The sequence below is a fragment of the Aliidongia sp. genome (assembly GCF_035943795.1).
GTDB lineage: Bacteria > Pseudomonadota > Alphaproteobacteria > ATCC43930 > CGMCC-115725 > Aliidongia.
In genome coordinates, this window is the sequence record NZ_DASZBY010000087.1 from 1 (window position 1) to 51,251 (window position 51,251).

A 51,251-nucleotide genomic window follows, 5' to 3' on the forward strand; every position below is an offset into this window, starting at 1 on the left:
GGGCACCTGCCGCTTCCGCCGCCCGTCGTCGCCGTGCTGCGGCTCGACGGCGTCATCGCCACGCGCGGCGGCCTGCGTGGCAAGAGCCTGTCGATGGCCGGGCTGGCCGAGCCGATCGAGCGGGCGTTCCGCCTGAAGGACTTGGCCGCCGTGGCGCTCGTCATCAATTCGCCGGGCGGTTCTCCGGTGCAATCGGCGCTGATCGAGCGGCGCATCCGGCAACTGGCCGGCGAGAAGAACATCCCGGTGCTGGCCTTCGCCGAGGATGTGGCGGCGTCCGGCGGCTATTGGCTGGCGCTGGCGGCGGACAAGATCTATGCCCAGGATGCCTCGATCGTGGGCTCGATCGGCGTCGTGTCGGCCGGTTTCGGCTTCACCGACCTGATCCGGCGCTTCGGCATCGAGCGCCGGGTCCACACCGCCGGCACCAGCAAGGCGATGCTCGACCCGTTCCGGGCCGAGGACCCGGAAGATGTCGAGCGCTTGAAAGCGCTGCAGCTCGACATCCATGACGGCTTCAAGGATCTGGTCCGGGCGCGACGCGGTGCGCGCCTCAAGGAAGACGACCAGATCTTCACCGGCGCCATCTTCACCGGCCGGCAGGCGCTGGCGCGCGGGTTGATCGACGGCATCGGCGATCTGCGCCAGGTGCTGCGCGAGCGGTTCGGCACCCGCGTGCGGCTGCGGCCGGTCGCCGAGCGGGCGCCGCGCCGGTTCGGCCTGCGCCGCCTGGGCTTCGCCAGCCGGCTCGATCCGATCGAGCTCGTGGCCGATGGATTGAACGCGCTCGAAGAACGGGCGATCTGGGCGCGTTTCGGCCTCTAGCGACGGGCCGCCGAGCCAAGCCCGGATTTCGGCGTGCACCGACGATCCTAACGCAGACCGATGGTTGTGCGGTATCCTTTGCCGTCACTCCAGGAGTCAGTCATGGTCGCCCCAGATGTTCCGATTTCCGACGAGCGGCTGCGCCGGCTCTACGAATATTGGCTGGGGAAAAAAGGTGAGCGGAAAGCGCCGAGGCGCGCCGACATCGCGCCGGAAGAGATGGTCGAGGTCCTGCCCTGGGTGTTCCTCATGGAGTATGTCGGAGACCGGTTGCGCTATCGTCTGGTCGGCGAGGCGATCCGAGAGATCTACGGCGACCGGCTGGTCGGCATGTTCATCGACGAGATCGACCTCGATCACGTCTCGGCCGCCTATATCGATGAATACGAAACCTCGGCCAAGGACTTCGCTCCGCTCGTCCGCAAATGGAATTTCACCAAGAGCGACGGGCGTCACCTGGAATACGAGCGCCTGATCCTGCCGCTGTCGCCGGATGACGAAACCATCAACATGTTCCTCTGCGGCGCCGTGGGCTTCGGCTACGGCTGATCCTCGGGTTTCAGCCGACCTCGCCCAGGCCTTTCTCGACCACCCAGCGCGGTCCCGCGCCCGGAAACTCGACACGCACGATCATGCTGCCGGTTTCGGTCACGAATTTCTCGAGGCTGCTGTCCGGCTTGCCGCGGCCGATCAGGAAGCCGCCGGCGCGCAGCAGCGGCCAGGCCGTGCGCCAGGGTGCGGTACCTGAGGCACCGGGACCGAGCTGGACCAGATCGACCAGCACATGCCGTTCGGCCAGATAGTCGGTGTCCTTGCCGAAGCGCGTCGGCAGCGCGGTCAGGCTTTCCTCGAGCCCGGCCGCGACGATGCGGCGGCGCAGGTTTTCCTCGTCGGTCTCGCTCGGCACCCCGGTCGCCAGCACTAGGCAGGCGAGGCCGATGGCGCGGGCGGTGCGGGCCAGCGCCATGGCGACGGCACCGTCGCCGGCGCCCAGTACCAGGATTTCGGCCGGCTTCAGCTTGCGCAGCAATTCGGCCAGGACCGGATTGTCCGCCTTGAAGCCGACGGTTGCCTTCGAGAGGGGCGGGGCCGGCCGCCAGGCTTCGGCCAGTCGGGCGAGCCGGGTCACCCCGGCGCGGCGGTCGGACGGCAGCTCCACGCCCTTCTGCCGGAAATACTGCAGCCGGGCCAAGTGGACGATGTCGTTCGGATTGATCGTATAGAAGCTGGTCGCCCGACCGGTCGTCTTGCCGGCATGGCCGCGCCGCAGCCGGTCGAATATCAGCCGGTCGGACCCGCGCCCGTCCGCGAACGGCGTCAGCGACCAGGCGGGCAGGATCTCATGGCAGGCGAGCTTGTCTATCATCAGGCTCGACGGGTCGACGAAGCCGCCGAACTTCTCCTTGAATACGCCGGCATCGGGACCCACCGATTCCCATTCGTCGATGCAGATCGGCTCGGCTCCTTCGGGATCAACGAACCAGCGCTGCGACCAGCTCCAGTCGTGCCCGTCGATCGCGGCCTGCAGGCTGGCCAGATGGTCGGGCGCCCACCAATTGTCGTCATCGAGATAGGCCACGTACCGGCTGTTCGCGGCATAGGTCAGCAGGGTGCGCAGGCTGCCGGTGACCTTGTTGGGATAGAGACCGCCGTGGCGCACCGAGGTGGAATAGCCAGGATCAAACAGGTCGAGCGCCATGTGCGGCGGGCATTCCGCGGCAAGCGTCGCCAATTGCGCCCGGTCTCCCTCGGCCCGATCGACGCCGACCAGGATCTGGATCCGTCCGGCGAAATCCTGCACGAAGATCGAGCGTACCGCCCGGATGAGGCTCGGCCGCAACAGAGTCGGCAGGACGACCGCGGCGCCATAGGGCTCCTGCCGCGCGCCGGCGGCCAGCGGCCGGATCAGGCCTGCATCGGGCGCCAGTTCCCCTCTTCCCCTCGCCATCGTTCCGCCCCGCTTTCCCCCATCGCGTGCATAGCCTGCGCTTCAATTGATTCTGGTTGGCGTCGCGTTGGTGACAGAGTGTTTCAGGTGCCATCCAACGGCTGGGCGCGGTCAGTCGCCTTGACCGCGGGAGGAGGGCCGGCTAGACCGGCGGAACGATGATAAAACTGCTCATCTACGCGCTGCTCGCCTATATCGCGTTCCACTTCGTGCGGCGTTTCCTCGTCGGCCTCGGCGTGGCGCCGGCGGCGACCCCGCGTCCGAAGCGGCCGGCCGACGCCGGTCCGGCCGAGGCGTCGCGGCTCGATGCGCAGGATCTGGTGCAATGCACCGTCTGTGGCCATTATGTCGCTGCGCGGTGCACCCGCACGAACTGTCCGCAATAAATTCCAAGCCCGGCCGTTTTCGGCATCGACGCATGCATGATATCGGCTTGACCTCAGCTTGACCCTGGGCCGGCCGGTCTCTAGGTTGCGCCGCAACGAAGACAGAAAATCGAGGTTCCGCAGCATGGCGATGGTGCCGAACGGGCCGTCCGGCAACAGCTTCCAATCCCTGATCCTGCGTCTGCAGTCCTTTTGGGCCGCGCAGGGCTGCGTAATCCTGCAGCCCTATGACGTCGAGGTCGGGGCCGGCACCTTTCATCCGGCGACGACCTTGCGCGCGCTGGGGCCGGATGCCTGGCGGGCTGCCTATGTGCAGCCATGCCGCCGGCCGACCGATGGTCGCTATGGCGACAATCCCAACCGGCTGCAGCATTATTACCAGTTCCAGGTGATCCTGAAGCCGTCGCCGGCCGACAGCCAGCAGCTCTATCTCGACAGCCTGAAGGCACTGGGCATCGATACCAGCCTGCACGACATCCGTTTCGTCGAGGATGACTGGGAGAGCCCGACGCTCGGCGCCTGGGGCCTCGGCTGGGAATGCTGGCTCGACGGCATGGAAGTCAGCCAGTTCACCTATTTCCAACAGGTCGGCGGCATCGAATGCGCGCCGGTCTCGACCGAGCTGACCTACGGGTTGGAACGGCTCGCGACCTATATCCAGGGCGTCGAGAGCATCTACGACCTCGACTACAACGGCGCGCCGGGGGCCTTGAACCTGACCTATCGCGATGTGTTCCTGCGCAACGAGCAGCAGTTCTCGGCCTTCAATTTCGAGCATGCGAACGTCGAGAAGCTATTCAGCCATTTCGCCGACGCCGAGGCCGAGTGCACGGCGCTGCTCGCCGAGAAACTGCCGCTGCCGGCCTATGACCAGTGCATGAAGGCGAGCCATTTCTTCAATCTTTTGGATGCGCGCGGCGTCATCAGCGTGACCGAGCGCGCCAGCTACATCGGCCGGGTCCGGACCCTGGCCAAGGGCTGCTGCGAAGGCTGGATCACCACCGGCCAGATGGCGGGGAACTGAGCCATGCCCGATCTGCTGCTCGAACTCCTGTCGGAAGAGATTCCGGCCCGCATGCAGGCCCAGGCGGCCAAAGACCTGCAACGCCTCGTCACCGACAAGCTGACGGCACTGAACCTGCCGGCCCAGGCCGCCCAAGCCTATGTCACGCCGCGCCGGCTGACCCTGTTCGTCGAGGGATTGCCGGACCGTCAGCCGGATCGGACCGTCGAGGTCAAGGGCCCGCGCGTCGGATCGCCCGAACAGGCGCTGGCCGGTTTCCTGCGCTCCGCGGGCCTCGCCTCGGTCGAGGCGTGCGAGCAGCGCGACACTGGCAAAGGCGTGTTCTATTTCGCGGTCAACAAGGTCGCCGGCCGTCCGGTGATCGACGTGCTGGCCGAAGTGATCGCCCAGACGATGGACCAGCTGCCCTGGCCCAAGAGCATGCGCTGGGCCGGCCATGACGTGCGCTGGGTCCGTCCGCTGCACAATATCCTGGCGCTGCTGTGCGATGGGGCCGCCTCGACCGTCGTTCCGGTCGTCTGGGCCTTGGACCGCGCCAACGGCGGGTCGGACAAGCTGATCGCCAACGATCGCTCGCGGGGCCATCGCTTCCTGGCACCGGACGAGTTCGCCGTCACCGGGTTTGCGGACTACCGCGTCAAGCTGGCCGACCGCTTCGTCGTGCTGGACGCGGCCGAGCGCAAGGCGAAGATTCTGGCGGACGGCGCCAAGCTCGCGGCGGAACAGGGTCTGGTGGTCAAGCCCGATCCGGGCCTGCTCGACGAGGTCGCTGGCCTGATCGAATGGCCGGTCGTGCGCGTGGGCCGGATCGAGCCCCGGTTCATGGACCTGCCGGCCGAGGTGCTGACCACCTCGATGCGCACGCACCAGAAATATTTCGCTGTCGAAACGAGGGACGGGGTGCTTGCGCCCTGGTTCATCGTCGTCGGCAACATGGTGACCAGCGACGGCGGCAAGCAGATGATCGCCGGCAACGAGCGCGTGCTGCGCGCGCGCCTGTCGGACGCGCAATTCTTCTGGGATCTGGATCGCGAAGCGACGCTCGAAAGCCGAGTGCCGAAGCTCGGTGAGCGGGTGTTCCACGCCAAGCTTGGAAAGGTCTTTGAGAAGGTCGAGCGCTTGCTGGCGCTATGCGAACCGCTAACTGCATTAGTCCCGGGAGCAGATCTTGCTCGGGCTAAACGAGCGGCACGGCTCGCCAAAGCAGACTTGTCCGCCAGCCTTGTCGGCGAATTCCCAGAACTGCAGGGTGTGATGGGGCGCTACTTGGCACGCCATGACGGTGAACCCTCGGATGTTGCCGATGCAATTGCGGGTCATTATTCGCCGGCCGGTGCAGGCGACGGGGTACCGACAGCTCCACTCTCAATGGTCGTCTCGCTCGCCGACAAAATCGACACGCTGGTTAGTTTCTTCGTCATCGACGAGAAGCCGACCGGTTCAAAGGACCCGTACGCGCTGCGTCGCTCGGCTCTGGGCGTTATTCGAATCGTCCTTGAGAACAAGCTAAGGCTCACTCTTCGTCCCCTTATCGAGCTGGTAACACCGCTGGTGCATCGTGATGCGCAGCGTGCGGCACTTCACATCGAGATGGCTCGGGGCGGTGTGGCGCAAATTCAGCCTTCACCAGCGCCGCAGATCGCAGATGCCCTCATCGAATTCTTCGCCGATCGCCTAAAGGTCTTCCTGCGCGAACAGGGCATCCGCCACGACCTGGTCAGTGCGGTCTTCGCCCAGGGCGGCCGGGATGACGACCTCGTCCAGCTCGTCGCCCGCGCCAAGGCGCTCGAAGGGTTCCTGGCCAGCGACGACGGCGCCAATCTGTTGATTGCCTATCGCCGGGCATTCAAGATCTCGCAGATCGAAGAGAAGAAGGACGGCCGGGAATACCGCGACCCGGTCGACGCGGCGAAGCTCGCCCAGGCCGAGGAAATTGCGCTGGCGGGATCGCTCGACCGGATTGCTGCGTTAGCGAACGACAAACTCGCGGCCGAGGATTTCGCGGGGGCGATGGCGGAACTCGCCAGGCTCCGGCCGACGGTCGATGCGTTTTTTGAACAAGTGACGGTGAATGCCGAGGATCCGGACCTGCGCGTCAACCGGCTGCGCCTGCTGGCGCAGATCTGGAACACGCTCAATCGGGTCGCCGACTTTTCCAAGATCGAGGGCTGAGGCATGACGAAATGGGTCTACACCTTCGGCGACGGCGTCGCCGAGGGCCGCGCGGACATGAAGAACCTCTTGGGCGGCAAGGGCGCCAACCTGGCCGAGATGAGCAATCTCGGCCTGCCGGTCCCGCCGGGCCTGACGATCACGACCGAGGTCTGCACCTATTTCTACGACAATGGGCAGCAGTACCCGGCTGAACTCAAGGCCGACGTCGAGGCCGCCATCGCCAAGATGGAAAAGCTGCTGGGCAACAAGTTCGGCGACAAGACCAACCCGCTGCTCGTCTCGGTCCGGTCCGGCGCCCGCGCGTCGATGCCGGGCATGATGGACACGGTGTTGAACCTGGGCCTGAACGACGAGACGGTCGAGGGCCTGGCCATCCGCTCGGGCGACCCGCGCTTCGCCTATGACAGCTATCGCCGCTTCATCCAGATGTACGGCCAGGTCGTGCTCGACGTCGAGCATCACCTGTTCGAGGAAATCCTCGAGAACCACAAGCTCGACACCGGCGCCCATCTCGACACCGACCTCACGGCCGATGATTGGAAGCAGGTCGTCGCGGGCTACAAGGACGTGGTCGAGGAGCATCTGAAGGCGCCGTTCCCGCAGGATCCGCACGACCAGCTGTGGGGCGCCATCGGCGCGGTGTTCGGCAGCTGGATGAACCAGCGCGCCATCACCTATCGCCGCCTGCACGAGATCCCGGCCAGCTGGGGCACGGCGGTCAACGTCCAGGCCATGGTGTTCGGCAACATGGGCGAGGACTGTGCTACCGGCGTCGCCTTCACGCGCAACCCGTCGACCGGCGAAGACAAGTTCTACGGCGAGTATCTGGTGAATGCGCAGGGTGAGGACGTCGTCGCTGGCATCCGCACGCCGCAGCACCTGACCATCGCCGGCAAGGAAGAGAACGGTTCCAAGCTGCCGGCCATGGAAGAGGTCATGCCGGACGTGTTCAAGCAGCTGAACGACGTGCGCCTGCTGCTGGAAAAGCATTACCGCGACATGCAGGACATCGAGTTCACGGTGCAGCAGCACAAGCTGTGGATGCTGCAGACCCGGACCGGCAAGCGCACGGCGCCGGCGGCGCTCAAGATCGCCGTCGATATGGCGCGAGAAGGCCTGATCGACCAGAAGGAAGCGGTGAAGCGCATCGACCCGGCGTCCCTCGATCAGCTGCTGCACCCGACGCTCGACCCCAAGGCCGAGAAGAAGGTGCTGGCCAAGGGCCTGCCGGCCTCGCCCGGCGCTGCTTCGGGCAAGGTCGTATTCTCCGCCGACACGGCCGAACACATGGCCGCCAAGGGCGAGACCGTCATCCTGGTGCGCATCGAAACGAGCCCGGAAGACATCCATGGCATGCATGCCGCCAAGGGCATCCTGACCACGCGCGGCGGCATGACCAGCCACGCCGCCGTCGTGGCCCGCGGCATGGGCCGGGCCTGCGTCGCCGGTGCCGGCGACCTGCGTGTCGACTACAAGACCCAGCAGTTCACGGTCATGGGCCAGACGGTCAAGGCCGGCGACATCATCACCATCAACGGCTCGACCGGCGAGATCATCCTGGGCGAAGTGCCGACGATCCAGCCGGACCTGTCGGGCGATTTCGCCGAGTTGATGGTCTGGGCCGACGCGATCCGCACCTTGAAGGTGCGCGCCAATGCCGAGACGCCGCTCGACGCCCGGACGGCGCGCAAGTTCGGGGCCGAGGGCATCGGCCTCTGCCGCACCGAGCACATGTTCTTCGACACCGACCGCATCAATTCGATGCGCGAGATGATCCTGGCCGACGACACCGCCGGCCGCCGCAAGGCGCTCGACAAGCTGCTGCCGATGCAGCGTAGCGATTTCGTCGAGCTGTTCCGGATCATGCAGGGCCTGCCGGTCACGATCCGCTTCCTCGACCCGCCGCTGCACGAGTTCCTGCCGCACTCGGATGCCGAGTTCGAGGAAATCGCCAAGGTCACCGGCAAGGATATCGGCCTGGTGCGCCATCGCGCCGCCACCCTGCACGAGACCAACCCTATGCTGGGCCATCGCGGCTGCCGTCTGGGCATCACCTACCCCGAGATCTACGAGATGCAGGCCCGCGCCGTGTTCGAGGCCATGGTGCAGATCGAGAGCGAGGGCGGTGAGCCGATCATCGCCGAGATCATGATCCCGCTCGTCTCGATGAAGAAGGAGCTGGATCAGCTGAAGGCGCTGGTCGACAAGGTCGCGGGCGAGGTCCGGGCCGCGTCGGGCAAGAAGCTCGATTATCTGGTCGGTACCATGATCGAGCTGCCGCGTGCGGCCATGACCGCCGACAAGATCGCCGAGACGGCCGAGTTCTTCTCGTTCGGCACCAACGACCTGACCCAGACCGTGTTCGGCCTGAGCCGGGACGATGCCGGCGGGTTCCTGGGTTCCTATCAGCGTCAGAACATCATCGAGCGCGACCCGTTCGTGTCGATCGACGTCGAGGGCGTCGGCGCCTTCGTCCAGATGGCGGCGGACAAGGGCCGCAAGAGCAGGCCGGACATCAAGCTTGGCATCTGCGGCGAGCATGGCGGCGATCCGGCCTCGGTGCATTTCTGCGCCTCGGTCGGGCTCGACTACGTCTCCTGCTCGCCCTATCGCGTGCCGATCGCCCGCCTCGCCGCCGCCCATGCGGCGCTCGAGTCGGGGCATTCAGTCGCCTCGACCGCTTGAACCCATGTCGATTTTTGCCGTCATTCCCACGTATGCGGGAATCCAGGGTGGCAGAGATCCGTCGCTTGCTCCGGATTCCCGCTTTCGCGGGAATGACGGAACAGTAAAGCGATAGGGGTGGAAAACGCGCTCGATCAGATCCGGGACGGCGGCAAGCGGGCGCTCGCCGGTGCGCTGACCCGGATCGAGGCCGAGCCCGATGGCGCCGAAACGATGGCGTTACTCGACGCTGCCTATGCGGCACCCCGGGCCCATGCCGTCGGGCTGACCGGACCGCCCGGCGTCGGAAAATCGACCCTGACCGCCTCGCTGATCGAACATTGGCGCAGCCTCGGCCGGACGGTCGGTGTCATTGCCGTCGATCCCTCGTCCAAGATCTCCGGCGGGGCCTTACTGGGCGACCGGACGCGGCTCAGGACCGATCCGGCCGATCAGGGCGTATTCGTGCGCTCCATGGCGGCGCGCGACCGCCTGGGTGGCTTGGCCGACCTGACCGTGGCGGCCCTGGTGCTGATGCGCGCGCTGTTCGACGTCGTGCTGGTCGAGACCGTCGGTGTCGGCCAATCCGAAACCGACGTGTCGACCGCAGTCGACACGGTCGTGCTGTGCATCCAGCCCGGTTCCGGCGATGCGCTGCAATTCATGAAGGCCGGCATCGTCGAGATCCCGGACATCGTCGCCGTCACCAAGATCGACATGGGCATGACTGCCGCCCAGGCCCAGGCCGACCTGGCATCGGCGCTCGACCTGCGTGACCGCCCGCCCGGCGAATGGGCCGTGGCGGCGCTCGGCGTCTCGGCTCTCAAAGGTGAAGGAGTGGACGACCTCGTCGGGCTGATCGACCGGCATTTCGCCCATCTGGCGCCGGCTCTTGCCGGCCGCCGCCAAACGCAGGCCGGGCAGTGGCTCATTCAGTTCGTGCGCGAGCGCTGGGGACGGGAAGGGGTGAAGCGGGCCGGCGCTCTTACATTGGATCCCGGCATCTCGCCGTTCCGGACCCTCTCGCGCTTGGCGCGGGATCTCGCCGCGTGAGCCGGCGGTCCAGCGACCTGATTGCCGCCGGACCGCGTTCGCTCACAGCGTCTTCAGCAATGCGTCCAGCTGATCGAAGCCGGCGGAGATGGTCTCGCTGAAGCCCATGCCGACCGCCTGGTCGCGGTCGGCGATCGAGTTGAAGCGCGCGACCAGCTTCCATTCGGTCCGGCCGCCATTCTCGTCGAGCGTGACCGTCGTGACGCTGGCCGGGCGGCCGCTCTGGCCGCCATCGCTGTTCTTCCAGACGAGCCGCTTCGGCACATCGACCTCCAGATAGACGAAGTCGCAGGTGATCTCGGTTCCGTCCGGGGCACGCATCACGTGGCGCCAGAGGCCGCCGGGCCGCACGTCCATGTCGCAGGCCATGTTGGTGAAGGCGGTACCGCCGAACCAGTGCATCACATGCTTGGGCTCGGTGATCGCGCGCCAGACTGCGCTGCGTGGGGCATCGAACACGCGGCGGATCACGATCACCGCTTCTTCGACGGCGACATCGGCATTTGCGTTCATCATAGGGTCCTTTCCAGTATGAAATAGGGGGCTCAGGTCGGTTCGTCCCGCGGCATGGTCTTCAGGTAGTCCGCCAATTGATCCAGGCTGCGATCCCAGAAGCGCCTATAGTCGTCGAGCCAGTCGGACACGGCTTTGAGCGGTGCGCCCTCCAGGTGGCAGGGTCGCCATTGGGCTTCCCGTCCACGCGAAATCAGCCCCGCGGACTCCAGAACCCTGAGGTGCTTGGACACGGCCGCGAGGCTCATAGCGTAGGGTTCGGCCAGTTCCGTCACCGTCGCGTCCCCCGTGGCGAGGCGGGCGAGAATGCCGCGTCGGGTCGGGTCGGCCAGGGCGGAAAGCGTGGTGCTCAGCAGATCGGGCATAGCAGTATTCAACCAATTGGTTATCAACTATTTGGTTGAATACGACACTCGCAATCGCCTGTCAATCACGTAAATGAGAGAGAGTGCCGGGGTGCGCTACTCGGCGAGCATCTCGCCGGAGCCGCCCAGTTCGGCCGGAAAGTCCTTCAGTTTGGGCAGGCCATCCCTCATGCGCAGCACGGTTTCGGCATAGTTCACATGGACCGCAGGGGCGAAGGCGAGCGTCGGGATCGTCGCCGCAAAGACGTCGACCAGATCGACGCTCGGGTGACTGGTCATCAGATGGCCGCCGCACTTCGCACAGTATTGGCGATGGCTGAAATCGGTCTTGTGATAGGTCGCCAGATGCTCGGCGCCCGCCGTGACCTTCACGGCGCCGGGCTTCCACAGGCTGAAGGCGTTGACCGGACCGCCGGACCAGGAACGGCAGGAGTTGCAGTGACAATATCCCATGGCCTCCGGCTCGCCGGTGACCTCGAGTTCGACCGCTCCGCAGAAGCAACGCCCAGAATGAGTCATGATTTCTTTCTTCCGACTGTTCGCGCCATCGATTTACCGGACAGTCCAAAGTAACAGGCCCAACTTCGGCCACCAAACGATTTGGCCGTTGGCAACCGGCGGCAGCAGGGTCGTGGGAACGGCGAACGTCAGCCGTGCGAAACCCTAGTCAGCCATGCAATCGGCGAGTTGCCGCCGGAGCCAAACATGGCCGGGATCGCTGTCGAATCGCGGGTGCCATGTGGCGTGCAGGGCAAAGCGCCTGGTGTCGAAGGGCAGGGGCAGGGCATCCAGGTCAGCCGCATAGCGCTCGAGGAAGCGGCCCGGCAAGGTACATACAAGGTCGGTCGATTGAAGCAGCAAAGGGACGATGCCGTAGTACGGGACCGACATGACGACGCGCCGGGTCAATCCCCTGGCCTGGAGAATGTCGTCGACGAACCCATGGAAACCGCCGCCCTCGCCGGAGACGAGGATATGCTCAAGCTTTACATACTCATCGAGGCCCGGTGGGCTCTTTCCTCTCGGATGATCCTTACGTTGGGCGAGGCGATATCCGTCGACGGTCAGCGCTTGGTGGGACATGGAGGTCGGCAGCATATTCTCGCCGACCAGGGCGATGTCGATTTCGCCGGTCTCCAATTGTTCGGGAAGTTTGCGAAAATCGATGCTCCTCAGGGCCAGGCGAATCCCGGGCCGGCCTGGCTGCAGCCGCGGGATCAACCGCACGCCGACGATTGCGCCGGCATTGTCGTTGGCGCCGATGGAAAACACCCGGTCGGACAGCAGTGGATCGAACGTCACCGGTTCGGTGACGATGTCCCGCACGCGTTGCAACGCCGCCCGCAACGGGTCCTTCATCTGGACGGCGAGCGGCGTCAGCACCATCCCCTTGCCCGAAATCGCCGGCGTCAACAGCGGGTCGCCGAACAGGTCCCGCATGCGGGCCAGTTGCGCCGACAGGGCCGGCTGGCTGATGCCCAGGCGCCCGGCGGCGCGCGTCACGTTGCGCTCGTCCAGCAGAGTGCTGAGCGAGGCGATCAGTGCCAGATTATGGCCGGTTATATCCATCGAAATTATGCCACCCATACCAGCTATCGATTTCAATTATCGACGCCGAGGAGGGAAACAACAATCACGGATGGCATCTGGAGAGCAGGGAATGATCGTCGATCTGCGCACCTACACCGTGAAGCCCGGCAAGATGCCCGCGTTTCTGAAGCTATATCAGGAGCACGGCTGGCCGCTGCAGCAGAAATACCTCGGCACGTGCCTCGGCTGGTACACGGTGGCCGAGGGCACACTCAATACCGTGGTGCACATGTGGCGCTTCGACAGCCAGGCCGACCGGGAGGTGCGTCGAAGTGCGATGGTGCAGGATCCGGCCTGGCAGGCATTCATGCTGCTCTCGGAAGAGGCCGCCCATCTCATCGAGATGAAGAACATCTTCCTGGCACCGACCTCCTTCTCGCCGCAGCAATAATGGGACACGACATGGGAACGATGATTTCGCTGACCGCCGCCGATGGCCATGGGTTCGGCGCCTACAAGGCCGGCCCGGACGACGCGGCCATGGGCCTGGTCGTCATCCAGGAAATATTCGGCGTGAACGGTCATATCCGCGACGCGTGCGACCGGTTCGCCGCGCAGGGCTTCTCGGTCGTGGCACCGGCGTTGTTCGATCGCGCCGACAAGAACGCGCAGTTGGGCTATACCCAGGACGACGTGCAAGCCGGTTTGGCGCTTCGGGCCAAGGTGAGCGAGGCCGCGGCCATTGCCGACATCGCGGCCGCAGCCCTGTCGTTAGGCGGCAAGCCGATCGGCATCATCGGCTATTGCTGGGGCGGCACGCTGGCGTGGCACGCAGCCTCGAAAACCCAGCTTTTCAAAGCCGGCATCGGCTGGTACGGCGGCGGCATTCCCGAGGCCAAGGACGCGATCTTGAACTGCCCGGTGCAATTGCATTTCGGTGAGACCGATCACGGCATCCCGCTCGACGGCGTGGAGGCGGTGAAGGCGGCGCATCCCGAGGTCGAGGTGTTCGTCTACGACGGCGCCGGCCACGGCTTCGGCTGCGACCAGCGCGCGTCCTACGATGCGGTGGCGTATGCCAAGGCGCAGGAGCGCAGCCTGGCGTTCCTCAAGACGCACCTGGGCCAGACGACGGCCTAGTCGCCGTCCGCATCGACGACGACGCGATTGCGGCCGCTTTCCTTCGCGGCATAGAGCGCCGCGTCGGCGCGGGCGTAGAGCGCGTCGAAACTCTCGCCGGACCTGAGCTCGGCCAACCCCAGGCTGATGGTGATCCGCAGGATGGTGCCCTCGACATGGGCTTCCTCCAGGCTGACCGCTTCGCGCAGCCGCTCGGCGAAGTGGGCGGCACCCTCGACCGCGGCGTTCGGCATCAGCAGCGCGAATTCCTCGCCACCGATGCGGCCCAGCAGATCGGTCGTGCGGACCAGGCCGCGGCCGATCCGACCGATCATGCGCAGCACCTCGTCGCCGGCCGGATGGCCGTAGATGTCGTTGACCCGCTTGAACTCGTCGAGATCGATGATCATCAAGGTGATCGGCGACCGGGCGCGGCGGCTTAGCTCGATCAGCTCGTGCGCCCGCTCGACGAAGTGCCGTCGATTGGCGCAGGTGGTCAGCGGGTCGATCGTGGCCTGGTCGAACAGCCGCTCGTTGGCGGCGCGCAGGTCGGCGGTCCGGTCGGCGACCTGGCGCTCCAGCTCCGCCTGGCGTGCGCGCAGGTAGGCGGTTCGGCTGCGCACCAGGGCCGCGATCATGGCCAGTCCTGCAAGCGTCGCTGCGATCCTGAACCACGGGGTCTGGTACCAGGCCGGCAGCACCTGGATCGGGATATCGAGGTTCCGCTCGGTCCAGGCGCCGTCGCGGTTCGAGCCCCTGAGGCGCAGCGTGTAGTCGCCCGGCGGCAGGTTGGTGTAGGCGGCGAGCCGGCGGGTCGCGTCGGTCTCGACCCAGTCCCGGTCGTACCCGTCGAGACGGTAGGCGTAGCGGTTGCGTTCCGGAGCGGTGAAGTCGAGAGCCGCGAACTCGACGGCCAGACCGTTGGTCTCGGGCGTCAGCACCAGCGGCCGGGTCGATCCGGCGCCGTTGAAGCGGCCGCTCGGCACGGCGCTGCCGCCGACGCGGACATCGGAAACGACGATCGGCGGGTGGTAGTCCCAGGTCTGGAGCCGCTCGGCCTGGACGATGGTCAAGCCGCCCTTGGCGCCGAACAATGGTTCGCCCGCCAGGTCGACCGCGCCGGAATTCTCGAAATAATCGGCGAGCACCGACCCCTCGGCCCGATGCAGCGCGCGGATCGCGAAGCTGGTCGGATCGATCACGGCCAGCCCGTCGTCGGTCCCGGCCCAGACCCGTCCCTGAGCATCCATCAGCAAGGTGTCGACGTTGAGATGGGGCAGACCCTCGGCCAGGCCCAGCCGGTGGAACTGCGGCTTGCCGGTCGGGCCGCGGCCGGTCATCACGGCGATGCCGCCGCCGAACGTGCCGACCCAGAGGCGGCCTTGCCGATCGATCACCGTCGACGAGACGAAGCTGACCGGTAAGGCCGTCGGGTCGGCGAGATCGGGCAGGATCTGCTCGATCGCGTGGGTGGCGAGGTCGACCCGGTTGAGGCCGTTCCGGGTGCCGACCCAGAGATCCTGGCCGGTCCCATGCAGGATGCTGTCGACGTTCTGGTCGGTCAGCCCCTTGGATTCCGCAGGTCCGAAGACGAGTTCACCGGTGCCGTCGAGCCGCATGCCCCAGAGGCCGTCGTCCAAGCCGCCGACCCACAGCACGCCGGCATCGACGGCGAGTGCGTAGACCGACGAGTGCGGGTCGCGCTGCGGCACGGCTGCCAGCGATACTGCGCGGCTTGCCTCATCCACCCGATAGGGTCCCTGGACGGTGCCGACGAAGACGTGGTTCCGATCGTCTTCGGCCAGCGCCGTGACGAAATCCTTCGGCAGCGCCGAATCCGGATGGGTTGGATCGGGCAGCAGTTGCGCTACACGGCCGGCGATCGGGTCGAGGACATCGACGCCGCCGCTGAGGAATCCGAGCCAGAGCCGGCCGTCGCGGGTCGGCAGGATCGCGTAGACGTCGGCAGCGCTCACACCGTTCGCGCGGCTCGACGCGCCGAAGACGGTCGAAACGGCACCCAGGTCTCGGGCGTGGTAGCTGAGTCCGCCGGTGCCACCGACCCACATCGAGCCGGTGCGATCCCGCATCAGGGCATAGACATCGTCGTGGGCGAGGCTGCCCGGCAGCGCCCGGTCGTGCAGGATCCGCCGCGTCCGTCCCGTGACCGTGTCGACGACGACGATGCCGAAGCCGCGCGTGCCGATCCAGAGCTCCTGCGGATTGGCAGCACCGATGGCGGAAATCGAATTGCTCTGCAGCGTCGAGCCGGCCGGGCCGGTCTCTGCGACCGGACGGGGCGCGCCGCCGACGGGGTCGACGACATAGGCGCCGTGCCTGCTCGTGCCGATCCAGATCCGTCCGTCGTCCGCTTCGAACAGGGCGGTGATCGCGATCGTCGCAGTGGCGCTGCTACCGGCCGTTGGGGCCAACGGCACGGGGGTGAACCGGTCGCTACCCGCATCGCGGCGGACCAGTCCCGCCGCGGTCCCGATCCACAAGCGGCCCGCGCGGTCCGGCACGATCGCCTGGACTTGGCCTTCCGGCAGGCTGCCGGGATTCCGCGCGTCGTGACGGAGGGCCGTGACGGCCCCGGTGTCCGGGTCGAGATGGTATAGCCCATCGCCCATGCCGACCCACAGCCCGCCAGCGGGGTCGTCGGCGATCGCGCCGACCAGCTTGCGCCCGGGGCCGGTCGGCAGGGGTACCGCCGCCAGGCGATCCCGGTCGCGATCATAGCGCGCGAGGCCGCCGGACCCGGTGCCGATCCACAGCCGGCCACGGGGATCGGTGTGGAGCGTGTGGATCCAGGTATCCGGCAGGCCGTTCGGGTCGCCGGCATCCTGCGGGTAGTCGCGGAAGCGGTAGCCGTCCCACCGGGCGAGGCCGCCCTGCGTGCCGATCCACAGGAAACCGTCGCCGTCCTGGGCCAGGGCGATCGGTACCGGATGCGGCAGTCCCTGCTCGCGGCCGTAATTCTGGAAAACCGTCTCGACGAGATCGGTCCAGCGGTCGGCAGCGCCGGCCCGACCGCTGCAGATCAGCGAAAGGAGAAGCGCAAGGGCGGCGAGCCAGCAAGCTTCGCTTCGCCGCTTCCTGAAAGTATCGGGGTGCGGGCACCCCTCGATCGTCCCGGTCAAATTGCTTACGTCCCTCGGCCCCGACGGTGGTGCGCTTCGCAACCCTCGTCCCGGATCAGAAACCAGATCTGTTAAGGCTTTGCACCACTCGTCGCCGAAATCTTTCGTTCTTCGTCGGTATAGGCCGCGATCAACGCGCGGTAGGTCGCTTCGACCACGTCGGGTGGTGCCTTGTCCTCTACCGCGAGGCCGCGCAGCCGGGCGATGATCTGCTCGACTCGGGCCTTGTCCTCGACCGCGGCCGGGTTCGCCTTGAAGCGCGCGGCCTCGCGCACGAAGCTGCCGCGCTCGCCGATCAGCGCCACGATCTGCCGGTCGATCCGGTCGATGTTGCTGCGCACCTCGCCCAGCGTGTCGCAGCAGGTCCCGCCGGCAGCCTGGGGCTTGCCCCAGAATGCCTTGGTGCCAGTCGGGGCCGGCTCGTCGGCGCCGCAGGCGACGGTGCCGAGACCGACCAGCAGGGCAAGGCTGGAAAGGCCCAGCAGCAACAGGGGGCGTGCGTTCATCTCGGGCGGTCCTCAGGCGTCAGGGAGCCCGACTGTAGTCGTAGACGGCGCCGGCGCAAGGCCCGCGTCGGCTGACGCTAGAACCTCGCCCAGTCGGGGCGGCGCGGCCGGACGGTCGCCTCGCCGGCGGTGAGCGGGCCGGCATCGAGCGCGTCGAGCCGCACCAGCGCCAGGGCCAGCCCGTCGCGACCGGAGCGGACCTCGCCCGCTTCCTGGCCGTCGCGCAGGATCAGCGTGCCAGGCTCGGGCAGGGGACCGTCGACGGCGATCGGCATCAGCCGCTTCTTGACCAGCCCACGATATTTCGTGCGCGCGGTCAGTTCCTGGCCGATGTAGCAGCCCTTGTCCCAGGCGACGCCGTGCAACTCGTCGAAGCCGTTCTCGAGCAGGATGGCCTTTTCCAGCAGCATGTCCCGGGAGCCGTCGGGCACGCCGCGTTCGAGCCGCAGCCGATCCCAGTCGGCATGGTTGCCGGGCGCGTAGCCCAGCGCCTCGAGCGTGGCCGCGCCGGTATCCCTGGGTGCGATCAGGCGCAGCCCCAGGCCGCCTAGCCGCGGATCGAGGAAGGCGACCGTATCGCCACGTTCGATCGCCTGGCCGGGTTCGGCAAGGCCCAACGGTGCGCCCGCGTCGGCGCCCCAGGCCTGCAACACCTCGAACTGGTCGGTGACGTCCTCCAGCACGATCTTGGCGCGCAGCTTGTACATACCCAGCCGGCGCTTCAGGTCGGCGATGCGGGCGCCCTCGCCGTCGATCAGCCAGCCGTCGCCCCGTGCCGCGATGAAGAAATCATGGAGATATTTGCCTTGGGGCGTCAGCAGCGCCGCCCAGATCGCGGTCGTGGCGCTGAGCTTGCGGACATCGTTCGAGACGAGCCCCTGGAGGAAGGTCGACCGGTCTTCGCCGGTCAGCAAGAGCAGGCCGCGGGTGGGATCGGCGGGGGCGTAGAATTGATCGGTCACGGTGCGGGGATGATCCTTCAGGCGACGATGGCGCGTTCCCATACGTGGCGCGGCGGGGGCCGCTTGGCAAGCGCCGGGCGGCGCCGTATAAGCGCACCCGATGTTGCGCCTCTGCCGTCCCCTGCCGGTTCTCGGCACCAATCCCCGGATCCTGTTCGTGACGGCGACGCGAATCGGCGATGCCGTGCTGTCGACCGGCCTGCTCGCCCATCTGATCGAACGCTACCCAGGCGCCCGGCTCACCATCACCGCCGGCCCGATCGCGGCACCGCTGTTCCAGGGCGTGCCGGGACTGGAACGGTTGATTGCGCTGTCGAAGCGCCGGCATGCCCGCCACTGGCTCGACCTGTGGCGACAGGTGGCGCCGATCCATTGGGACCTGGTCGTCGACCTCAAGGGCTCGGCGCTATCCTGGCTGCTGCGGGCGCGCCACCGCCGGATCATGGGCAAAGGCGACGATGGCGAGCACAAGATCCTGCAGCTGTCCCGCCTGTTCGCGCTGGCGCAGCCGCCGTCGCCCAAGCTGTGGCCGACGCTCGATCACCTCATGGCGGCGGAAAAGCTGGTTCCAGCCGGCAGCCCGGTGCTGGCGATCGCGCCCGCCGCCAATTGGCGCGGCAAGCAATGGCGGGCCGGGCGCTTTGCCGAGATCGCTGCGCGCCTGACGGCCGAGGGCGCGGCGCTGGCCGGCGCGCGCGTCGCCGTACTGGCCGCGAGCCATGAGCGCGCCCAGGCCGAACCGTTGCTGGCGGCGATCCCCGAGGATCGCCGGCTCGACCTGATCGGTGCCGGCGACCTGCTGACTGTCGCCGCGCTGCTGGGCCGGACCAACCTGTTCATCGGCAATGATTCCGGCCTCATGCACATGGCCGCCGCGATGGGCGTGCCGACGCTGGGCCTGTTCGGGCCGAGCCCGACCGGCATCTATGCGCCCTGGGGTCCGCTGGCGGCGGCCGCGCGCACGCCCGAAAGCTTCGAGGAGCTGTGGGCGACGCCGGGCATGTATCCCGCGACGACGGATACGCTGATGGACGGGCTGACCGTGGACATGGTCGAAGCGGCGGCGATCGACCTTTGGCGCAAGGTCCGGCTCAGCGCCTCATGACTTGCACAGCGGTCCGGGTGCCAGTGCCGGCTGCCAGCGTTGCTTGGGATTGACCGGCGGATAGGGCCAGACCTTGATCGGTTGCCAGCCGTCGGGGCCATGGCGCAGCAGGGCGGCGGATTTTGGCGGCAGGCCCAGGGTGCCGTCCTGGGTGCAGGACAGGAAGGCGAGGTCGTAGCCGGCGGCAACCGCCTCGTCGAACGCGGCCGGGTCGCTGCGGTCCCAGGATCTGATGTCGAGATCGGCGCGGCGCGGCGGCACGAAATGCAGCAGGCTGGTCAGCATCCAGTCGACGCTGTCGGTATCGCCGGGCAACAGCAGGGCGAGCTTGCCGGTATCTGGCAGTTCCGTCGCCAATTGGCGCGCCAGCTGGCGGACGACCGGCTGCGGCATGTCGAAATCGAAGCGCAGGCGCTGGGCGAAGCCCGCCGGAACGAGCAAAGCCAGCACGACCGCGGCGATGCCGAGATTGCGGGCGAGACCAGGACGGGCGGCGAGCCGGGGCGCCAGCCGGTTGCGGATGGTGACGACCAGCGCGAACTCGATCAGCAGCGCCAGATGGGTGTTGTAGCGAAAATAGGAATGGGCCTCGACACTCATGATGCCGGGGAAATGGCCGATGTAGGTGACGATCAGGAAGCCGTTGTAGAGCAGGAAGGTCGCCGCCGCGAGGCCGAGCGCCTGGCCGGTCGGATCGAGCTGGCGATGGCGCAGGCGTCGCTCCAGGAACACGAACAGCACGGCGACGCAGGCGAAGAATGTGATCTTCTCGATGACGACCTTGCCGATGCTGGCGAAGATCGGCAGCAGGTTGCCCCAGTTCCATTCGTCGAACGGCAGGGGCTTCAACTCACCCTCGGGGAACCGGGTCAGCACGAACCAGCGCCAGAGCAGATAGAGCGCCAGGGCCGGCAGGGCCGATCCGCCGAACGTGACGATCGCCCGGCGCCATCCGATCCGGCGCTCGTAGCCCGCGACCAGGACGGCGGCACCGACGAAGGCGATCAGCATGCCGATCGCCTGCTGCTTCACATTGACCATTGCCATCAGCACCAGGGCCAATTGCACCAGGCTGCCCGGCCGCCGTTCGCCGGCAGCGAGGGCGACCATCGCCCGGCAGCCGAGCCAGCCGGCGAACAGCAGGGTGATGGCGACCGGCGCCTCGCCATAACCTGCGAAGGCGACGCGCGGCACGAAGCCGGGATTGAGCAGGGTGACGAGCAGGATGCCGAAGCCGGTCGCGGCCCAGCCGGGCCGGACGGTGCCGCCCTCGGCCGGATTGACCAGCATGCGGGCGAACAGCAGGGCCGCCAGCACGTAGAGCCCGACGGTGAACAGCGCCAATCCGCCGCCCTGGAAACCACCACCCACCAGCCCGCCCAGGAAGGTCGGGAACTGCGTGTTGTAGGGGGCGACGGGCAGGAAGGAATGGGCATCCGGCCCGCCGGCAGTCGGGAAGACGCCGTAATCGTCCAGATAGGCTGCGTTCGGCATCAGGTTCATGAAGATGTCGGATTGCGACGGCTGGATCGTCGCCATGATCGTCAGGATCGGCAACGCGAGGACCATGAGCCGGCCGAGTTCGGCCCATGCGGTCCGCCCCGGTCGCCGGGCCGGCCATACCAGCACGACCGCGGCCCCGACCAGGAAGGCGATGGCCGGGATCCGCAGCGACAGCGCGGTCGCCACGCCCCATAGCGTCAGCAGTGCCGACAGCAGGCCCCAGCCGGCCAGCGCATCCGTCTCGAACTCGGCACGCGGTCCGCCGACGAGGCGGCCGACCAGCCCCATGGCGAGGAATGCCAGCAGGATTTGCGCGAGGGCGGTCAGGTCAGCGAGATGGCTCGGCAGGAAATGCATGGAACGCCTGGGGTGACTGCGGGACCGGGTGGCGCGCAGTACGCTCCGGCCGCGCCGACGTCAAGCGCCGTCGCCAGGCCCGACCCGGGGGCGCCGCCGGCTCAGGTGGCGAATTCCGGTTCATCCCGCATCAAGGACCGCTTGATGCTTTCCAGATGCAGCCGGGCGCTCTCCTGGTCGCCGGCCCGCATCTGCTCATAGGTGCGACGGGCGACGTCCGGTGCCACCGCGCGCAACGGGCGGCCGGTACTGAGCGCCTTGACCTGAACCTCAGCCGCCCTTTCGAGGTAATAGAGATCGTCCCAGGCCTCGGCGATGCCGGTGCCGACCACCATGACGCCGTGGTTGCGCAGGAACACGATGTCGGCATCACCCATGGCCGAAGCAATCCGGTCACCCTCGGCCTCGTCGAGCGCCAAGCCGTTGTAGACCTCGTCTACCATCGTGCGGCCGTAGAATTTGAGCGAACTCTGACCGGCCCAGGCCAGTGGCTCGCCTTCGACCATGCTCAAGGCCGTCGCATTCGGCATGTGGGTGTGAAACGCCGCGCGGGCGCGCGGCAATTGCTTGTGCAGCCGGGCATGGATGTAGAACGCCGTCGCCTCCGGCTGGCCGTCACCCTCGACGACATGCCCGTCGAAATCGCACACCAGCAGGCTGGATGCCGTGATCTCGCGGAACGCCAAGCCATAGGGATTGACCAGGAACAGGTCGTTCCGCCCAGGCACCAGGGCGGAGAAATGGTTGCAGATGCCCTCTTCGAAGCCGAGGCGCGCGGCCGTGCGGAAGCAGGCGGCAAGATCGATACGGGCCTGGCGCAGCGCGTCCCGGTCGATCTCGCCCCAGTTGGACAGGGGAGCGGCCGAAGCCGTGCGAAACTCATGGGCCATGCGGAACCCCCTCTTGCATCATGCGGACGATCAGAGCCAGCCGGCAGCTTTGAAGAGATTTGGCAGCCCGTCCAGTGTCGGCAGCACGGCCGCCGGCAGATAACCGTCGGTCGGGCGGCGGCCCGTCCCGCGGTCGATCCAGACATCGCGCAGGCCGAGCGCCCGGGTCGCGACCAGATCCAGGTGTGGGCTGGCGCAGACATGCAGCAAACTAGCGGCATCCGCGCCGATGGCCTGGTGCGCGTATTGGAAGATGCGGTGCGAGGATTTGTAGGCGCCGGCCTGTTCCGCCGTGACCACCCGGTCGATCGTTCCGCCGAGCTGCGCCACGTTGCCGGCGATGATCGCGTCGTCGGTGTTCGAGACGATGCAGAGCTTGAACCCCGCCGCCTTGAGCGCCATCAAGGTTGGCACGACCTCGGGAAAGGGCGGCATCCGGCCGATCGCGTCGGTCAGGGTCGCCGCATCCTGCGCGTCGGACGCAACGCCCAGTTCCTGCATCGTCGATCCGAGCGCCGCCCCCGTCACAGCCCTGAAGCTGCGATGGGGCCGGGACTGCTCCAACGCATGCTCGTGACGATCGTAGATCGCCAGGAAGCGGGCGGGATCGATCGCTTTGTCTTTGCGGGCCAGGATCGCCTGCACGGCGCCCAGCAGGCCTTCGTCCCATTGGATGAGGGTTCCGTAACAGTCGAATGTGATCCAGGTCGGACGAGGGCCGGACAGCATGGCAGCGGTCTCCGCGAAAACCGCAGGATCGGATATGAAGTCGTTCCCGTCCATCCGGAAAGCGGGCAGGCCGTCAACCGGCAATCGCGGCATCGACCGCGGTCAGCACCGTGCCGACGGTCATTTCCGCGAGCGGTACGCGCCGGAGCACCGTGACGTTCTGACCGCGCGGCGCACATCGGCTGGGTTCGGACTCGCCGGAAAACAGCACGACAAGGGGATGGCCGCCGGCGGCCGCAATGTGGCTGACGCCGGTGTCGTTGCCGATGGTGACGGTCGCAGCCCGGGACAGCGCCACCAGGTCGGCGAGTTCGGTCCGGCCGGTCAGGTCCAGCGCCTGCGGCGCCCGCGCCGCGATCGTCTCGGCCAGCCCGCGCTCGCCCTTGCCGCCGAGCACGACCGGCAGCAGCCCGCGCTCGACCAGGGCCCGGGCCAGCTCACCGTAGCGTTCGGCCGGCCAGCGCTTGCCGGGATGGCCGGGTGAGGAGCCCGGGATCATCAGCGCGAAGCGCCGCCCGGCCAGTTCCGGTGCCAGCGCGCCGCTTTCCGCCGGCAGGGCGGGCAGCGGCGTCGGATGGATGCCGGCCATCAGCAATTGTTCGGCCTGCTTGGCGATCGTGTGCTGCGGGTCGCGCTCCAGGTCGGCGTGGGGATGGGAACATCCGTTGGCGATGCCCGACCATTCCGGTCGCGGATCCGGCCACCAGAGCTGGGCATAGGAGCTGGAACGCTGCGAGGTCTGCAGGTCGTAGACCCGGTCGAACCGGCCGGCGCGAAGCATTCGCCGCAGCCCGAGCCAGCCGCCGATATCGAGCAGCGGCGCGCGCCGATCGGTGCGCACCGCATCGAAATGACCGGTCCCCTCGGCGAAAGCGGCGAACGGCTTCGTCGTCAGCAAGGTGATGTGATCGTGCCGGTGATGTCGCCGGATCGCTGCCATCGGTCCGAGCGCCTGGATGAAATCGCCGAGCGCGCTCAATTTGATCACCAGGATGCGCTTTGGTCCCGATCGCCGCCGCGGGGGCTGGTGGACCGGCAACGCGGCCAGATCGACGTGATCCTCGATCGCTTCCAGCGCCTCGAACAGCGCGGCGTGGCGTTCGATCTCGTCGGTGCCGATCGCGGCGTCGAGCCCATCCAGCACGCGTGCCGCTGCCGCGGCGGCCTCGGGCGTCGATGCGGGGCCGACCAGGTAGCGGATCGCGGGATCGCGTTCGAGCCGCCAGACCGCGCGAAGCGCGTCATAGCGGCGGTCGTGGCGCGAACGGGCCTCGTTCCATGCGAAGAAGCGGTTGAGCGGAGTCTCCGGCCGGAAGTCGGCCGAGGTGAGCGCCCTATCCGGTCGCGTCAAGGCACGACCGACAGCAGGATCTGCTCCAGCCGGCGGGATTGCGCCGGGGCGGCGAATTCGGCCTCGGCCCGCGCCCGGCCGGCGGTCGCCATCGCGCGGCGCAGGGTGGGATCGGCAGCGAGCCGGGCCAGGGCGGCGGCGAGGGCCGTGGCATCGCCCGGCGGCACGACCAGGCCGGTCGTCTCATGGGCGATCGCCTCGGCGATGCCGGCGCTGTCGGAGCCCACGACCGGAATGCCCGATGCCATCGCTTCCAGGATCACGTTCGGCAAGCCTTCGGCATCGCCGGCTTTCGCGGTCACGCTCGGCACCACCAAGGCCAGCGCGCCGGCCATGCGTGCCTTGACCGCGTCGTTGGCGAGCCAGCCCACCTGCTCGATGCCGCCGAGATCGGCGGCCCGCGCCGCCACCAGGGGCCCGAGCAAGCCGTCGCCGACCAGGGTCAGGCGCAGCGGATTGCCCTGGGCGCGCAAGATGGCCATGGCGTCCAGCAGGGTCGCGATGCCCTTCTTTTCGACGAAGCGGCCGACGAACAGGATCGCCGGCGGCGTCTCCGGCGGGCGGAGGGCGGGTACACCCTCGACCTCGATGCCATAGCGGTTCACCACCAGCTTGTCGGCCGGGAAACCGCGGTCGATCAAGCGGCGGCGGATGAAGTCCGAAACGCAGACGAACAGCCTGGCCTCGCGCTTCAGGGCTTCCAGCCGGCGCTGGTAGATCGTCGGGATCAGCTGGCGCCGATAATGCTTGTCCTTGGTCGCGTCCCCGCCATGGAAGCTCACGACCAGCGGCAAGCCCAGCCGGCGGGCGATCGGCAGGGCGAGTGCCCCGCCACGGCCGAAATGAGCATGGATCACGACCGGGTTCAGCGCGCGCAGGTCCGGCGTGCCGGGAACCAGCCCCAGTTGTTTAAACAAGGCCCGCTCGACATTGCCGAGGGCGCCCGGGCGGCCCAGCAGGTGACCGGGTGCGCCCAGGTCGGGCAGGCCATCGTCGAAACGACAGCCCAGCCAATAGGGCGACAGCGTGTCGAACGCGCAATATTGCCGCCGCATGAATGCCGCCTCTGAGCGCGGGATCAGCCGGTCGCGATAGAGCATCGCCGTGCGCATCAGTCGGCTCGGGTGGCGGGCGCCAGCTCGTCCTGGCGTATGGCCAGGGCGGCGATGCCGGAGGCCAGCATCAGCGCGGACAGGAACCATTCCTGCCAGACGCCGTAGCTGACTAGCGCGACCAAGGTGCCGGCGACGCTCGCCGCGACCAGGACGGAGGCGGCGACGCGCCGTCGGCCGGCATAGATCCGGCCGAGCGTGACGATGAGCGCGCCGAAACTCAGCACGATGCCGACAGCGCCCAGTTCGAGCCAGGTCTGCAGGATCGCATTGTGGGGATGCAGCGGCAGCTTCTCGCCGATCATCGGGCTGGCGACATCGGGGCAACCTGCGCCCAGCGCGACCGTGTCCTGGCCGCCGGGCATCCGCCGCGCGCCGTCGAGGCCCCAGCCCAGGATCGGCTTGTCGGCGATCCGCTCGGTCACGAAGTCCCAGATATAGATGCGGTGCAGCGCCGATTTCTTGTTGGCGAACATCCAACATTCCCGCGCCTGATCGAGCTGGACGGGAAAGGCCAGCGGCAGGCCCAGCGCAACGACGGCCAAGAGGGCGAGGAAGGTCCAGCGCAGCCGCGGCAAGGCCAGGACCAGCAGCCCGCCGCCGATTGCGCCGGCAAGCGCCACCTTGGCCGACAGGTCATGGGTGGCGAGGATCGTGGCGGCGGCGAGTACGGCCTGCGCCACGGCCAGACGCCGCGCCGCGGCACGCCACAGGCCCCAGCCGAGCGGCGCCAGCAGAATGGCGTGCACGGTAGCGCCCCGGCCGTAAAAAGTGACGAAATCGACATTGGTGCGTGCGACATGGCCGACACGGCTCAGTGGGCCGCCGAGCTCTATGTCGGCCAGCACCAGGGCATTCGCCAGCATCAGCCCGCAGGCGAGTGCCGGCAGCAGGCGCGGCAACCGGGCGGGCTCGAGGGTCCGACACCAATGGACGAAACCAATGCCCAGCGTGATGACGAGGATCAGCCGGCCGGCCAGGACCAGTGCCGCCTTGCCGTCGAGTGCCCAGCCGGCGGACGCCAGCATCAGCGCGAACATCGGCAGCCAGGGCACCAGCGACCGGCCGATGCGGCCCCAGCCGAACGTCGATTGCCGCCAGGCGAGTGTGCCGACGATCACCGTGGCGACCGGCAGCTGGACCGCGGCCGACAGCGGCGCCGCATAGATCAGCGGCCCGAGCAGGAACAGTACTGCAGCCAGCAGGCGGGCGACGAAGAGACCGGGGCGTTCGGTGGCGATGAACGGGGACGGCGACAGGGTCATGCGGTTCTCGGATCTCGCGACCCAGCGGATCCCCCGGGCCGAGCCTAGTTAGCCGGGGGCGGGGGGCCAGGGCAAGGCGGGCGTAGCGCCTCAGGCGGCGTCAGGCAGCAGACCGCCCCACCAACAATCGCTCCGTAGTCCCGCCCGGATATGGCGCATGAAGACGGGGAACGCGCAAAGTCCGCGCAGACCGCTCAGATGCCGGTTGTAATGGTCATCGCGAGGGCGTCGGTCGCTCCTGGCGGATGGGAACGGGCCGAGAAAGGCCCCTCGTTTTGCCCGCTTGTCAATCGCGCCGGCCAATGCGGGCTTGTCTCGGGCGATGCTTGTGGCAGTGTGCGCGCCTTTCATCCGGTCAGCATCCTCCAGGGGTTTTCCGATCCGCCTCGTTCCCGCCCTTTCTCCCTGCATTCCCTTGCCGCTACCCGCGATCGGCGCGTGGCGATGAGCGGCATCGGTGGTTTCCAGGGGCTCGAGGGACGGTTGGCGCTGCCCGAGGCGGTGGCCCGCCTGTCAGCCGCGCTCGCCGTCCGGGGGGCGGGAGAGGCGTCGGTCCACGAGGATGGCGTTCTGGTGCTGGTCCATCGCCAGCCGACGGACATCGACCGTCGGCCCGTAGCACAGCCCTTCGTCGATCCGCGCGGCGCCGTTCTGGTCGGCGACGGCGCGCTCGATCCGGCGCCGCTCCAGCTCTATCGGGCCTATGGTATCGAATTCGCCCGCCACCTGCGCGGCGGCGGCGCGCTGGCGCTCTACGATCCCGCGACCGGGCGCCTGCTGCTGGCCCGCGACGGCTTCGGCATCAAGCCGCTCTATTATGCCGAAACCGATCAGGGTTTCGTCTTTGCCTCCACGACGACGGCCTTGATCGCGACCGGCCTGATCCAGGCGAGCGTGCTTTCTCAGGCGCGCAACGAACTGCTGCAGCTGCAATTCACCACGGGGCGCACGACGCCTTTCGCGGGCATCCATCGCATGCTGCCCGGCGAGACCCTGATCGTCGAGCAGGGCCGGGTCGTCGACCGGCGCCTCTATCGGCCGCTGCCGGCAGTGGGTCCGCTGCCGATTGCGGTCGAGCCCGCGCTCCTCGCCCTCGATGGATTGCTGGATCGGGCTGTAGGTCGCCATGGTCGGGCCGAGGGGCCGATCGGGCTGTTCCTGACCGGCAGCGTCGAGTCGATCGCTCTCCTGGCCGGTATGGCGGCCCAGGGCGCGGCTCCCGTCGAAGCGCTGAGCCTCACCTATTCTCAGCCGACGCCGGGCAGCGACATCGAATTGGTCCGGACCGTCGCGGCAGCGGTCGGTGCCCGCTTGACCGAGGTACCGTTCCGCGAGGCCGATTTCTGGCACCTGTTGCCGGAAGTCGCCGCGGCGATCGACGATCCCATGGCGGACGTCTCGCTCGTGCCGCAGTGGAAACTCGCCTGCGTGGCGGCGGAGGCCGGCTTTCGAACCATCTTCTCCGGCGAGGGCGGCGACGAGCTGTTCGGCGGCTATGGCCGCTACCGCAGCCTGCTGCGCCCCTGGTGGGCCGGCGGACGGGTGCCGCGGACCCGCGGCGCGTTCGACGGACTGGCCGTGCTGCGCGCCCCGCTGCCCGGCTGGCGCGACGGCATCGTCGCGACGGATGCGGCGCAGGGGCTCGGCACCCGCACCCGCCTGCAGATGGTCCAGGCGGCGGATTGCCAGGATTGGCTGCCGAACGACCTGCTTGCCAGGTTCGACCGGTGCCTGGCCGCGCACGGTCTCGATGGCCGGCTGCCGCTGCTCGACCGCGAGATCGCGCTCTTCGCCTTCGGCCTGCCCGACACGCTCAAGATCCGCGACGGCGTCGGCAAATGGCTGTTGCGGCGCTGGCTCGACCAAAGGCTGCCGAGTGCCGCCGCATTGTCCCGGCGCCGCAGCGACGCCATTCCGATCGGCGCCTGGCTGCGGCGTCGGGGCGCCATGCTGGGTCCGCTCGTCGCCCGCCAGGACGGTCTCCGTGAGATCTGCCGGCCCGACGCCGTCGAGCGCCTGTTCGCAAAGATCGAAAACAAGCGTCAGGTCTTCGCTGCCTGGAATCTGCTGTTCTATGCGCTTTGGCATCGGGCGCATGTCGAGGGGCTGGCCCACGAACGCGACGTGTTCCAGACCCTGTCGGGCCACGGTCGGGGATGACGCTACGATGAACGGGGCCGTACCATGGTGCGGTCCCAACTCGTGCGAAGGCCGAAGAGGCGCGGCGGCGGCGAGGAACGTCCAATTTGCGCCGGTTGCGATCGAGCCGGAATCTTGCAAAAAACCCGAAGATCAACTCTCGAACGCGCTCACTCGGGCACTTCTCAACGGCTGAGCGCCGGCAAGGCGTCGAGCGCTGGTTCCGACAATTCCATCATCGGGTTTTCCTCGACCAGCTTTTTGTCCAGCCGGACGAAGATCGTGCCGCTCTCGTCGGCGATTAGGGTCAGCGCGCCGTCGGCCGCGGCAATGCGCAGCATCTGCCGTTCCGGCCGATGGAAGCGCAGGATCAGGCTGTCGGCGGTCTTGGAGAACAGCCACATCATGCCGGCGAAGCGCTTCGTCATGGCGTTGGCCTGGGAGATGCCCTCGGCGAATTCGCGATACGCATAGTGTGTCGTCTGCGGCAGCAGGATGCGCACGCCGACCTGCAAGGACAGGGTGCCCTTGGGCTGATTGGTGACGACGGTCGGGTTTTCATCCTTGAGCTGGTCGCTGAGCGGCAGGGCGAAGCTGTTGTCGTCGCCGACCTGAACGTCGATCGGCCCGGCCTTGGCGCGAACCGTCATCGTCAGCGGCCGGGCCACCAGGTTGCCGCCGTCGGGATGCAGGCTCTGGATCAGTGCCAGACGATCGCGCTGGTCCTGCGGCACGTTGAGAAAGGTCGTGATGCCGTCGACGAGCGTGCGGTAGGGCAGGGAAGCGAACTCGTCCGCCGCCCACGCCGGGCCGGCGAATGGCCCGACCGTCAGCAGCGCCGCCAGACCCGCGCCGAAAGTGCGGCGGGTGACCAGCCGTGTCGTCTTCACATGCGCCAAGATGGGGTCCGTGCTCAGGGCGCGACCATGCGCCAGCGCACCGTTTCGCCGGCCCGGAACGGTCGCAGCCCGCCGACCGGCTCGCCGACGCCGTCCGGAATGACCGTGTCGGCGCGTTCGAGCGTGACGGTGCCTTCGTTCAATGGCAGGCCGTAGAAGCGCGGACCGTTCAGGCTGGCGAAGCTCTCGAACCGGTCGAGCGCGCCCAGCTCGTCGAAGATGTCGGCATAGATTTCGAGCGCGAACGGCGCGCAGAACACGCCGGCGGCACAGCACTCCGCTTCCTTGGCGTGGCGTGGATGAGGTGCGGTGTCCGTGCCCAGGAAGAACCGGTCGCTGTCGGATGCGACGGCGCGGCGCAGCGCCTGGCGATGGGTTTCCCGCTTGGCGACGGGCAGGCAATAAGCGTGCGGGCGCAGGCCGCCGGCGAAGATGGCGTTGCGGTTGATCAGCAGGTGATGCGGCGTCACGGTCGCGGCGATGCCGGCCTCGGAGCTGGCGACATAGGCCGCGGCCTCCGCCGTCGTGATGTGCTCCAGCACGATCTTGAGGCCGGGCACGCGGGCGCGCAGCGGGATCAGCACGGTCTCGACGAACACCGCCTCGCGGTCGAAGATATCGACGGCCGGATCGGTCACCTCGCCATGGATCAGCAGCGGCATGCCGATCCGCGCCATGCGCTCGAACACGGGCGTAAGCTTCGCCACATCGGTGACGCCGAAGGCCGAGTTGGTCGTGGCCTTGGCCGGATAGAGCTTGGCGGCGGTGAAGGTGCCGCTGGCGAAACCGGCGGCAAGCTCGTCCGCATCGGTCGCGTCGGTCAGGTAGCAGGTCATCAGCGGTGTGAAGCCGCAGCCGGCCGGCAATGCCGCCAGGATGCGCGCGCGATAGGCGGCCGCGGCCTCGGCCGAGGTCACGGGCGGCACCAGGTTCGGCATGATGATGGCGCGCGCGAACTGCTGGGCGGTATAGCCGGCGACCGCTTGCAGCATCGCGCCGTCGCGCAGATGTACGTGCCAATCGTCGGGGCGTCGGATGGTCAGGCGGTCGGGGGCAGTCATCGAACGAGCCTCGGTTAACTTGGCCTGCAACTTCGTCGCTCGCGACCTCAGCGTCAATATCGGTGCGCCCGCAACCGTCATTCGGTGCCGGGGCTGCGCCTTTCGGCACACAGGTCGGGGCTCGCCATCCCTAAACGAGGCTGATAGAGTTCTGAAAGAGAACTTACGAGGAGAACGTCATGACCGCCTGCATCGTCGGCTGGGCTCACAGCCGCTTCGGCAAGCTCGAAGGGGAAACGCTCGAAAGCCTGATCACCCGGACCGCGGCCGATGCGATCGCCGATGCGGGCCTCGCCCCGGCGGATATCGACGCGATCTACATCGGGACGATGAACGCCGGCTTCGTGCGCCAGGAGTTTCCGTCGTCGCTGGTGCTCAACCTCGATCCGGCGCTGCGCTTCAAGCCTTCGACCCGGGTCGAGAATGCCTGCGCCACCGGCTCGGCCGCGATCCACCAGGCGATCAACATGATCGAGGCCAGGCGGGCAAAGCGCGTGCTCGTGGTCGGCGTCGAGAAGATGACCGAGGTCTCCGGGCCGCAGGTCGGCGAGATCCTGATCAAGGCCAGCTATATCGCCGAGGAGGGCGACATCCCGGGCGGATTCGCCGGCGTGTTCGCGCGCATCACCGAGCTCTATTTCCAGCGCTACGGCGACCAGTCGGACGCGCTCGCCCGCATCGCCGCCAAGAACCACAAGAACGGCGCCAGCAACCCGCTGGCCCATGTCCAGAAGGACCTGGGCTACGAGTTTTGCCGGACCGTGTCCGACAAGAACCCCTATGTCGCCGGCCTGCTGCGTCGGACCGACTGCTCGCTGGTCTCCGACGGCGCCGCCGCGGCCGTGCTGACCGACGTCGATACCGCGCTGGCGCTCGACAAGGCCGTCGTGTTCCGGGCGGCGGTGCAGGTGAACGACTATCTGCCCATGTCCAAGCGCGATATCGTCGCGTTCGAGGGCGCGCAACTGGCCTGGAAGCGGGCGTTCGCCGAGGCGCGGGTCGGGCTCGACGATCTGGACCTGGTCGAAACCCACGACTGCTTCACCACCGCCGAACTGATCGAGTACGAGGCGATGGGCCTGACCGCACCGGGCGAGGGCGCCCGCGCGATCCACGAGGGCTGGACCGAGAAGGACGGCAAGCTGCCGGTCAATGCGTCCGGCGGCCTGAAGGCCAAGGGACATCCGGTCGGCGCCACCGGCGTCTCGATGCATGTCATGGCCGCGATGCAACTGACCGGCACCGCCGGCGGCATCCAGATCAAGGATGCGAAGATGGTCGGTCTGTTCAACATGGGTGGCGCCGCAGTCGCGAACTTCGTCAGCATCCTCGAACCGTTGCGCTGAGAGGTCCCATGACCGGCTTCAAGGCGCTGCTGCTGCGCGAGCAGGACCGCAAGGTCTCGTCCGCGATCGAGACGCTCGACACGGATCAACTGTCCGACGGCGAGGTGCTGGTCCGCATCAGCCATTCGACCTTGAACTACAAGGACGGCATGGTGCTGAACGGCCTCGGCCGGTTGGTGCGAACCTATCCGCATGTTCCGGGCGTCGATTTCGCCGGCGTCGTGGAAACCTCGTCGAGCCCGGACTGGCGGGCCGGCGATCCGGTCATCCTGACCGGCTGGCGGGTCGGCGAATGGCATTGGGGTGGCTATGCCCAATATGCCCGGGTCAAAGCGGAATGGCTGGTTCGCTTGCCCGAAGGCATGACGGCCGCGCGGGCCATGGCGATCGGCACGGCCGGTTTCACCTCGATGCTGGCGGTCATGGCGCTGGAACGGCAAGGCTTGAAGCCCGGCGACGGCGACGTGCTGGTGACGGGCGCCGCGGGCGGCGTCGGCAGCGTTGCGGTTGCCTTGCTGGCCCGGCTCGGCCATCGCGTCATCGCCGCGACCGGCCGACCGGAAACGCACGACTACCTGACCGGTCTCGGCGCCGCGGGCTTCGTCGACCGGGCCGAACTGGCCCAGCCGGTCACCCGTCCGCTGCAGGCCGAACGCTGGGCCGGCGCCATCGATTCGGTCGGCTCGACCACCCTCGCGACGCTCCTGACCCAGCTCAAGTCCCGCGCCTCGGCCGCCGCCTGCGGCTTGGCCGGTGGCAACGACCTGCCGGCCAGCGTCATCCCGTTTCTGCTGCGCGGGGTCAATCTGCTGGGCATCGATTCGGTGCTGTCGCCGCTGCCGGAACGGCAGATCGCCTGGAGACGGTTGGCGGCCGAGCTGGACCCTGCGCTGATCGACGGCATGATCGAGACGATCGGGCTCGACCAGCTGCCGGAATATGCGCACCGGATCCTGAAGGGCCAGGTGCGCGGACGGATCGTGGTCGATGTGAACGCGTGAGGGCGGGTGATCGCGCCCCGACCGGCCGATGTCGCCTGGATCGGATATGCCCGCCGACTATCGTTTCTGGTTCGGTACCGTCATTCGCGCATTTTGATCCGATAACGCGCGAGCTCCGCTCGCGCCGCCTCGAGGGCGGTCTCCAGTTCCTGCTGACGCCCAGCCATCTGCGCGAGGCGGGTGTTTGCTTCCGAAAGCTGGGCCTTCGCGAGCGCCTCCGAATGTTTCACGTATCTGTCGAACACGTTCGGCTGCACCTGGAAAGCGTCGGCCAGTTCCGCTTTCTCGGCCGAGACATAGTAGCGGTTCAAGCCGTCGAACCAGACGCACCGATAGTCTGCCGCGATCAGGAGGTCTTCCCATTGGTCGTGCGTGGGAACCTGGGAATTCGGCGCGGTCGCCTCGATCAGGATGATCCAGGGCCGGAAATTTTTGAGATCCGCGCCCGCCAGAACGGCCCGTTCGAAACCCTCGACATCGATCTTCAGGAAATGGACCGGCCCGATCGGATGCGCCGCCAGGATCGACTGGAGCCGTCGTACGGACACTCGAATCTCGCTGCTGTGGAAGCCTTGCGTCCGAAGCGCCTGCAATTGATCGGACGAGGCCGTCGACAGGACATCGGCGCCCTGCACCATGAAAAATGAAGACGTTCCTTCGACGTCGCCCACCGCCAGGTTCAGGTTTATGTCGTCCGGGCGCAATGCTGCGAGCCGCTGGAAAGCAATCGGCGACGGCTCCAGATTGATGCCGCGCCAGCCTCGCTGGTAAAATGCCAATGTAACGGAGTCCGAGATCGGGTCGGCAGCTCCGACGTCGACGTAGCGGCCGTGCTGGACCCCGCCCAAGGCGCGATAGAGCAGAATATCTTCGCCATTTTGGGCGTACGACACGAACACTTTGGCACAACTCCGGCGCAATTCGTTGCCCTGATGCCTTATCATGCCGGCGTCTTGGATGCCCTCCAAATCCTGTGCCGTTCCCCGCCTCGATGCTGTCAGGCGCCGCGACGGATCGCTTCGCGATAGACGATGTAGAGGCCGCTCGCGATGACGATGGCGGCACCGACGAAGACCGGCAGGGTCGGCACATCGCCCCAGACCAGGAAGCCCAGCACCGTCGCCAGCAGCATGTTGGCATAGTCGAACGGCGCCACGATGACCGGCGGGGCGAGTGCGAAGGCACGGGTGAACGCGATCTGTCCGGCGCCCCCCAGCACGCCGGCCGCGATCAGCATCAGCCAGTCCGCCGGCGTCGGCATCACCCAGTAGAACGGCAGCACAAGACCCGAGATCAGCACCGACAGACAGGTGAACGAGGCGACGGTCGGCGCATTGCCGTCGGTGGCGGACAAGCGCCGGATGGTAATGATCGACAGCGCATAACTGAGCGTGGCGAGCAGAGCGATACCGGCGGCGGCACCGAACAGGCTGGATCCTGGCCGCACCATGATCAACACGCCCGCGAAGCCCGCGAGCACGGCCGACCAGCGGCGCCAACCGACCTGCTCGCCCAGCAGGGGCACCGACAGCGCGGTGATGAACAGCGGGGCGGCGAAGCCGATCGCGACGACGTCGGCAAGCGGCATCAGCGCGAACGCCTCGAAGAAGCACACGACCGAGACGAAGCCGATCACCGCGCGGGCCGCCTGCAGCCGTGGTTGCCGGGTCGCGAGCGCCTTCCATCCGCCCCCGCGCAGGATCAACACGCCGAGCGGCAGCAGCGCGAATAGGCTGCGGAAGAACACCACCTCGATGACCGGGTAACGCTCCGCCTGATATTTGATCAGGGCATCCATGACGCCGTACAGCAGCACCGCCAGCAGCATCGACGCGATGCCCGCGCCATTCTGATGGGCGCTGGCGGGACGGGGCAGGACGAGGGACATGGAGGACGGACTCTGACGGTCGTTGCCCGGCATTCTAGGGACGAAGCCCCGGCCGCGGCTAGTGACGATCTCGCGGCCTGGGCTGTATGGCCGGTTGCAGCGGACTGATGGACGTTTCGCTCGTGATTGGTTATAGCGCTTGCACGTATGACGAGAGGAGGAAATCTTGCCTGCACCCAGCCCCTTGCATCGGCAGCTCGGGAGGTTCGAAGGAGTCTGGACTGGCAGCGGCATCGTGTTTCCGAACCCTTGGGGGCCGAGTGGGGCCACGACCGGATCCTGGAATTTCCGGCTCGATCCCGGCGGCTTCAACCTGCTGCACGATTATGTGGAGCAACGATCCGACGGCTATCGCTTCGATGCCCATGGCGTGCTGACGGTCGACCCGGCGGCGGACGAGTATGTCTGGTTCTGGTTCGACAGCTATGGCTTTCCGCCGCTGTCGCCGGCGCGTGGCCGCTGGGACGGCGCGCGTCTGGTGCTGGAAAAGACGACGCCGCGCGGTGTCGGCCGCTCGATCTTCACCGTGCACGGCGACGAACTCGACTATGCGGCCGCGAGTAGGCTCGGCACCGAGCCGGCGTTCACACCGGTCGTGGAAGGGACGTACCGGCGCGATGGGCATCGAAGTGCCGACGGCATCGGAGGTGCCGAATGATCGGGTCGGCCTGGTGGAAGATGGCCTGCCTGATCCTGGCCTTCGCTCCTGCTGCACGGGCCGCCGATCGTGTGTCGACGGTCGACGGTTGGATTGCGGGCCATGCGGCCGCCGTCGAAAGTGTCGACCCTGCCGACCATGACTTCGCCGATCTGGCCGCGTTCGGCAGGGCGGTCGGCGACCGGCCTCTGGTAGCCTTGGGCGAATGGTCCCACGGCGATGCCCGCACTTTCGACCTCAAGGCCCGGCTCGTCGCCTATCTGCATGAGGAAAAGGGGTTCGACGTCCTGTTCCTGGAAAGCGGTCTCTATGATGCCAGCCAGATCTGGTCGCTGGCCCAGGGCGGCAAGTCGGTCGGGTCCCAGGCGCCGGACAACCTGTTCTACATGTATGCGAAGAGCCGCGAGGGGCAGTCGGTCCTGCGCTACGTCGATGAGGCGCGCACGGGTCCGCATCCCCTGATCCTCGCCGGGATCGACGCCCAGCATTCGGGCGGGCTGGCGAAGGACGAGATGCCGGCGGCGCTCGACCGGTTCCTCGCCGGCCGTGGCTCCGCGCTGCCGCAGTCGCCGGGTTGGGCCGGCTATCGCACGCTGGTCCATGGCCTGGTCGCGTTCGAGACCACGGTGCCGGACGCGGCACGGCAGCAGGCGTTCTTCGCGACGGCGGCGGCACTCGATGCCGAGCTTTGCGGGGCACAGCCCGACGCGTTCCGCTTCCCGGCCTCGCCCGGCTGGTGGTGCCGCATCGCCCGCAGCCTCGTGGCCCAGGCGCGCGACCATTGGACCGGCACGAGCCTGCGCGATACCGAGATGGCGGAGAACCTGCACTGGCTGCTGGAGCATCCCTACAAGGGGCGCAAGGCGATCCTGTGGGCCCACAGCGTCCATGCCGACCGGATCGCACCCTGGGAAACCCATGGTCCCAGCATGGGCAAGGTGCTGGATGGCACCTATCACGGACGCTATTACGTGGCCGACATCACCGTGCACGACGGCAGCTTCCTCGATTATGCCACCTTGAAGCCGGTACCAGTGCCGTCGATCGTGCCCGGCAGCCTGGAGGCCGCATTCGCGCGCCGAGGGTGGCCGTTCGGCTTCGTCGATCTCGCGGGTGCGCCGGAAGCCGTCACGGGGGGCGCGATGCGGTCGATCGACTATCAATATCTGCCGATCACGCTGGCGAATGCGGGTGTCGACGGGCTGTTCTACATCAGGACGGCAGCAGCGGCGGAGATGATCCGCTGAGCGTCGAAAGGTAAAAAATCTCGCCTTGGAAACGCAGATGGCCCTTATGCTGCGGGACTTATCCCCGATAGGGCTCGGTGTCATGCTTCACGCCGCCGCTTCGATCCTCTGCATGGTTCTGGTCGCCGGGTGCACCGATCTGGCGTCCGTCGCGGATTTCGCCCGGTGCGGGGCGGATGCGACCGGCGCAAGCGACGTGTTCGACGGCTATGTCGCGGCGGAAGCGAACGCGGTCCGGCTGGCCTACCCGCCGACCGATCACCCGACACCGGACGAGATCCGCGGTCGGCAGGCCGCCGTGGCGCTCGATCGGAAAGCCCCGGCACTCGCGGCCGGCAACCAGGCCGCCCTCGACACGCTCTCGCTCTACCTGACCGTGCTCGGCAAGCTGGCGTCGGATGGCTTGATCGACGTCAAGGACCAGGCCAATTCGATCGGAGCGTCGCTGAATGCGCTCGGCGCGACCTCGGCGGCCAGCGTCGTGCCGGCGGGCAATCTCGTCCAGTTCCTGGTGTCGGCGCCGCTCGACGCCTGGCGCAATCGCGCCGTCGGCAACCTGATCCAGGGGGCCAATCGGGATGTGCTGCTGCTGTGCGCCGACCTGTCGACGGACGCCCGCGCCGTCGCAGCCGCGTGGGGATCCGACATCCAGGCCGCCAGATCCTATTACGCGCGCATCCCGGGACCGGCGTCGGACATCCGCGGCAGCATGCTGATGATGGCGCTGGCCAACCAGGAGGCGACCGGCTTCGCCGCGAACCAGCAGAAGGCCAAGGCGCTGGGTGCTGCGCTGGACAAGGTGTGCAGCGGTCAGAAGCTTTTGTACGAGAATGTCGACAAGCTCGATCTCGCCTATGTCACGGCGACCTTGAACGGCTACTCGGCGGAAATCCAGAATGCCGCCAAGGTCAGACTCAAATGAAACTGATCGGAGACGAGCCATGGCGACGGCCGCACAATTGGTCGATCTCGCGGACAGCCTGAACGGTTATGCCGATGAGATCGACAGCTTCATCGGGGCGCAATCGAACCCGTTTTCCAGTGATTTCGCCGATCTGCGCGCCTGGGAAGGCAGGATCGCCGGCGCTGCCAATCAGGTGGCGGCCCTGGCGATCGAGATGCTCGTCGACGAGATCGCCGCCGCTGCCTCGGACCTGTCGGGCAAGGTCGCCATCGCCCAAGGGCAGTTGAAGGAGATCGAGGCGGTGGGCAGGAACCTGAAGATCGCCGCCACTATCCTGTCGGTGGCCGAAGCGGCCGCGACGGGCGACCCGTTCGCGGCGGTCAAGTCCGTCGACGACCTGGCGTGCCAGCTTCAGGCGGTGCTGCAGGCCTAACGCCGCCCCTTCTTCGGCAACGCGCCGGCCCAGGCGGTCCTGAGCGCGCTTTCCAGTTCCGCCGCATCGAGCCGGGCCAGCGTGGCGGTGGTCCAACCCTGCCGGCCCCAGGCGTTCGGCACGGCGGCGAACGCATCCGGGGCGGTCAGGCATTTCAATTCCTGCTCTTCCGGGCGGAATCGGACGTTCGCCGTGTGGCCGTCACCGGCGAGGGTCACATAGATGCGCGCGACCTTGAAGGCCGTGCGGTCGAAATGCGGAGCCTCGGTCGTGTCCGGCAAGGCGAGCGCGATGCGCCGCAAGTCTTCTCCCGTCGCCATCATGGCCCCTCCTGTCCGGCGAGCTTACGGGAAGCGGCCCACGGTCGCCATTGCCTCGCGGCGGCGGCCCGTGCTTCATCCATCGATGATCCCGATCCTCACTCCCGAGGCGCTGCAGGCGCGCGTACTCTATCGCGATGCCGATATCCTGATCATCGATAAGCCGGCCGGGCTCGCGGTCCATGCCGGGCCCAAGACCACGATCGATCTGGAGGCGCTGCTGCCGGCGCTGCGGTTCGACGGGCGCGAGGTGCCGCGGCTGGCCCACCGGCTCGACACGGATACGTCCGGCTGCCTGGTGCTGGCGCGGCATGGCAAGGCGTTGACCCGCCTCGGGCGGGCGTTCTCCGGCCATGGCGTCGACAAGACTTATTGGGCCGTGGTCGAGGGCGGCCCCGCGGCCGATCTGGGCCGCATCGACCTGCCGCTGAAGAAGCGCAACGACAAATCCGGCTGGCGCATCGTCGCCGATGCCAAGGGCCAACCGGCGGTCACGGATTTCCGCGTGCTGGGTCGGGGCGACGGGTATGTCTGGCTGGCCTTGAAGCCGGCGACCGGGCGGACCCACCAGCTGCGCGTCCACATGGCCGAGGCTGGATGGCCCATCGTCGGCGACCCGTTCTACGGCAGCGGCCGGACCGCTGCCCGGCCGCTGCATCTGATGGCGCGGCACATCGGGCTCCCGCCGCTCGGCCAGAACCGGCCGGCGGCTTCGGCCGAGGCGCCGCCACCGGACCATATGCGGGCGCTGCTCGCCGCCTGTGGCTGCGCGCTCAGCGGTTCAGAAACAGCGCGTTGATTTCCGGATGGGTCATGGCACCCTCGGCGAGCGGCCCCGATGCGCCCTCGGTCAGGAAAGCCTTGGCCAGCACCGCCGCACGCCCCCACAGCGCCTGGGGAATGCCGGAACCGGCGCTGAGGCGTCGGACGCCGAGCGTCGCCAGTTCGGCGGCCGGAGGCAGACCGCGCCAGGCCAGCACGTTGAGCGGCAAGGGCGTGGCATCAGCCATGGCACGGATCGCCTCGGGCTGGGTCAGCGCCGGCACGAAGATGCCGTCGGCCCCGGCCTCGCGATAGAGCGTAGCGCGCCGGATCGTCTCGGCCAGCCGCTCTTCCTCGGGCACCAGGCCGGCCAGATAGACGTCGATCCGCGCATTGACGAACAGATCGACGCCCCTGGCGGCCGCGACGCGCTTGATCGCCTCGATCTTGGACGCCAGCAAGTCGGCCGGCGAGCGGCCGTCCTCGATGTTGATGCCGACCGCGCCGGCATCGAGGATGGCGGCGATCGTCTCGCCGGCACCGGCCGGGTCGGCGGCATAGCCGCCCTCGACATCGACCGACAGGGGAATGCGGATGACGCGCGTGATGGCGGCGACCACCGCCGCCAGGTCGCGCACCGGAATGGTGTCGCCGTCCGGATAGCCCTGGGCCCAGGCGACACCGGCGCTGGTCGTGGCGATCGCAGGCGCGCCCACGCTTTCGATCAGGCGGGCGCTGCCGGCGTCCCAGGCATTGGCGAGCCGTAGCGGCGTCGTATTCTGGTGCAGGCCGTGGAAGGTGGCGGCGAGATCGGTCATCGGAAGCTCCGTTTCAAATAGGCGGGGTCGGCGGCCCACAGATGTTGGGCGGCATAGGCCCGCCAGGGGCGCCAGGGTTCGGCGCGGATGTGAAGGGCGGCAGGGCTCGGGCGCACGCCATCCTGGCCGGTGGCGCCACGCTGCAGGCCGATGTCACCGGCCGGAAAGGCATCGGTTTCGCGCACGGCCCGCAGCGCGATGTAGTTCGCGGTCCATTCGCCGATGCCGCGGATGGCGCGCAGGCGCGAGAGCGTTTCCTCGATCGTCGCCTGCGGCTGGAACAGGTGCGGATCGGCCAGCGCCGCTTCGGCGAGCGCCAGCAATGCCGCTCTCCGGGAGCCGGGCATGCCAAGGGCGGCCAGGTCGGCCGCGACCACCTCGCCGGGCGTGGGGAAGGCGAGGGCGAGCGCCGGATGGATCCGATGCTCGGCCGGAACGCCGAGGCCGCAGACATCGACCAGCTGGCTGGCGAGGCGGCGGGCCGCCTCGACCGTGACCTGCTGGCCCAGCACGGCCCGGATCGCCAGCTCGAACCCGCCCCAGCCGCCCGGTGCGCGCAGGCCCGGCCGCTCGGCGACCAGCGGCGCCAGCAGGGGGTCCTGGGCCAAATGGGCGCCGATCGTCGTGACGTCGGCGCCGAGGTCGAACACTCGCCGCACGGAGGCCACGATGGCCGGCAGGGCCCTGACCGACGGGAAGCGGATCGTGACGACCAGACTTTCCTGTGCCGGCAGATGGCCGACCTCGATCGTGCCGCGCTGGCCGTCGTGGACGACCGTGCGTCGATAGGTGTCGCCGGCGATCTGCTCGACGCCATCGATCGCGCGGGCCTGGAGGAAATCCAGCATGGCTGTCCAATCGTAGGGCGGCCGGTAGCGCAACTTCAGCATCACGCCGGTGGCTGCGACCGAACCCTCGGGCAGGCTCTGCACGCTCTTGCGCCGGATCGCGCTGGGCGGCCGGCGGAACAGGGTCTGGAAGATCTCGTTGAACCGCCGGACGCTACCGAAGCCCGAGGCGAGCGCGATCTCGGTCATCGGCATGCGCGTGTCATGGATCAGCTGCTTGGCGAACAGCACGCGCCGGGTCTGGGCGACCGCGATCGGCGAGGCGCCCAGGTGCTGCTTGAACAGGCGGCGCAATTGCCGGCCGCCGACGCCCAGCCGCTCGGCCAGGCGATCGACGTTGGCATCCTCGCCGTCCAGCGCGCCTTCGGCGATCAGCGCCAGGCCGCGCGAGACGGTGTTGGATGTGCCGCGCCACGAGCCCAGGTCCGGCGCGGTTTCCGGCCGGCAGCGCAGGCACGGCCGGAAGCCTGCCTCCTGGGCGGCGGCGGCCGAGGCATAGAAACGGCAATTCTCGAACTTGGCCCCGCGTGCCGGGCAGACCGGCCGGCAATAGATCCCGGTCGAGGTCACGCCGACAAAAAGGCGGCCGTCGAAGCGGGCATCTCGCGTCTGCAGCGCCCGGTAGCAGGCTTGAGGATCGAGCTGTTCCATGAACCGACAATGCCACCGTGCGGTCAGCGAATCTCGCGATTTTCGGACATGGTCGGCAGGGCGTCGGTTAGTGGTACCCTTCGCCCATCAGCACGAAGGCGCCCCAATAGATCGGATGGGCCGTGGCCGGGTCGGTCGCGATGTCGAGTTCGGACTGCCGAAGCGCCTCGCCGCGCGTCATGTCGGGCGTGGCGCTCAGCCGCCGGAACGTGCCGTTGGTGATCTTGACCGCCGTCAGCGACGGGATCGCCCAATGGGTCGCGATCACGCTGCGGGCGCCGGCCTGGAAGAACGACTGGGTCAGGCCGGTGAAGGCTTCGGCTCCCGGCGTCCCGTCGCCGCCGGCGGTGTTGCAGGCCGACAGGATGATCCAGTCCGCATTGAGCTTCAGATTGCCGATCTCATCGCTGGTCAGAATGCCGTAATCCTCGCGCGTCGGCTTGGCCGGGGGGGTGAGCAGCAGCCCGGGTGTCGCCGGTCCCGACCAGCCTTTGAGATCGTCGGCCAGCAGACCGTGGGTCGCGAAGGCCAGCACGCGATATTGCGACAGGTCGGTCGCCAGCAAGATCTGCTTGGTCGCGCGCGCACCCAGCAGCAGGTCGGCATCGGTCCCGCCCAGGATGGTCTCCAGCCCGCGCAACTCGCCCTCCGTCTCCGGCAGGGCAGGCGCCTGGGCCAGCGCCTCGGCCATGGTCGCGTAGATGCCCAGCGAATCGGGGTCGGCGACGCCGCGGGTGGCCGGCTGGGCGCGCAGCTTGCCGATCGCCGGATCGCCGATGCCGATGAACGGCTTGGGCGCGCTCGCGTGCTGGGCGGAATGGCGCAGGCCGTAGAAGGCAGCGGCCGAGGGCGTATAGGTGATGGCGAAGCGGCGCAGCAGCCAGGCGGCGTTGGCATAGTCCGCCTCGTGCCCGGCGGCCGGTGGTGTGTCGACCAGCACCGACAGCGGCAGGCTGGTCAACGGCCCGTCGGGCACGACGACGATGTTCTTTGCGTTTTTGACCAGCGGCAGCCAGGGGGCCACGATCTTCTGGTAAAGCTCGTAGGCGCATTGCAGGCAATAGCTCTGGGCGCCCTGCTCGGCGGAAACGGATTTGCGCAGCTTGCCGATCCGGTCGACCAGGTCCGCCTTCGTCGTGGGCAACGCCGCAAGATGGGCGCCCTGGGCATCGACGACGAGCGCGAAGGACAGGCGCAGACCGAAGCCGAACATCACCAGCGCCTCGTCGGGCTTCAACGCCTGCTGCACGTCGGGCAGGCGGGCATTGATCGCGCCGGCGCCGGCATCATTGTGCGGATCGAGCGACTTCAGCCGCGACGTCACCTTGTCGAGTTGCTGCAGGATCTGGTCGTAGCTCTGGGCCGTCGCATCGGCTGCCTGGGTGGTCGCATCGTCGGCGGCGGATGCGGCCACGACCGTGTTGCGCGCCATCCGCATGTTGATGTCGCGCAGCCGTCGTTCGAGCTGGGATTTCTCGTCGACCGCGCGGGCGATGTCGGGATTGGTGGTCACGGCCTGTCCGGCACGCCGGCTGATCGTCAATCCGGTGCGCGAAATGTCGATGTTCTGGAACGAGTCGAACAGGGCCGCGGGCGTGCCGGCCTGGGCGGCGCCCAGCTTCTGCCGTTCGGCGATGATCTGCAGGAAGATCTCGTGCACGGTGCCGCTGATCGCATCGACATTGCCGACCTGTTCCAGCAGGTAGCGCCGCTGGCTGACGATCAGGTCGGCCGCGCGCTGGGCCTGTTCGAGCGCCGGTCCCGGCTGGTTGTCGAGGTCGTAGGCCTCGGACAGACGCAGCAGCGGCTCGACCAGGTCTTCCTTGTGCGCGGCCTTGTCGCCGCCGCGCCGCGCCACGACTTCGGTCAGCAACGACAGGATCGCCGCGCGGTCCTCGTGGGTCGACGAGCCCGACGTCGACAACAGTTCGAGCAGCCCATGGGCCAGTTGCAGCATCGCCCCCGTGACGAGCGGCGAATCGGCTGGCAGCGAGGCGGAGCGGCGGTCGAACGCCACCTTGAAATATTCGATCGACTTCGCCGGATCGCGCTGTTCGAGCGCGGTCATGCCCAGGCCCATGTAGGCATTGGCGGCCATCAATTCGCCGGAGGGGCCGAGCGGCTTCAGGATGCCGAGCGCCCGGGCGAACAGGTCTTTGGCCCGGGGGAATTCGCGCAGCTGGAACTGGGTATAGCCGATGTTGATGAGCTCTTCGGCCTGCTCCGGCGCCGCGATGGCGGCGCGCCCGGCATCGCTCGCCAGCAGCCGCTCCTGGACGGACAGCGCCAGGTCGGGGCGGCCGATGCTGCTGTAGTAGGACGCGAGGTTGCGGATGAAGGCGCGTCCGGTCGGCGTGCCGGCCAGGCCATTGTGCTGGTAGAGGTCGAAGGCGGTCTTGTAGTCGCGCTCGGCCGCCTGGAAATCCCGCTTCTCGGCCCGGATGCGCGCGCGCAGGGCCACCAGCTCGAACAGGGACTGCGCCGCCTCGACGTTGCCCGGGTTGCCGTGCTTCGTCGCCGTGTCGATGAGCGGGGTCAGTTTGGCCAGCGCCGGATCGAACTGGCCGCCGACGAACAGGGCGCTCGCCCGCGCTTCGGCGCTGCGGTCGTGCAGGGTCGGCAGGTCTTCCGAAATGCTGCCGAGCTGGTCGTCGACCTTGTCCAACAGAGCCAGCGCCTCCTTGGGGGCGCCCCGCCGGGTCTTCAATTCCGCTTGGTTGATGCGCAACTCGATCAAGGCCGCGTCATGGGCGTCCTGACGGCTGACATAGCGTTTTTCGGCTTGGGCGAAATCGGCCTCGGCGCCGCCCAGGTCGCCTTGCTGGGCCTCGATCGTGCCCAGGGTTTCGAAATAGCAGGCTTGCCGTCCGACATCGAAGGCCTGTTCCGACGTCAGGACCCGGCGCAGCAGGGCGATCGCTTCCTGTCCCTGGCCGTTGGCGAGCGCCAGGGAGGCCTGGTATCCGACCAGCCGGGGACTGGCGGCGCCGGCGGTGGCGAGACGCGTCTCCGCATCATGAAGTGCCGCGACCGCTTCCGGACGATGGCCGCCGCTCTCCAGCAGGGTCGCAAGCGCGACCGCATCCTCGACGACCACGGCTGCGGCGGTCGCCTGGTGGTATCGCTCCCGTATCGCGGCTTCGCCCCCGGCCATGGACTCGGACACTGCCGGCCAGCAAGGATCGAATGCCCGCGCCACGCCCGGCATCAGGGCGAGCGCGAGCGTTGCGGACAAGACAAGGGCGCTAGGCCAGACGGTACGGCGCCCTTGGACTCTCATGAGACCAATCCGTTAGTTGGTGTTCGTGCTTGTGCTCGTGCCGGTCGCGGTGTTGCCGGGATTTCCGTTGTTGCCGCCGTCGCTGGCCGCGATGCCGACGCCGATCGCGATGGCGGCGGCTGCGACGCCGCCGATGACGAGCGGGCTCACGCCCAATCCTCCGGCCACGGCACCCGCGCTGCCGCCCGCAGCGGGCGCTGCCGATGCGGTCGTGACCGGGCCGATCTCGGCCGCGAACTGGCCGGCGATCACCTGGGATTGCGCGCTCATCGGCACGATGGCGGCCGCGGAGAGCAACGCGCCATTGAACAGGGTCACCGACGATCCGGCGCCCACGACCACGCTGTTGCCGCCGCTGGCGACCTGGAGCGATCCGGTCAGCGTCGATACGGTCACGCTGCCGTCGGCCTGTTCTTCGATGAGGGCCGTCGCCGGGCCACCCTGGCCCTGCAGCAGGAAGGCGCCGCCGCGTCGGGTCCGGACCGTCGTCGGCTGCAGCCCGACCGAGACCCGGAACACGCCGGGCGACAAGGTCACGAGATCGAGGCCCTGCAGCGGCTGCGCCAGACCCTGGCCCGCCACCGCGGGTGCTTCGCCGAACGTGATGTCGGCCTGACGCAGGGCGGCGATCGCGGTGCCGTTCGGGAAGTTGACGTTGACCGCGCCGGTCGCCGCCGTCTGGATCTGCTCGCCCTCGGTGACCGGTTCACCGACGGCGAGGGGATGGGGCGCGGCCTGCCCGCGCGAGATGCTGAGAACGTCGCGTACCAGCGAGGCCACCCCGGCACCCGCCTGGGCGCAAACGACGACCGGATAGGTCGTTGCCAGTAGCAGCGTTATAAACCGTCGTGCCTGACGCCCCATTTCCCAATCTCCCCCAAAGATGAGTTTTTTCAGCCCCGATGCCTTGAACGAGCGCGCCGGATGATACCGCGCTGCGGGTCAAAGCCAAGATGCTTGTCTCGGAATCCGGCCTGTTTTCGAGGATCTCGACAGCCGGTTGGAGAATAATCGATCTCAGGTTGCGCCCGCCCCCGGCAGAGGCAACTTCGACCATGGGTACCATTATATGCCCGAGATTTTAGACGTAAGTGAGATCTTTCTCATGTCGAAGCGCGTCAATCCTGCTGCAGCGGCGGCAAGGATGCGATCAGGGCCGCGGACGGCTCGATCACCTCGATCGGCAGGTTGATGCCGCGCAGGAAATGCTCGCCCAGCGAGACCATGCCGTCACCGATCGCGCCGGCGAAATCCGACGATGTCAGCAACGGCCGACCCAGGGTCTTGGTCAGTTCCTGGAGGCGCGCCGCCCGGTTGACCGCAGGCCCCACGATGTTGAAGGCCTGCCGGGTGCCGCCGCCGACGTTGACATGGATGATGTTGCCGAGATCGAGACCCAGCCCGAACGCGATCTCCCGCTCCTGGGTCGCCCGGCGCGCCTCGTTCCAGCGGCCGAGTTCAGTGCGCGCTTCGGTCGCAGCCATCAGGGCGCGCCGGCAGGCGTCGGTGTCGCCGCCCTCTTCGGTCACTGCGAAGAACATCAGGATGGCGTCGCCGATGAACTGCACGATCTCGCCGTTGTGCCGGTCGGCGGCCGCACCGGCCAGGCCGAAATAGACGTTCAGGATCTGCACCACCTCTTCGAGCGGCGCACCCTCGGTCAGCGACGTGAAGCCGCGCAGATCCGAATACCAGAGCGCCGCGCGCCGCTGGGTGCCTTCGCCCAGGGTGACCTGTCCCTGGGCCAGCAACTGTGCAGTCTCATGCCCGAGATAGGTCTCGAGCAGGTTGTCCATGCCGTTGCGCAGCGCCAGGGTCTCGATGATGGGCGCCGACTTCAGCGTGAAGCGTCGCATCACCTCCTGCTCTTCCGCCGTGAAGCCGCCGGGCTGCTTGGTCGCGAAGGAAATGGCGTGGATCTGCCGGTTCGAGAAAATGATCGGCCCGATCATGTAGTGGGTGAAGCTCTGGGACCGCAGGTCGGTCACGATAGCCCAGCGGTCTTCCTCACCCGGCCGGATCGGCGCGTCGATCCACTCGCCGGTGTGCCAGACCTTCTTGACCGGGCTGCGCAGGAAGGCTGCCGTCATCTCCGCCCCGCGCACCGGGCGATGCACTTCCAGCGGCTGGTCGCGGCGCCAGATCCGCCAGACCGACATGGTCCGGGGGTGGACCACCTTGATGTGGGTCGTCACCCGATCGAACGGCATGCCCCGCGCAGTCAGGAATCCGCAGGCACCGATCAGGAATTCGCCGACGTCCGGAACGAAGCGGCCGGTCGCCTCCAGCCATTCCCCGAAGGCGCGGCAAATCTCGTCGACGTTCATGATGGGGCGCCGAGGCGGAACCGCCGCTGGAGGGCGAACGGCTGTTCGGGCTCGCTCTGGACGAACAATGCGAGGACCAGGGGGATGGGCTGCGCCAGCGCCGGTGCCAGCAGTTCGGTCAGGCAGGCGGCGATCCGGGGGCGTTCGGGGTCGGGCAGGCGGCCGGTCAGTGTCATGTGGAACCGATACTCGTCGAAGACATAGGGATAGCCCCACCGGGAAAGATATTCTTCCTGGCGGGTCGAGAGCGGCACCTGGCGCCGGCGGGCGAATTCCGCCGGGGTGGGGGGGGCCCGGAACCGGTCGAACCGCTCGACCGCAAGATCGGCCAGGCGTTTCAGCGGTGGCGACGGCTCGCGTGGCATCAGGGCCAGAAAGCCGCCGATCGCCGCCACGTGAAGTGCTATCGGCGGGGGCGGCGGCAGTTCGGACGCGAACAGCGACAGGGCGGCGGCCAATCCATCCGGGGTTCGGCCGTTGGCCAGGCTGATCGGTGGCTTCAGCGTGCCGTGAAAACCATAGTGCCGCGGCTCGCGCGTGATCTGGCTCCAACGCTCCCGCCCCAACCACAACGGCAGATCGGGCGAGACCTCGATGCCGGTTTCCGGATCGCGGCCAAGCCAGGTGCAGGCCATCCGCCAGAGCGGCGAATCGGCGGGAGGCACGGCATAGATCGCGTAGCGCACGGTCATCCAGTCTCGCTTTCTTCGGCCCCGGACGTTCGATGCCGGGTTTGCCGGCCAGTGTAGTCGCTCGCCACGCCACCGCCTATCCGTATGATGCGCAAGGCCAATCGCGCCGGGCTGGCGGTCATGGTCAATGCAACGTTAATCTTGGCCATGTTCTGCTGGACGCAAGCGGCATCGGCAATCGGGATCGGACGAACAAATGGCGGAAACGGCCACCTCGGGCGGGATGATCGCGCTCGGCGATCCCGTGCCCTGGTTCAGTGCCAGGACCATCACCGGCGCGCATATCGACCTGCATGTCGAGGCCGGCCGATGGGTCGTGCTGTGCTTCCTGGGGTCGCTCGCGGAGCCGCGCTCGATGGGCGAGCTGGCGTCGATCCTGGGCGAGGCAGCCACCTTCGCCGAGGATCATTGCGTATTCTATGGCGTGCTGTCGGACATGCCGGCCGATGCGGCGGTCCTGGCAGGCATCTCGGGGCCGGCGATGGCCTATATCGTCGACGAGGGCGGTGAGCTGATCCGGGCCTACGGGGCCACCGGCTCGCCCCGCACCATCGTGCTCGATCCGTTGCTGCGCGCGGTCGCCAACATTGCGTTCGACCATCCGGACGGTCATGGCGCCATCGTCACCGGCTTCCTCAGGCAATTGCCCGAGGTCGGCGCTTCGGCCGGCGTGCCCCTGACCGCGCCGGTGCTGATCGTGCCGCGCGTGTTCGAGTTCGAGCTGTGCGACGCCTTGATCGATCTCTATCGACGCCAGGGCGGCGAGGATTCGGGTTTCCTGCTCGACCAGGACGGCAAGACGGCGACCGTGATCGACCACAGCCTGAAGCGCCGCCAGGACCTGGTGCTGGTCGACCCGGAGACCCGGGCCGTTCTGCGCGACCGGATCGTGCGGCGCCTGCTGCCCGCGATCGAGCGCTTCTTCCAGTTCAAGGCGACGCGCATGGATCGCTACATGGTCAGTTGCTACGATGCCGAGCTGGGCGGCCATTTCTTCCGGCATCGCGACAACCTGAATGCGGGTGCCCGCCATCGGCGCTTTGCGGTCTCGCTCAATCTCAATAGCGATTATGACGGCTGCGACCTGCGCTGTCCGGAATTCGGCCGGCAGACCTACCGGGCGCCGGCGGGCGGGGCCATCGTATTTTCCTGCGGCATGCTGCATGAGGTGACGCCGGTGACGCGCGGCCAGCGCTATGCCTTCGTGCCGTTCCTCTATGGCGAAGAGGATGCCGCGGTGCGCGAGGCGATGAATGCGCAATTGCAGACCGGCGAGACCCGCTACGTCGGCGGCCTCGATCGCCTGTATCCCGGCGAGGGGTGACGGCGATGGTCATGGAGCCCGCCGAACTCGCCCAATGGACGCCGATTCGCCTGACCTTGGAGCGGCCCGAGCCTGTCGTCGACTGGTGCGACCTACGCGGCATCGCGTTCCGCGAGCCGTTCTTCATGCAGACCGTCGCCCGCTGGGCCAGCCAGCAGGCCGACGGCGGCGAGGCGCTGCGCCCGGTCATCCGCACCACCTTGTCGACGCTGGAGGCGGTCGACGGCGTCGGCGAGTGCCTGGAGCCCTCGGGCTTCATCTTTCACATATCGCGCTGCGGATCGACCGTGCTGTCGCGCCTGTTCGGCGTCGTGCCGGATAGTTTCGTCGTATCCGAGGCAGATCCGATCAACACGTTCCTCGAGGCCAATCCCGACGAGCTGAACGAGGCGGCGCTGGTCGCCTGCCTGCGCCTGATGATCCGCGCGCTCGGGCGCCGGCGGTTCGACGACGAGCGGCACTATGTCGTTAAATTCTCCAGTTGGAACATCCGGCGCCTGGCCCTGCTGCGCGCGGCATTCCCCGCCGTGCCCTGGGTGTTCGTTTATCGCTCGCCGGTCGAGGTCATCAGCTCGGTACTGAAGGGCAGCCCGGGCTGGATGCAGCTGCAGCGCTTCCCCGCCGAGGCCGAGTATCTGCTGGGCATTCCGGCAGCCGAGTGCGCCGACATGCCGCCCGAGCTGTTCTGCGCGCGCGTGCTCGCCGGCTTCTGCCAGGCGGCGCTGGACGGCGACGACGGGACGCCGCTGTTCGTGAATTACACCGACCTGCCGGACGCGGCCTGGGGACCCGTCGCCCGGCATTTCGCCATTCCGCTGGCCGTCGAGCATGTCGCCCGCATGCGCGAGGAGGCCCGCTACTACGCCAAGGATGCCGAGCGGCGGCCGTTCGTCGCCGACGCCTCGCAGAAACGCGCCGCCTCACCGGAAATCCGCGCGCTCGCGGACCATTGGCTGGGCGGGATCTACACCGAGATGCAGGCCAGGCGCGCGGCCCGTCTCGGGGGAAGCTGATGGCGTTCGCGCTGGTCGAACAGACGATCGACGGGCTGCAGGCCGCCCTGGAAGCGGGCCTCGTCACGTCGGTCCAGCTGGTCGAGGGCTATATCGCCCGGATCGAGGCGTTCGATCGCGGCGGCGCCGGGCTGAACTCGGTGCGCGAAATCAACCCCGACGCGCTGGCGATCGCCCGCCGCCGCGACCGGCAGCGCTTGCGGCCCGGTACGCGCAAGGGCCCGCTGTTCGGCATTCCGATATTGCTCAAGGACAATATCGCGACGGCCGATGCCCAGGCGACGACCGCCGGCAGCCCGGCGCTGGCCCACGCGATCGCCATCCGCGACGCCCATGTCGCAGCCAAGCTGCGCCGTGCCGGCGCCATCCTGCTGGGCAAGGCCAACCTGACGGAATTCGCCAATTGGACCACGGTCGGCATGCCGTCGGGCTATAGCGCGCTCGGCGGGCAGGTGCTGAACCCCTATGCCCCGGCCGTCGATGCCGACGGCATCCCGTTCGTGCTGCCCGGCGGGTCGAGCTCCGGCTCGGCGGTGGCGGCCGCCGCTAATCTCGCCGCCGTCACCGTCGGCACAGAAACGGCGGGATCCTTGCTCAATCCTGCCTGCAACAACGCGCTCGTCACCGTGAAGCCGACGGTCGGCCTGGTCAGCCGCGCCGGCATCCTGCCGATCGCGGCCAGCCAGGATACCGCCGGACCGCTGGCGCGGACCGTGCGCGATGCGGCGATCCTGCTGGGGGCGCTCGCCGGCCAGGACCGGCGGGATCCGGCGACCCGGGCAAGCCGCGGCCGGATTCCGGCTGACTATACCGCCTTCCTCGATGCGGACGGCCTGCGCGGCGCCCGCATCGGCGTACCCAGCGATCCGTCCGATGCCGCGAACGACGTCTATTGGCGCGCACTCGCCCCGGATCAGCAGCAGATCATGGCCGACGTCCTGACCCGGCTGCGCGCGCTGGGCGCCGAGATCGTCCGGGCCAACATCCCGACCGCCGGACGGGTCGGCGGCTCCGGCGCGACCATCGAAGTGCCGGTCACCAACCCTTTCAGCCCGCTCAAGGGCCAGCGCTCGGCCATGCCGGCCGTGCTGATCTATGAATTCAAGCACGGGCTTGCC

The 51,251-nt window shown here is 67.9% G+C and carries 46 protein-coding genes; 21 read left to right on the forward strand and 25 right to left on the reverse strand.

The window, feature by feature from the left end:
- Both VGV37_RS15750 and VGV37_RS15755 read left to right on the forward strand, forming a co-directional pair.
- On the forward strand, positions 1 to 825 hold an 825-nt coding region (locus VGV37_RS15750), incomplete at its 5' end, for a S49 family peptidase (RefSeq protein ID WP_414638004.1).
- A 102-nt stretch (positions 826 to 927) separates the two neighbouring features.
- Entirely contained in the window at positions 928 to 1,374 is a 447-nt protein-coding gene (locus VGV37_RS15755; protein WP_326880642.1) for a PAS domain-containing protein, read from the forward strand.
- 10 nt (positions 1,375 to 1,384) lie between these two features.
- On the opposite strand, the gene VGV37_RS15760 is transcribed toward VGV37_RS15755, so the two are convergent.
- Positions 1,385 to 2,773 carry a hypothetical protein gene (locus VGV37_RS15760; protein WP_326880643.1) on the reverse strand — a complete coding sequence of 463 codons (1,389 nt, stop codon included), beginning with the start codon at positions 2,771 to 2,773 and terminating at the stop codon, positions 1,385 to 1,387.
- Positions 2,774 to 2,931: 158 nt separating this feature from the next.
- Here VGV37_RS15760 and VGV37_RS15765 point away from each other — a divergent pair, with 158 nt between their 5' ends.
- From VGV37_RS15765 to VGV37_RS15785, 5 genes are all read left to right on the forward strand, one after another.
- Positions 2,932 to 3,159 carry a hypothetical protein gene (locus tag VGV37_RS15765; RefSeq protein ID WP_326880644.1) on the forward strand — a complete coding sequence of 76 codons (228 nt, stop codon included), beginning with the start codon at positions 2,932 to 2,934 and terminating at the stop codon, positions 3,157 to 3,159.
- Positions 3,160 to 3,289: 130 nt separating this feature from the next.
- Complete coding sequence (locus VGV37_RS15770) at positions 3,290 to 4,183, forward strand: glycine--tRNA ligase subunit alpha (RefSeq protein ID WP_326880688.1); 894 nt, start codon at positions 3,290 to 3,292, stop codon at positions 4,181 to 4,183.
- A 3-nt stretch (positions 4,184 to 4,186) separates the two neighbouring features.
- Positions 4,187 to 6,355 (forward strand): glycine--tRNA ligase subunit beta, encoded by a 2,169-nt coding sequence (gene glyS, locus VGV37_RS15775; protein ID WP_326880645.1) that lies wholly within the window; start codon positions 4,187 to 4,189, stop codon positions 6,353 to 6,355.
- Between the two features lie 3 nt (positions 6,356 to 6,358).
- Positions 6,359 to 9,043 carry a pyruvate, phosphate dikinase gene (gene ppdK, locus VGV37_RS15780; RefSeq protein ID WP_326880646.1) on the forward strand — a complete coding sequence of 895 codons (2,685 nt, stop codon included), beginning with the start codon at positions 6,359 to 6,361 and terminating at the stop codon, positions 9,041 to 9,043.
- Positions 9,044 to 9,160: 117 nt separating this feature from the next.
- Positions 9,161 to 10,075, forward strand: coding sequence for a methylmalonyl Co-A mutase-associated GTPase MeaB (locus VGV37_RS15785; protein WP_326880647.1), 915 nt, complete (start codon positions 9,161 to 9,163; stop codon positions 10,073 to 10,075).
- A gap of 42 nt (positions 10,076 to 10,117) precedes the next feature.
- Here VGV37_RS15785 and VGV37_RS15790 read toward each other — a convergent pair whose 3' ends face one another.
- From VGV37_RS15790 to VGV37_RS15805, 4 genes are all read right to left on the reverse strand, one after another.
- Positions 10,118 to 10,591, reverse strand: coding sequence for an SRPBCC domain-containing protein (locus VGV37_RS15790; protein WP_326880648.1), 474 nt, complete (start codon positions 10,589 to 10,591; stop codon positions 10,118 to 10,120).
- A gap of 29 nt (positions 10,592 to 10,620) precedes the next feature.
- Positions 10,621 to 10,953 (reverse strand): metalloregulator ArsR/SmtB family transcription factor, encoded by a 333-nt coding sequence (locus VGV37_RS15795; protein ID WP_326880649.1) that lies wholly within the window; start codon positions 10,951 to 10,953, stop codon positions 10,621 to 10,623.
- Positions 10,954 to 11,049: 96 nt separating this feature from the next.
- On the reverse strand, positions 11,050 to 11,472 hold the full coding sequence (locus VGV37_RS15800; RefSeq protein WP_326880650.1) for a GFA family protein: 423 nt from the start codon (positions 11,470 to 11,472) through the stop codon (positions 11,050 to 11,052).
- 144 nt (positions 11,473 to 11,616) lie between these two features.
- Positions 11,617 to 12,522, reverse strand: coding sequence for a LysR family transcriptional regulator (locus VGV37_RS15805; protein WP_326880651.1), 906 nt, complete (start codon positions 12,520 to 12,522; stop codon positions 11,617 to 11,619).
- A 91-nt stretch (positions 12,523 to 12,613) separates the two neighbouring features.
- On the opposite strand from VGV37_RS15805, the gene VGV37_RS15810 reads away from it, so the two are divergent.
- Positions 12,614 to 12,934: an NIPSNAP family protein gene (locus tag VGV37_RS15810; RefSeq protein ID WP_326880652.1), complete on the forward strand. Its 321-nt coding sequence runs from the start codon at positions 12,614 to 12,616 to the stop codon at positions 12,932 to 12,934.
- Positions 12,935 to 12,945: 11 nt separating this feature from the next.
- A complete protein-coding gene (locus VGV37_RS15815; protein WP_326880653.1) occupies positions 12,946 to 13,623 on the forward strand; it encodes a dienelactone hydrolase family protein in 678 nt (225 codons plus the stop codon).
- On the opposite strand, the gene VGV37_RS15820 is transcribed toward VGV37_RS15815, so the two are convergent.
- From VGV37_RS15820 to VGV37_RS15830, 3 genes are all read right to left on the reverse strand, one after another.
- Positions 13,620 to 16,742 (reverse strand): ligand-binding sensor domain-containing protein, encoded by a 3,123-nt coding sequence (locus tag VGV37_RS15820; RefSeq protein WP_326880655.1) that lies wholly within the window; start codon positions 16,740 to 16,742, stop codon positions 13,620 to 13,622. The two genes, VGV37_RS15815 and VGV37_RS15820, sit on opposite strands and share 4 nt — an antisense overlap.
- 71 nt (positions 16,743 to 16,813) lie before the next feature.
- Positions 16,814 to 17,248, reverse strand: a complete 435-nt coding sequence (locus VGV37_RS15825) for a chorismate mutase (protein ID WP_326880656.1) — start codon at positions 17,246 to 17,248, stop codon at positions 16,814 to 16,816.
- A gap of 77 nt (positions 17,249 to 17,325) precedes the next feature.
- Positions 17,326 to 18,210 carry a folate-binding protein gene (locus VGV37_RS15830; protein ID WP_326880657.1) on the reverse strand — a complete coding sequence of 295 codons (885 nt, stop codon included), beginning with the start codon at positions 18,208 to 18,210 and terminating at the stop codon, positions 17,326 to 17,328.
- Between the two features lie 157 nt (positions 18,211 to 18,367).
- On the opposite strand from VGV37_RS15830, the gene VGV37_RS15835 reads away from it, so the two are divergent.
- Complete coding sequence (locus tag VGV37_RS15835; protein ID WP_326880658.1) at positions 18,368 to 19,315, forward strand: glycosyltransferase family 9 protein; 948 nt, start codon at positions 18,368 to 18,370, stop codon at positions 19,313 to 19,315.
- On the opposite strand, the gene VGV37_RS15840 is transcribed toward VGV37_RS15835, so the two are convergent.
- From VGV37_RS15840 to VGV37_RS15865, 6 genes are all read right to left on the reverse strand, one after another.
- Complete coding sequence (locus VGV37_RS15840; protein ID WP_326880659.1) at positions 19,310 to 21,175, reverse strand: hypothetical protein; 1,866 nt, start codon at positions 21,173 to 21,175, stop codon at positions 19,310 to 19,312. The two genes, VGV37_RS15835 and VGV37_RS15840, sit on opposite strands and share 6 nt — an antisense overlap.
- 101 nt (positions 21,176 to 21,276) lie before the next feature.
- Positions 21,277 to 22,065: an aldolase gene (locus tag VGV37_RS15845; protein ID WP_326880660.1), complete on the reverse strand. Its 789-nt coding sequence runs from the start codon at positions 22,063 to 22,065 to the stop codon at positions 21,277 to 21,279.
- Between the two features lie 30 nt (positions 22,066 to 22,095).
- Positions 22,096 to 22,794, reverse strand: coding sequence for a haloacid dehalogenase type II (locus VGV37_RS15850; RefSeq protein WP_326880662.1), 699 nt, complete (start codon positions 22,792 to 22,794; stop codon positions 22,096 to 22,098).
- Positions 22,795 to 22,867: 73 nt separating this feature from the next.
- Positions 22,868 to 24,145, reverse strand: coding sequence for a glycosyltransferase family 9 protein (locus VGV37_RS15855; protein ID WP_326880663.1), 1,278 nt, complete (start codon positions 24,143 to 24,145; stop codon positions 22,868 to 22,870).
- The gene (locus VGV37_RS15860) at positions 24,142 to 25,257 is read right to left on the reverse strand and encodes a glycosyltransferase (RefSeq protein WP_326880664.1); all 1,116 of its coding nucleotides are present in this window, start codon (positions 25,255 to 25,257) and stop codon (positions 24,142 to 24,144) included. Before VGV37_RS15860 ends, VGV37_RS15855 begins: the two co-directional genes overlap by 4 nt.
- Positions 25,257 to 26,522 carry an O-antigen ligase family protein gene (locus VGV37_RS15865; protein WP_326880665.1) on the reverse strand — a complete coding sequence of 422 codons (1,266 nt, stop codon included), beginning with the start codon at positions 26,520 to 26,522 and terminating at the stop codon, positions 25,257 to 25,259. The genes VGV37_RS15860 and VGV37_RS15865 overlap by 1 nt, the downstream gene beginning before the upstream one ends.
- A gap of 444 nt (positions 26,523 to 26,966) precedes the next feature.
- On the opposite strand from VGV37_RS15865, the gene VGV37_RS15870 reads away from it, so the two are divergent.
- Positions 26,967 to 28,682 carry an asparagine synthetase B family protein gene (locus VGV37_RS15870; protein WP_326880666.1) on the forward strand — a complete coding sequence of 572 codons (1,716 nt, stop codon included), beginning with the start codon at positions 26,967 to 26,969 and terminating at the stop codon, positions 28,680 to 28,682.
- A 164-nt stretch (positions 28,683 to 28,846) separates the two neighbouring features.
- Here the strand turns inward: VGV37_RS15870 and VGV37_RS15875 are convergent, their stop codons facing one another.
- Both VGV37_RS15875 and pyrC read right to left on the reverse strand, forming a co-directional pair.
- Positions 28,847 to 29,551, reverse strand: coding sequence for a DUF2987 domain-containing protein (locus VGV37_RS15875; RefSeq protein WP_326880689.1), 705 nt, complete (start codon positions 29,549 to 29,551; stop codon positions 28,847 to 28,849).
- Between the two features lie 23 nt (positions 29,552 to 29,574).
- The gene (pyrC, locus tag VGV37_RS15880) at positions 29,575 to 30,621 is read right to left on the reverse strand and encodes a dihydroorotase (protein WP_326880667.1); all 1,047 of its coding nucleotides are present in this window, start codon (positions 30,619 to 30,621) and stop codon (positions 29,575 to 29,577) included.
- Between the two features lie 179 nt (positions 30,622 to 30,800).
- Here pyrC and VGV37_RS15885 point away from each other — a divergent pair, with 179 nt between their 5' ends.
- Complete coding sequence (locus tag VGV37_RS15885) at positions 30,801 to 31,967, forward strand: acetyl-CoA acetyltransferase (protein WP_326880668.1); 1,167 nt, start codon at positions 30,801 to 30,803, stop codon at positions 31,965 to 31,967.
- 8 nt (positions 31,968 to 31,975) lie between these two features.
- Positions 31,976 to 32,968 carry an MDR family oxidoreductase gene (locus VGV37_RS15890; RefSeq protein ID WP_326880669.1) on the forward strand — a complete coding sequence of 331 codons (993 nt, stop codon included), beginning with the start codon at positions 31,976 to 31,978 and terminating at the stop codon, positions 32,966 to 32,968.
- Positions 32,969 to 33,048: 80 nt separating this feature from the next.
- Here VGV37_RS15890 and VGV37_RS15895 read toward each other — a convergent pair whose 3' ends face one another.
- Together VGV37_RS15895 and VGV37_RS15900 are read right to left on the reverse strand one after the other, a co-directional pair.
- Positions 33,049 to 33,867: an FkbM family methyltransferase gene (locus VGV37_RS15895; RefSeq protein ID WP_326880670.1), complete on the reverse strand. Its 819-nt coding sequence runs from the start codon at positions 33,865 to 33,867 to the stop codon at positions 33,049 to 33,051.
- A gap of 98 nt (positions 33,868 to 33,965) precedes the next feature.
- Positions 33,966 to 34,856: a DMT family transporter gene (locus tag VGV37_RS15900; protein ID WP_326880671.1), complete on the reverse strand. Its 891-nt coding sequence runs from the start codon at positions 34,854 to 34,856 to the stop codon at positions 33,966 to 33,968.
- Positions 34,857 to 35,022: 166 nt separating this feature from the next.
- On the opposite strand from VGV37_RS15900, the gene VGV37_RS15905 reads away from it, so the two are divergent.
- From VGV37_RS15905 to VGV37_RS15920, 4 genes are all read left to right on the forward strand, one after another.
- Entirely contained in the window at positions 35,023 to 35,514 is a 492-nt protein-coding gene (locus VGV37_RS15905; protein ID WP_326880672.1) for a DUF1579 family protein, read from the forward strand.
- Entirely contained in the window at positions 35,511 to 36,761 is a 1,251-nt protein-coding gene (locus VGV37_RS15910; protein WP_326880673.1) for an erythromycin esterase family protein, read from the forward strand. The genes VGV37_RS15905 and VGV37_RS15910 overlap by 4 nt, the downstream gene beginning before the upstream one ends.
- A gap of 112 nt (positions 36,762 to 36,873) precedes the next feature.
- The gene (locus VGV37_RS15915) at positions 36,874 to 37,683 is read left to right on the forward strand and encodes a hypothetical protein (protein WP_326880674.1); all 810 of its coding nucleotides are present in this window, start codon (positions 36,874 to 36,876) and stop codon (positions 37,681 to 37,683) included.
- 19 nt (positions 37,684 to 37,702) lie between these two features.
- Positions 37,703 to 38,098 (forward strand): hypothetical protein, encoded by a 396-nt coding sequence (locus VGV37_RS15920; protein ID WP_326880675.1) that lies wholly within the window; start codon positions 37,703 to 37,705, stop codon positions 38,096 to 38,098.
- Here VGV37_RS15920 and VGV37_RS15925 read toward each other — a convergent pair.
- Positions 38,095 to 38,421 (reverse strand): MmcQ/YjbR family DNA-binding protein, encoded by a 327-nt coding sequence (locus VGV37_RS15925; protein ID WP_326880676.1) that lies wholly within the window; start codon positions 38,419 to 38,421, stop codon positions 38,095 to 38,097. The genes VGV37_RS15920 and VGV37_RS15925 overlap by 4 nt on opposite strands.
- 67 nt (positions 38,422 to 38,488) lie before the next feature.
- Between VGV37_RS15925 and VGV37_RS15930 the strand changes: the two genes are divergently transcribed.
- Entirely contained in the window at positions 38,489 to 39,217 is a 729-nt protein-coding gene (locus VGV37_RS15930; protein WP_326880677.1) for an RNA pseudouridine synthase, read from the forward strand.
- On the opposite strand, the gene VGV37_RS15935 is transcribed toward VGV37_RS15930, so the two are convergent.
- The 6 genes from VGV37_RS15935 to VGV37_RS15960 all read right to left on the reverse strand — a co-directional run bounded on the left by VGV37_RS15935 (position 39,192) and on the right by VGV37_RS15960 (position 47,796).
- Entirely contained in the window at positions 39,192 to 39,998 is an 807-nt protein-coding gene (locus VGV37_RS15935; protein WP_326880678.1) for an isocitrate lyase/phosphoenolpyruvate mutase family protein, read from the reverse strand. The two genes, VGV37_RS15930 and VGV37_RS15935, sit on opposite strands and share 26 nt — an antisense overlap.
- On the reverse strand, positions 39,995 to 41,497 hold the full coding sequence (locus VGV37_RS15940) for an AlkA N-terminal domain-containing protein (RefSeq protein ID WP_326880679.1): 1,503 nt from the start codon (positions 41,495 to 41,497) through the stop codon (positions 39,995 to 39,997). The genes VGV37_RS15935 and VGV37_RS15940 overlap by 4 nt, the downstream gene beginning before the upstream one ends.
- A gap of 67 nt (positions 41,498 to 41,564) precedes the next feature.
- Positions 41,565 to 44,732, reverse strand: coding sequence for a CHAT domain-containing protein (locus tag VGV37_RS15945; protein ID WP_326880680.1), 3,168 nt, complete (start codon positions 44,730 to 44,732; stop codon positions 41,565 to 41,567).
- A gap of 57 nt (positions 44,733 to 44,789) precedes the next feature.
- The gene (locus VGV37_RS15950) at positions 44,790 to 45,641 is read right to left on the reverse strand and encodes a hypothetical protein (RefSeq protein WP_326880681.1); all 852 of its coding nucleotides are present in this window, start codon (positions 45,639 to 45,641) and stop codon (positions 44,790 to 44,792) included.
- A gap of 254 nt (positions 45,642 to 45,895) precedes the next feature.
- Positions 45,896 to 47,104: an adenylate/guanylate cyclase domain-containing protein gene (locus tag VGV37_RS15955; RefSeq protein ID WP_326880682.1), complete on the reverse strand. Its 1,209-nt coding sequence runs from the start codon at positions 47,102 to 47,104 to the stop codon at positions 45,896 to 45,898.
- Positions 47,101 to 47,796 carry a DUF1045 domain-containing protein gene (locus VGV37_RS15960; protein WP_326880683.1) on the reverse strand — a complete coding sequence of 232 codons (696 nt, stop codon included), beginning with the start codon at positions 47,794 to 47,796 and terminating at the stop codon, positions 47,101 to 47,103. Before VGV37_RS15960 ends, VGV37_RS15955 begins: the two co-directional genes overlap by 4 nt.
- Before the next feature lie 196 nt (positions 47,797 to 47,992).
- Here VGV37_RS15960 and VGV37_RS15965 point away from each other — a divergent pair, with 196 nt between their 5' ends.
- From VGV37_RS15965 to VGV37_RS15975, 3 genes are all read left to right on the forward strand, one after another.
- Positions 47,993 to 49,120, forward strand: coding sequence for a 2OG-Fe(II) oxygenase (locus VGV37_RS15965; protein WP_326880684.1), 1,128 nt, complete (start codon positions 47,993 to 47,995; stop codon positions 49,118 to 49,120).
- A 5-nt stretch (positions 49,121 to 49,125) separates the two neighbouring features.
- Positions 49,126 to 50,133: a hypothetical protein gene (locus tag VGV37_RS15970; protein ID WP_326880685.1), complete on the forward strand. Its 1,008-nt coding sequence runs from the start codon at positions 49,126 to 49,128 to the stop codon at positions 50,131 to 50,133.
- Positions 50,133 to 51,251: amidase family protein (locus tag VGV37_RS15975; RefSeq protein ID WP_326880686.1), on the forward strand; the 1,119-nt coding region annotated here is incomplete at its 3' end. The genes VGV37_RS15970 and VGV37_RS15975, both read left to right, overlap by 1 nt.

Excerpts from the sequence above, each read along its gene's own strand:
- VGV37_RS15955 (WP_326880682.1), bottom strand. The coding sequence starts at position 47,104 with ATGAACGTCGACGAGATTTGCCGCGCCTTCGGGGAATGGCTGGAGGCG.
- VGV37_RS15940 (WP_326880679.1), bottom strand. The coding sequence starts at position 41,497 with ATGGAACAGCTCGATCCTCAAGCCTGCTACCGGGCGCTGCAGACGCGA.
- VGV37_RS15860 (WP_326880664.1), bottom strand. The coding sequence starts at position 25,257 with ATGCGCACGGCGATGCTCTATCGCGACCGGCTGATCCCGCGCTCAGAG.
- VGV37_RS15770 (WP_326880688.1), top strand. The coding sequence starts at position 3,290 with ATGGTGCCGAACGGGCCGTCCGGCAACAGCTTCCAATCCCTGATCCTG.
- VGV37_RS15870 (WP_326880666.1), top strand. The coding sequence starts at position 26,967 with ATGAGCGGCATCGGTGGTTTCCAGGGGCTCGAGGGACGGTTGGCGCTG.
- VGV37_RS15805 (WP_326880651.1), bottom strand. The coding sequence starts at position 12,522 with ATGGATATAACCGGCCATAATCTGGCACTGATCGCCTCGCTCAGCACT.
- glyS (WP_326880645.1), top strand. The coding sequence starts at position 4,187 with ATGCCCGATCTGCTGCTCGAACTCCTGTCGGAAGAGATTCCGGCCCGC.
- VGV37_RS15865 (WP_326880665.1), bottom strand. The coding sequence starts at position 26,522 with ATGACCCTGTCGCCGTCCCCGTTCATCGCCACCGAACGCCCCGGTCTC.
- VGV37_RS15970 (WP_326880685.1), top strand. The coding sequence starts at position 49,126 with ATGGTCATGGAGCCCGCCGAACTCGCCCAATGGACGCCGATTCGCCTG.
- VGV37_RS15950 (WP_326880681.1), bottom strand. The coding sequence starts at position 45,641 with ATGGGGCGTCAGGCACGACGGTTTATAACGCTGCTACTGGCAACGACC.
- ppdK (WP_326880646.1), top strand. The coding sequence starts at position 6,359 with ATGACGAAATGGGTCTACACCTTCGGCGACGGCGTCGCCGAGGGCCGC.
- VGV37_RS15920 (WP_326880675.1), top strand. The coding sequence starts at position 37,703 with ATGGCGACGGCCGCACAATTGGTCGATCTCGCGGACAGCCTGAACGGT.
- VGV37_RS15915 (WP_326880674.1), top strand. The coding sequence starts at position 36,874 with ATGGTTCTGGTCGCCGGGTGCACCGATCTGGCGTCCGTCGCGGATTTC.
- VGV37_RS15815 (WP_326880653.1), top strand. The coding sequence starts at position 12,946 with ATGGGAACGATGATTTCGCTGACCGCCGCCGATGGCCATGGGTTCGGC.
- VGV37_RS15925 (WP_326880676.1), bottom strand. The coding sequence starts at position 38,421 with ATGATGGCGACGGGAGAAGACTTGCGGCGCATCGCGCTCGCCTTGCCG.
- VGV37_RS15755 (WP_326880642.1), top strand. The coding sequence starts at position 928 with ATGGTCGCCCCAGATGTTCCGATTTCCGACGAGCGGCTGCGCCGGCTC.
- VGV37_RS15760 (WP_326880643.1), bottom strand. The coding sequence starts at position 2,773 with ATGGCGAGGGGAAGAGGGGAACTGGCGCCCGATGCAGGCCTGATCCGG.
- VGV37_RS15900 (WP_326880671.1), bottom strand. The coding sequence starts at position 34,856 with ATGTCCCTCGTCCTGCCCCGTCCCGCCAGCGCCCATCAGAATGGCGCG.
- VGV37_RS15960 (WP_326880683.1), bottom strand. The coding sequence starts at position 47,796 with ATGACCGTGCGCTACGCGATCTATGCCGTGCCTCCCGCCGATTCGCCG.
- VGV37_RS15910 (WP_326880673.1), top strand. The coding sequence starts at position 35,511 with ATGATCGGGTCGGCCTGGTGGAAGATGGCCTGCCTGATCCTGGCCTTC.
- VGV37_RS15810 (WP_326880652.1), top strand. The coding sequence starts at position 12,614 with ATGATCGTCGATCTGCGCACCTACACCGTGAAGCCCGGCAAGATGCCC.
- pyrC (WP_326880667.1), bottom strand. The coding sequence starts at position 30,621 with ATGACTGCCCCCGACCGCCTGACCATCCGACGCCCCGACGATTGGCAC.
- VGV37_RS15885 (WP_326880668.1), top strand. The coding sequence starts at position 30,801 with ATGACCGCCTGCATCGTCGGCTGGGCTCACAGCCGCTTCGGCAAGCTC.
- VGV37_RS15890 (WP_326880669.1), top strand. The coding sequence starts at position 31,976 with ATGACCGGCTTCAAGGCGCTGCTGCTGCGCGAGCAGGACCGCAAGGTC.
- VGV37_RS15795 (WP_326880649.1), bottom strand. The coding sequence starts at position 10,953 with ATGCCCGATCTGCTGAGCACCACGCTTTCCGCCCTGGCCGACCCGACC.
- VGV37_RS15765 (WP_326880644.1), top strand. The coding sequence starts at position 2,932 with ATGATAAAACTGCTCATCTACGCGCTGCTCGCCTATATCGCGTTCCAC.
- VGV37_RS15840 (WP_326880659.1), bottom strand. The coding sequence starts at position 21,175 with ATGCATTTCCTGCCGAGCCATCTCGCTGACCTGACCGCCCTCGCGCAA.
- VGV37_RS15790 (WP_326880648.1), bottom strand. The coding sequence starts at position 10,591 with ATGATGAACGCAAATGCCGATGTCGCCGTCGAAGAAGCGGTGATCGTG.
- VGV37_RS15800 (WP_326880650.1), bottom strand. The coding sequence starts at position 11,472 with ATGACTCATTCTGGGCGTTGCTTCTGCGGAGCGGTCGAACTCGAGGTC.
- VGV37_RS15850 (WP_326880662.1), bottom strand. The coding sequence starts at position 22,794 with ATGCTGTCCGGCCCTCGTCCGACCTGGATCACATTCGACTGTTACGGA.
- VGV37_RS15965 (WP_326880684.1), top strand. The coding sequence starts at position 47,993 with ATGGCGGAAACGGCCACCTCGGGCGGGATGATCGCGCTCGGCGATCCC.
- VGV37_RS15825 (WP_326880656.1), bottom strand. The coding sequence starts at position 17,248 with ATGAACGCACGCCCCCTGTTGCTGCTGGGCCTTTCCAGCCTTGCCCTG.
- VGV37_RS15935 (WP_326880678.1), bottom strand. The coding sequence starts at position 39,998 with ATGACCGATCTCGCCGCCACCTTCCACGGCCTGCACCAGAATACGACG.
- VGV37_RS15845 (WP_326880660.1), bottom strand. The coding sequence starts at position 22,065 with ATGGCCCATGAGTTTCGCACGGCTTCGGCCGCTCCCCTGTCCAACTGG.